Genomic DNA, 57,671 nt, shown 5'->3' with positions numbered 1-57,671 from the left:
GTAGCTCAAGTTAGTTACTTATATACTCAAGGAGCTAAAGCTGCATGTAAAGCAAAAAACTTATTTAGTTATAAGTTTTTTGGTAAACCGCAAGTAAAGGAATTTGGGATAAAACACCCTAATACTGTATCTATGTTTGAGTATTGTAAACAATATGATATGGATTTATGGGCTAAAGAAAAATAGATTTAGGGTTCTGATACTTGCTATAAAATCAATAGTTGACAATAGTTAAGTAATATAGTTAAATAAATTGAGATAAGAAGGAATATGAATGAACAAACCAAAGATAAGATAATAATATAACTTTTCTGAAACCATTAACTAGCAAAGAAAATGAATAAATATTTTATATTGTTAATAACATTATTAATAATACCTCTTAATTCATTTGCCCAAGATCAAGCATCTAACCGGATATCTAATTTTGTTGCACCAGTTACTTATTTTGTTAATCATGTTAAACAACTAAATTTGCTCAAAAATAATTTAATTAAATATCGACAAGCAAGTATTATAGGTACTAGTGGTATGGGAAAAACACAACTTGCTAGAATGTATTCTTATGAAAATCAAAATAATTATAAACTTATTTGGTTTATTGACTGTAATTTAGATATTAATCAAGAATTGCTAAAGCTAGCAAAAGCTATTAATGCTACTTCTAAATCTAATTTAATATCAGAAGATATTAAATTAGTACGAAAAGAAGTAAGGAACTATTTATCCAGTCAAGATAAATGGTTGCTGATATTTGATAATCTAAAGGTAAGTGAAAATAAAAAAATTCAAGAATTTGTTGATTGGGAACATAATGGGCATGTTATATTTTGCTCCCAAGATAGTGAAATATTACCAAACATAGTTAAAATGACTGCATTTGAAAAAGGTGACGTCCGTACTCTTGCTAACAATATTTTAGAACATAGTGACCCAAAATCAGCAGAATTCTTGAGCGAGGAATTTGCTGGTTATCCTATCCTGATAGTACAAGGTGTACAATTATTAAATAATGTACAGGGTTTAGATAGAGAAGGATATAGGAAGAAAATTCACCAATCAACAGACAGAATTAAATTAAATATTACATTAGCTATCGAACAATTAAAACCAAGTGCTAAAAATTTACTAAATAAAATAGCCCTAATAAATAATCAAAGTTTCTCGAAAGAACTACTAAGTTATATTACTGACGATAAAAGTACCTTGAATGATGATATTTACCAACTCTCTAAATTTTCCTTAATATCTAACATTGATCCCAATGATACTAACCCTGTCTTTGAAATGCATGATGTTATAGCTCAGAAAATAGCTGAGATTAATGGTGATAAGAATAATAAAGCTTATTTAGAGGATATTATTACTAAATTAGTTGGATGTGTGCCAAAGAGTTTGCTAAAAGCCCAGCTTTTTAGGGAAACGAAAACTATGCATGAAAATTTTGAGATACTTAGTAGAAATGCTGAGAAATATAATACTAATATATATAAAATTATGCAACTGAATATGCAACTAATGGTACGAACTATTAATTGTTTCGATTATCCTAATGCAGAAAAGTTAGTTAATTGGTTCAATAGAAATGATCAAAATGGTACTGGCAAGTTTAAATTATGGTTGATGAATAATGATGAAAAATATGCATATGCACGTTATATACAGGTTATAGGTTGGTATCATAGAATTTGTTCTAATAATAGGGTGGCAATAAATTATTATACAAGAGCGAAGGGAATATTAGATAATGTTAAAGGTTATGAATCTTTCAAATGGACTGTATTTTTTAGTTTAGCAACATATAATATTATATTAGGACAGGGGCAAGAAGCAGAAGAAAACATTCAAGTTATGGAGCAAATGCTTAATGAAGGTTTAATGGACAAAAGTGATATATCTTACATATATAGCGCTAGGGCAAGCTTATTATTTATACAAGGTAAGTATAGTGAATCATTAGAGCAAACTAATAAAGCTATAGAAATATCCATAAAAAATGGAAAAAGTCCCAATGATATATCTCTTATAAATCCTTACCTTCGTAAAGCAGAAATATTGAATTATCTTAAAGAATGCCAAGAATCATATGTTCAACTTGAACAATTATATAATTTGTATAAATCTTCTAAAAAAGAGGAACATGAAATATTTGGTCGTATTTATAGTCAAATGGCAAGAAGTGCGTTAGGATTGGGAAATCTAGACCAAGCCTCAGAACATGTTAACCAGGCTATCTCCATATTCCTAGCCAATGAGCATAGGAATCACAAAGGAGCAGATTATTCGGAAAACCTCAACTTAGCGGCTAGTTATGTAGTGCAAGGTGATATTCTATTTGCCCAAGATAATATAGAAGAAGCTATAAAATCCTATAATAAAGCTTATAGCATATATTATTATTTGTATAGAGATAATCGTAAGAATGTAGCTCAAGTTAGTTACTTATATACTCAAGGAGCTAAAGCTGCATGTAAAGCAAAAAACTTATTTAGTTATAAGTTTTTTGGTAAACCGCAAGTAAAGGAATTTGGGATAAAACACCCTAATACTGTATCTATGTTTGAGTATTGTAAACAATATGATATGGATATATGGGTAAAAGAAAACTAGGTTGTATTGACAAAGCAACAACCGCCATTGGCATCCTGAACATGTTATGTACCATATTGCTTCAATAAACCGTCTAACCTTATCCTCATTTCTTGTTTTTATAGTCGCTCCGTCAAAAGTCTAGAGATATAATATCCACTATGTTTATCAAGTAAAAAAATATAGAGAATCCATAAGAAAATGCTATAATATGGGCATAAACCTTATGGATTAGTTGATTTATGCCGATAGAAAATACCCGAATTCGCGTAATGCAATAAATTATCCGTTATTTAGATACTAAGGCAGCATATGGCAAGACCCGATTTCACCAATTCAGACAATATCATAAAAGAAATGATTAGAGTAAATCATGCTGGAGAATATGGGGCTAAACGAATTTATCAAGGGCAATTAAATTATTGCAAAAACCACGAAGATTCCTCTACAATAAAACATATGATGCAGCAAGAAGAAGTACATTTGAGCTACTTTACTAACTTGTTATTACAACATAATGTTAGACCAACTATTTTGATACCATTTTGGCATATTATTGGCTATGTACTTGGTAGTGGATCGATATTGATAGGAACAGAAACTGCCATGCTACTAACGCAAAGTGTAGAAGAAGTGATTGAACAACATTATCAGAAACAAATAGATTATCTCGAATTGTATAATTTAGAGAAAGAATTAGTAAATAGCATAAAACAATTTCAGGCTGAGGAAATTGAACATAAAGATATAGCTCTAGTACAAGGTAGTAGTAAGGTAGTATTTGCTTCCTTAATTAATAAAGTTATTAAATTAATGTGTAATATGGCTATTAATGTGAGTAAAAAAGTTTAAGTTACTCAAATAGAAATAAAATGAATGAATTACAACAACAAGCATCTGACCCAGAATATTCTGTTTGGGTTTCTGCTTCAGCTGGTACAGGCAAAACCAAAATTTTAACAGATAGGGTGCTACGGTTACTAATTAAGGGAGTTCCATTTGAAAAGATCCTATGCTTAACTTTTACTAATGCAGCCACCCTTGAAATGCAGAGTAGGATTAAAAATAAACTTGCTCAATTTGCTGCAAACGAAACCACTAAATTAACTGAAGAGTTAGGTTTATTACTTACTAGAGAGCCTTTAGAAAGTGAGGTGCAATATACCAAAACTTTATATAACAGACTACTAAACTCTGAAGATGGTATTAATATTTACACTATCCATGCTTTCTGTCAGAAGATGCTTAAATTATTTCCTTTTGAAGTTGGCATTAATCCAAAATTTCAGGTTCTTGACGAGATTACAGCACAAGGGGTTGTTAGCAAAATAAGAAACCAAATCTATTTAGATCCGACTTATAATGAGCTGATTAGTTTTTTTCTGACAAGTTTCCATGAAACAACTATCAATGATATTTTCTCTGAAATAATCCAGCAAAAAATTAAGTTTAAGAAATTATTTGCCAAACAAATGGATTTTGTAGAGTACGATGCTCAAACTATTTTTGCACAATTATCAAGTATTTATGACCAAGCTAGGCAATTATTGGCAAAATACTCAATAGCTATTGACCTAGATCAAGAAATTCAACAATTTTTTCTTACTAAAGAAAACCTTAAGCGTAAGAATATATTGCCTAAATCTATGGCAATGAAGTACCCAAAGTTATTGAATGAACTTGAATATATTCAAGAGAAAATTTTTCAGCTAGATCAACAAGCTAAAATGCAAGATATGGAGAATTACTCAAATTCATTACGTAACTTGGCAAAGATTTTTCTTGATAAATATGATTCCTACAAAACCCAGCATAGTTTGCTTGATTATGATGATTTAATTTATCTTACGCAGTTATTATTAACGGATAATGCTGCAAAAAATTGGATAGCTTATAAACTTAATGGCGGGATTGACCACTTGCTTGTTGACGAAGCACAAGATACTAGCCCGGAACAATGGGACATTATCACTGCAATTATAGCAGACTTTACTTCTAGCACTAAGCAAAAAAGTACTATTTTTGTCGTAGGCGATGAGAAACAGTCGATTTTTAGCTTCCAAGGAGCAGATATTAGCTCTTTTAGTTATGTTAATGAAAATTTGTATAAAAACCTATCTGATGCAAATAAAAATTTCAGAAATATTACCCTCCAGTGGTCTTATAGATCTACTAAAGAAATTATTGATATTGTCTATCTAATTTTTCAACAAATTAAACATACTACTCCACAATTATTTACATCTGATAATCCTAAAATTTTGCCATTTCGTCAAACTCATAAAGGTAGAGTTGAACTTTGGCCATTAGTTAAGGATGAAAAAGAGAGTAAGTTGTTTTGGCCTTTACTGGAAGAACATAATAAATCCAAATCTGCTCAGCAATTACTTGCACAACAAATTGCTAGTTTTATAAAAAGCCAAATAGCAAGTAGAAGAATCCTGCCTGCTACTAATTCCGCAGTCAAAGAATCAGATTTTATGATTTTGGTACGCAAGAGAGATGAGTTGATTTTTGAGATTATTAACTGTCTTAAGCAACATGGTTTGCCAGTAGAAGATGTTGATCGGATCACTTTAAATAAAAATTTGTCAGTATTAGACTTAATGAGCATAGCGAAATTTGTACTACTACCTCAAGATGATTTGAATTTGGCTAGTCTGTTAAAATCACCAATAATTGGTATGAGTGAACAGGCGCTACAAACTATTGCAATTTCTCGAGGTAAGAATTCTATTTGGGGTTACCTGCAAACTGTCTCAAACTATGCAAGTATATATAAGAAACTGTGTCATTTCTTGCAGCTATACAAGGTTACAAATTGTGAGAATTTTTTTTCACTTATTGTCGATTGTTTGGATGTTAGAAAGGTTTTAGTTGAAGCTAATGGATTTGATAGCAATGATGTAATAAATGAATTGATATATTTGAGTAGCAATTATGCTAATAATATAGATAGCTCATTGCAAAGCTTTGTTTATTGGTTTGAAAATAACAAAATTGAGATTAAAAGAAATTTAGAATCGTCAAGTAAGATAAAAATTATGACCGTGCATGCTTCTAAAGGTCTGCAAGCACCTATTGTTATTCTGTGCGATACTAGTTCAGTACCAACTAATAGTAATAAATTCATTTGGGACGAAAATCAAGTGTTCTCTACCACTCAATCAGCCAATAGCCCAGAATTCTTTAAAGTTCTCAAAGAAAAGGAGCAACAAAAAGACTTACAAGAATATATTAGACTACTTTATGTTGCAATGACTAGAGCCGAAGACCATTTAGTGATATGTGGTTATCAGTCAAGTAGTAAGCTACCACAAAATTGTTGGTATGAGTTGGTTGCCAGAACAATGAATATGCACGGGAAGGTACAGGAAAATGGTATTATAGTTTATGAATCAGTTATTGAAGGAAGTGGAAATGGGCAGGAATCTAAAGAAATAGACCAAAAAGGTGCTTTAGATATTCTAGATCCCGCACCAAAGCAGGATGACATTGAAGATTGGATACCAAACCTTTTTTTAATTAATAAAATCACCAAAAATACAAAGCAAAATTATTCAGTCAATTCTCCTCTTATAGTTAATGATCATTTGGAATATGGTAAGATATTTCATAAAATTCTAGAAGATGCCACAAAGATCAATGATTTTTCTATGATGAATAAACATCCGTTTATTCACAAGTTACCAACAACTCTGCAAGAAAAGATTCATAGCAATATTGATAAATTACTGAATAATATAGAATTTATGGCACTTATTTCCCAAGAGCTAAAAACTGAAGTGACGATAGGGACAACTCTAAATGATGAGGTTAAGATAGGAAGAATTGATTTACTTGCCATTGATACAGGGAAAATAACCATTATTGATTATAAATCCGATGCTAGTCCACCTAAAACCTGTCAATTAGTTAAGGAATCTTATATTGATCAGTTGAATTTTTACCGACATATAGTAGCAAAACTATATCCTAACAATGAAATTATTTGCAAAATTTTATGGCTAGAAAATGCCAATTTTATGACGATTGGTTAACCTTTAACCAATAATACACAGGTAATATGACAAAATTAGTGAGAGATTTAGTTCCGCAAATTATCTTAAAATCTTCGAATACCAGTCTTTCGTATTGCAGAATTGGCTGAGTATACTGCTCGTAAATGAAGAGTTGAAGGAAGAGAAGAAAGAAGCTAGAATATGATAATGGGAAATATTTTAACATCTGAACAAAGAACGGTACTGAAGTCAAGTCATGGTAATGAACGAGATAGGAGAGTATGTGACCGAATTAAGGCAGTTTTGCTGTATGATAAAGGTTGGAGCTATGGAGAAATAGCAGAAGCATTGCTGTTAAGTGAAGAAGCTATAAGAAAGCATGTAAGAGATTATCAAAAATTTAATAAATTAGAGACAGCTACCGGTGTTAGTGCAAGTAAGCTAAGTGAGCTAGAAGAGAAAGAGTTAATAGAGCATTTAGAAATATGTAATTATGTTTATGCCAAAGATATCAGCAATTACATAGAAGAAAAATACGGTGTTACCTATACAATAGCAGGAGTAACAAAACTATTAATCAGATTAGGCTTTGTATATAAGAAGCCAAAGATCGTACCCGGCAAGCTTGATATAGATAAGCAAGAACTATTTAAGCTAGAATATAGTTTGTTAAAAGGTAATCTCAAGGCTAAAGAAGCTATATATTTTATGGATAGCGTTCATCCTCAGTATCAAACAAAAGCCCGTTATGGTTGGATCAGAAAGAATCAAAATAAAACTTTACCAACATTTAGTGGCTGGAAAAGGAAGCATTTAATAGGAGCAATTAATTTATCTGATTTGCAATTAGTTAGCACAGATAATCCTAAAGTAAACGGTGATTATATAATCAATTTTCTACAAAAATTAGAAGCAGAAAATCCTAATAAAGAGAAGATATATTTGATTTGTGATAATGCTGGGTATCATAAGTCAAAGAAAGTAAAGGAGTATCTAGTAAATAGCAAAATAGAATTAGTATTTTCACCTCCCTATAGCCCTAATCTTAATCCGATTGAACGATTATGGAAATTTATGCATAGAATTGTAACAAATAATAAATTTTACCATAATTTTGCTCAATTCTCAGAAGCTATAGATAGATTTTTTGCTAATATTGATAAATACAAAGGTAATTTGCTTACTCTTATAACTGACCAATTTCAGACTATAACTTTTAATCATTTTGCCAACTCTTCAGGTTAATTGAGTATAATAAGGAGGGCCTTAGGCTATAAAAGTATAAGATCAACAAAAATATATGATTCTATAGCGATAGATCAAGTTAGAGTTGAATAATATATTTGAAATATAACAAAATGGAAAGGAAGCACGGCAACAAAAGCTAAAGGAATTCAGCACAGATAAGAGAGCTTAAATATAACCAAACATAATGGTTATGCTGAGTATATTTTAGTAATTAGCACAGCAATTACCTCACATAATTAGTAATTACAAGTTCTCTAGTTATTTTCTTCTGTCCGGTTAGGGCATATTTGGCGTCAATAGTATTTATTGTAAAGTTTTGGTATATTTCTCTAATAAAATCAGTATTACTATTGGAAATCATTAGTTTTACCCCTTTGCTAGTGAGTTCCTTGGCAAAATCTCTTAGCCTGACTTGTTCCTGTTCATTAAAGGGTAACCGAGTATAAAATTTCTCTCCAGCCTTATGATAAGGCGGGTCAAAATAGACAAAATCATTTTCCTTAGGTTCGATAAATGAGAAATCAGTGACGTAAATTACGGTATCACTTAGAAAGCTACTGCATTGTTTTAGTCTTTTTTTAAAATGAGAGATACCATAGTTGTGAGTAGAAAAGTGCAAGCCAAGCTTGCCCTTTTTGTTGATACAATAAATACCATTGAAACAATATTTATTTAAATAAAGAAATCGAGCAGTGATGTTAGTAGGGTCATTGCTGTTATCATTGTTTAGTACACGGTAATAATATTCTTTTGAATGCTGTTCTTTGTGTTTGGACAATAAATCATTTACTGCTATTGGATTCTTTTTTACCATATTATAGCTGGTAATTAATTCTAAATTAATGTCAGATAGAAAACATTGTTTGAATCTATCTTTGATTTTAAAGAACAACGCCCCACCGCCAAGAAAAGGCTCATAATAATTATTTAACGAGATAGAAGTAGGAAGGCGGTCTATTAACTGATCGACAATTTTCCTCTTGCCGCCAACCCAATAGATAAATGGTTTGGGCTTAGTCGTGGTATTAGGCATAATTATAATTGGGATTGCTTAGCTATGAAATAATCTTAACAATTGAACTAAATAGATCGTCTAATAAATAAGTCGTCCATTGTATCATAAATACCACAAAACTACCACAAGAATTTGTCAGTATAATTAAATAAATTGAATAATTGGAAAGTAAAACAACATGTTAAGACTAAGCAAATAGTCTGCAATTTTGCCAAGTCAATTCTTGAAAAAAGAAGAGTATATATCAGAAACCAACTAAATTATGGCTTACTTATCAGCTCTTTAGCCAGCAACCATAATGACAATTTTAGCTAATGTTACTAGATTGACACTATTCAAAAAAATTTTGAAAAAAAATTACTAATCGTGAAAATTCCCCTTTACTCTGCGGAAAAATGATAGTATTTGTTAAGGCGACGTTACAATAATGTAAATGTCAAGCACTAAGGTTAGATACTTATCACAAAATTTTCTCTAACCTCAGTGTCTACTTCACCACAGTAAAATAGGAGTTCATTTTATGACGAGGGATATTAAAAATCAACAAGAAAACCAATCTACCTGTAAAAAAAATATCAAAAAAAATGTTACCAGTGACAAAATCCTTGGAACTAACGATGAAACAAATAATATTAGTCGTGACATTATTGTTAAGCTACAACAAGTCGAGAAAAATCTACAAGTAACTAATTTCATCTACCACAACTTCATAATAAATATATTTCTTAATGTAAAAACTTTCGGTATTACCGTTTGGGACAAGGCTATAACACTCCTTGAGCCAAAAAAAGATGACGTTAAAGAACATTCTATAATTGATATTATCACTTGTACTAGAGTGCAAATGGAGTACTGTGAAACTATGCTAGAGTTTGTTAAATATCATTCAAACTTAATTGCTACCACAGAAGTAGCTTTAATACCGATGATGCCTAATAAATCCAACCCTAGGAAATTAGTAGACAGAGTTATTACTAAATTAGGACTAACCTCTAAATGTAAAGGTATAAGGGTTGTAAATAATTTCTACAGTGATATCCCAAATATCCTCATTGCTGATAGTTACCGACTTGAGGCGATATTAACCCAATTAATTACTAATGCCATTAATTTCACTGAACAAGGCAGAGTTGTCGTAACTACCCATTTTTTTCCAGCAAGCACTATACTATCACAAATTGATAAAGATTGTGGAGGTGGAGAAGCAGCTACAGAGAGCAAAGATACTTTACAATTCATTGTTCATGATACAGGTATTGGTATGTCTGAAGAACAGCAACAATATATCTATCGGCAATTAAATGGTCTTGATAGTTCTGCCTTTAGTAACTCGACTAGCAAAGCTAGTGGCGAGGAATTGGCGACGGATTCAAACTTAGAATCAACTTTAGAATTAGGTCTAGGTTTAAGTCTAGTCAAACAATTTATTGGTGATCTGAATGGTAAAATTAAACTTAGCAGCCAGCAAGATAAAGGTACAACTTTTACTTTGCAAGTGCCGGTAACATTACATTCAACTGAAGAGCTTAATAATGACAACAATATGACCAATAACCATTAAAAATATCTAATAAATTTGGAGATAATATTATGACTGAACTTGTTAAAATTAATAAGAATTCTAAAGGCTAATAAAGTTGTCAGCAAGATAATAATAGATTTGGGAGGAGTAATGGTTACTGATGTAGCAATAGAATGGTTAATTAAGGCTCTAGATATCCACGACAAAAAACTGACTGGTAGTTTGTCGGTGGTTTAACACTATATTAGGGGAAGAGCAACTACAATATTGGGAACAATGATAGGATATGGAAATAGGATGCCACGTGGGGTGGCATCAAGCACTGAGGTTAGAAGACAATCTATCAAATTACAATCTAACCTCAGTGTCTATTTTTCGCAAAACAAAAAACAGGAATTAATTTTATGACTAACGATGTTAAAAATCAACCACAAATATTTTTTGGAAATAAATATAACAAACTATTGCAAGTATTTTTATCATTAGTATAATATGGTTTTATATTTAAAGTATATCTGTTCTCCAAATTATCTAATGGAATGGCAGAATGATAGTTTTATGAGTCTTTTATGACCATTTTCTATTAATTTATTAACTAATTACTGATAATTGACAGACTAGTTGTTAATTGTTAACATTAAAGTTCTGAGTATAGAGTATAATATTAATTATGCAAGATACCACTACTAACGATTTACGTAACATTATAGCTAATATTAGTGCTAACCTGCGTAGAAATGGTATAAAAGTTGAAATACAGTACAGATTAAAAGACCCTTATTCTGCTTTAAAAAAGATGTTAAGGAAGAATATAGAGGTGAAAGAATTAACTGACCTAATTGGTTTTAGAATTATAGTTGATAAACAATATGACTGTTATGAAGTATTGACTACTCTTTACAATATCTATCCTGTTAATATGGAAAAGACAAAAGACTATATTGCTAATCCTAAGGATAATGGTTACCGTTCTTTGCATCTCGTACTTATAGCTGATATTTATGATCGTAACATAGAAATACAAATACGGACTAGAAGGATGCATGATATAGCCGAATTTGGCATTGCCAACCATGAGGAATATAAAAAAACGCAGGAAGAAAAATTAAGAAAGTTATTTTATGAGGAGAGAGTTAATACAGTTGCTATTAATACTGAAATAAATAAAGCCTATGATATTTTTAACCAGTTTAATTGGACTATATCAGAACTCGTTGCCTATGAGCAGGCAATTGAAACTCTTTGGCGTAAATTCCAAAATAATTCTTAAAAAATATAATAAAATTATTGGCAATATTAGTTTAATTTAATGTACAATCAAAATAATGGGGAGGCATTTCATGGAAGATATTGACAATTGGCAGATCAAGTTTAAATCTTGTGAATATTCTGCTAAGTTACTTAGTAAATTGATTTCACTAAATGAAAAAGTAACTAACCCAGTAGATATCAGAGAAATTATCAAAGCTATCTATTATGCTAAGAAATATCATGGTAGTCAAATGCGGCAATCGGGTGAACCATATTACTCACACCCGATTGAAGTAGCTTATATGTTTGCTGAATACACAGCAGAGGAAGTTCACCAATTATTTAAAACTGACATGATAGTTACCAGTTTACTGCATGATACTATTGAAGGTACAGCCCTTACTGAAGAGATGATTGCTCGAATTTTTGGGAGTTTAGTTGCTAGCCAAGTGGAAGCTCTAACAAAGGTCAAGCCTTATGGCAAAATTAGCTCCAAAGAGATTTTAGATTTATTAGTTCAACAGGAAAAATATGATGTAGCATTGATTAAAATTTTTGATCGCATTCACAACTTACAAACTCTAGGAGCTAAATCACCTGAAAAGGCACTGAAGATAGTTAAGGAAACTATAGGATATTTTATAGATATTTGTTTTTACTTAGAAATACCAACAGCCGAACAACAATTGATAAATCTATGTTACAAAAATTTACCTATTACCCCTAACCCATCTGCTTTAGAGTACGCATTTCTTGGGTAGATGATTTTAGCTGGTTTTGCTAGATTTTCAAAATGAGATAGTCCGTAAGCAAAACCGATCATTGTAGGAATCATAATAAACCATATTCCCCAATTGCCAAAACACTCAATCAGGTAGACAAAACCAAAAGCACTGATAACATACATTAAAGCACGAGATACAGCAAATGTTATGCTGGCACAAGTAAAACGTTTAAATATGGGAAAGCTTTTTAAACAAATGGGAGTAGCAGGGTCGAGGCATTTCTTCCATAAGATTATAATGAATTGAATCAAAAATAACTGATCAGGAGAATTAAGATTATTCAATAAATACGGACAAAATATCATGAAAATAGAAAATATTAGCAGTGTAATTTTTATGATTAATAATGGATATACTTTTAAACTTAAATAACATAATATTAATGTGGTTAACAGCTCCATTATACAGACAAGAAAATTATGGTGAATAACTTCAGGCAGTGTGTAACCAAAACTAGTTTGTAAAATATTACCACAATATATATAAATAAAATAAATACATACCGGTAAAGGACATTGTAATAAAAAGAAAGCTAGTACGGTTTTTTTATTCACTTTTTCCCGCCAAGTAGGACGGTCATATAAAATATTTATATCGGTATTAGTTTTGTCAAAAACTTTTTTAATTCGACGTTTGGCATCAGCAAAGTCTGGGGCTTCTCTAAGTTTGCTTCTTGCAACAAAACCAATCAGGGCAACTGCTGCACCTATCCCAAATGCTACACGCCAGTTAAAAATATTACAGGCAACAAGTGAAGCAATTGTTAACGCCCCTAACTTTCCTAAGGTAGCACAAGCCCCTATAAATCCAACACTTGCATATTGTATTGGTGGGTGAAGCGTTTCAGTTAAATAAAGTTCTGTCCCTACTATTTCACCTAGAGAAGATATACCTTGAATACCCCGGCAGATGGTTACTAACCAAGCCGCTAAGATTCCTATTTGTTCGTAAGTAGGCAGATTAGCCATAACAACGCAAGCAAATGCCATCATGAAAGTTGTGATGATAACTGTTGCCTTACGCCCTATATTATCACCTACCCATCCAAATATTAAAGCCCCTAATGGTCTAAGTAAGTAAGTTGAGCAAAAAGTAGCTGCATAATACAAAGCCGTAGTGTGTGGATCAGTTTTGGGAAAAAATACTTCATTAATAAATACCGCCATGTGTACATATATCATCAAATCAAAATATTCAAGGAAAGTTCCTATTGACAGTAACCCTATAGTTTCTTTTTGTTCTTTGTTTAAACTTCTTTGTTCTTGAGGATACCCTATCATTTTCCTTACCATCAGCTTGGGCATTAATGATAGCAAGAACAAAATAATATTAAAAGTGAAAATACATTTTGGTTAACAATATCACCGAATTTTAATAAAGCCTAAATAGTCTAGAGGATATCTCTTTGACATATTCACTATATAGTTCAGGGTAATCACCTTTGAACTTTGGTAGGTCAAAGGTTTTGCGAGTAGCTTGCTTCCACGATACAAGAATATGCTCACCTTTTTTTAGGTAAACATGGAATTGCATATAATTCATCACTTCTAACTTTAAGCTATCTTCCTTGCAGAGTAGCTGTTGTTGTATCTCTTCCAACTGATTCAGCTCTTTTACTTTTTCAGCTATTGCGTCATTTGCTTCAATAATATTTTGGCTATCAACATTATTGCTAGAAATAGCGTAGTGTTTTCTTGCCTGCTCAACAGTTTGAGGCATAGTTTGGGACACGGTTTGTGGTATTACCTCAGGGGTAGTGGAAGTATGGTTTACAGTATCATTTATCACAACTTCTTGAGGTTTATTTTTCTTTTTGCTTAAACTAACAACATTTTGGCTAACAATGTTTTGATACTGATCTTGATTTTTCTCTATTTTTATCCTTGCGGCTTTCATTTTTTTATCCTGTTATATGATGTTGTTTGTTTATAAAATTTTCACATAATCTAATTTTGCAAAAACATTTCTCTCTCTGCCAATCTCCTTCTCACTAAACCTTTAAGCTTGATACCTCTAGCATAAACCCATTTAGGAAATTCATCGGCAGCTGATAAATATTCACTTCGTAGCAGTTTTTGTCGTAAACTGGAAGCTTGAAATGCACCAGCTCCGCAGTTGAAGATGAATGATATCAAAGCTCCCTCTTGTGAGCAGTTTAATGGTACACGGCAATGTCGATAAATGGCACATTTAGCTTGTTCTATATCCTGCTCTAGCAAGTAATCAGCGTGTTCCCGCGATATGCCATCAGACATTTGTTGTTGTTCGTACTCTTTGATCACATGCCCCCAGCCAATAGTTTTTAAACCAGCTGGGCAGTAATATGGTTGTAGCTTCAAGCCTTCAAAGATTTTAATGATATATTCTGCTTTACTATTGCTATCATTTGCAGCAAGTTTAATATTTGTATCCATTAACTTTACCATTACCACTACCATTGACATAGGTGTAACCGTTATTGTTACTATAACCATTAACTCGGTATTTACCAAAAGCTCGATGACCAAACCAAAAACCAATAACTGCACAAAATATACCTTGATCCTCACTACTCCATATGGTGTCTGATGCACCAAATTTTATGAAGATAGCTAATTTTAATGCTATATAGAGCAGAAAAAATATATAAGTAATCATTGGTCTAACAGTGGTAGATAAAAAATCCACCCAATTATTATTGCTGTTATTGGCTATTTGCATACCAGCATATTGATACAGATATTTACTCTCATCATTATCAGCCTGAATTTGGATTTCCTCAAGCCTAGCATTATGGATAGTATTTGAAGCTTTTATTTGCAGACCGATTAATTTCAGCTCATGTTCCTTGTCTTTCTTATCCTTAAGAAAATGCAAAATCTCCGGTATAAAACTGCTGAAGAATCCTATAAAGGCACTTAATATCGCTATCATATAAATCTCTAAAAGTTATTAAATATTGACCTATTGGGGTTAATAAGCACTAATACTACCACAACTACTCCCACCAATAGTCAGCCTCCTATTAACAACGTCAATAGTGACACTACCGGCAACATTGTTGACGCTGGCATAAGTTTTCCAATTTGTTAATGTGGCAGTAGAACCACCAAAACTCAAGTTGCAAGATGATGAGTCAATATTACCATTGATGTAGTTTGGCAATGTTAAAGTCCAAGACTGACCACCATAAGACGGAGCAATAGTACTTTGTATTTGTACCTGAGTTTGTAAATTAGCAACTTGTGTATTTAAGCTATTAACTTGCGTAGTTAAACTACTAATCTGAGCTTGTTTTTGATTAACAACATTATCTCTTGCTCTTAAGCGTTCTTCTAAATCAGCTATTTTATTAAGTAAATCTTCAGTTTCATCTTCTGCCGCAATATCTGATAGGTGTAAACTAGCTAGCGAGGTTAGGCTTTGGCTTAAATCTTTACTGCTCTCAAGACTAAGGCTATTTAGGTTGTCAGAACTATTAACACAGATGATATATTTTAGCTCTTTAATATTCTCGGGTCGAAGACGCTCATTTAGGTTCTTCAGATTATCTCTACCAACTCGGCTACCTAAGTTCCAAGGCAGGACGATATAATTACCTTCATCCTCAGAACTCATGGCTACTTTAGTGAAAGGATGTCCAGTACCCAAATAAAAGCTTAGTGATGACTTAGGAAATTCTTGAATTTCAGTGCCGCTCGCAGTTATTATATGCAGCTCTGCTTTTTCTACCTGATTTGGTATAAAAGTCTTATCGCCTAAGCGAAAATTAGCGACATCCGGTAAATGATCACTATTACTTCTGTAAACATTTTGCATGATTCTTTTAAGATTTTTAATCTTTTGTGACGTGTTAAATTCGACAATAATTTTTCGTGTTTTTCCCATATAATCCCCTGTAGTATCTGTATTGTAGGGGAGTTATTATATCATAAAAAATCACAATTTGCATCAAGTTTTGTGATATTTTTACATCGTATTTTCACTAATATAAGTTAAGTTGTTTTTCAACTTAATTTGGCAAATATTTGTTACTCAAAAAATATATAATAAAACGAAAAAACTGTTGCTTGTTAAAAGTTTTTATGTCAAAACACATTAAGGAACTCTCTAAAATTAGGTAGGTAAAATGACTACTAAACGTTTGAAGCATGACCAAATTTTTCGCAAAGCAATGGAAAATCCACTAGTAGCACATGAATTCTTAAACGCTCATTTGCCTAAACATATTAAAGCTCTGATAGATTTTCCTAGTTTAAAATTTGAAAATACCAGTTTTGTAGAGCAGAATCTAAGAGATTCTATCTCTGACGTGTTATTTTCTGCTAAGTTTGATGGTAAGGATGGTTATCTGTTTCTCCTAGTTGAACACCAAAGTTCGGCTGATCATTTTATGGCATTCCGTTTGCTACGATATATGTTAAATATCTGTGATAGATATTTAACTTTAAACCCTAAGGCAAAGTCTTTGCCATTAATATACCCCCTCATATTTTTTAATGGTGCAGGGGACTATAATGCCTCTCGTAATTTGTGGGAACTTTTTGAAGATAACCTACTAGCTAAAGAAATTTGGACAAATGATTATCAAATAGTTAATGTTAATGATATTCCTGATGAACAGTTAAAGCACAGGGTGTGGTCGGGTATATTTGAGTTTTTTGCGAAACATATAAGAGAACGCGATCTACTTAGGAAATGGCAAGAAATAGCCGATATGTTACCTGAACTAGTCAAGGTAAGTATAGGTTATAACTATGTAGAGCTGCTACTATGCTATACGTTGACAAGAATAAATAAAGAGGATAAACTAGAATTAGAAAAGCTATTAACAAGTAAGTTAAATCAGGAAACAGGTACAAGGCTTATGGGCAGTTTGGCACAACATTGGAAAGAAGAAGGCATTCTAGAAGGCTTTGAAATTGGTGAGGCTAAGGGAATCCAAATCGGAGAAGCTAGAGGAGAAGCTAGAGGAGAAGCTAGAGGAGAAGCTAGAGGAGAAGCTAAATTAATAAGAATGTTAATGAGTAAAGGAAGGTCTGTTAATGAAATCGCTACAATGACTGACTTACCTATCAGTAGAATTAACGAGCTATTAAAAATAGATATTCAATAGGAAAGTCCGGAATAATAGAAACAATAAGAAATGCTTCAGAGGAAGAGGAGCTATTTGGCAAGTAATCAATATCCGTTAAATTGAAACTATAAAGCTCGATTAGTACAGATTAAGTAACTAGCTAAATATAATTCCTAATCAAAACCTCTTCTGCATTTTTCCTTGCATTAGCTCTACAGTTAATACTTCTTGGTGCTTCGATAATTTCTATATAAAAATCTTTATACATATGCCTTATAAACTGAATATTGGAATTTGAAAGCAAAAAATATACCCCTTTATCGTTTAACTCTTTACATTTTTGATAAAGTTTTATTTGGTCTGTTTCTGTAAAATCAGATTTTGTATATTTAGTAAACGATTTATTATTTATAGGATAATAGGGAGGGTCAAAATAAACAAAATCACCTTTTTTTGGAGAAATTTTGCTGAAATCTTGATGTTTTATATCAATATTTTGTAGGAATTTACTACAAGCTATTATATTTGTTTCATCAACTATTGCTGGATTTTTATACGTTCCTATAGGTACATTAAATTCCCCTTTGTTATTGACTCTATGCAAACCATTATAACAGGTTTTATTAAGATATATAAAACGTCCAGCAACTTCTATATCATTATCACTAACCATTAATAAATTGTTTTCGGATTTTGTAATAATATTCTTCACAATGGTTTACTTTGTGTTTTGCCAATAGCTTTATCAATTCTTGCGGTTCATGTTTAATCACAGCATATGTAGTGATTAAATCTCGGTTTATGTCTGATATAGTCGCACTAGCTGGAGCAAGAGCAAACAAAAATGCTCCGCCCCCTACAAATGGTTCATAATAGTTTTTATAAGTTTGCGGTATTCTTGTGGATAATTCTTTTATCAAACTTCTTTTTCCACCTGCCCATTTTACAAATGGTTTTACCTTATCGTCATTTTCAATTATTATGTGCATTCTTTCTCCTACCAATTCAAGTTATGACAGTCATGGAAGCCACATAGAGCCGGTTGTAGGTAAAATAAATTACGACCCGGGATGTTTTTTTGAAGGGATTTTTTAAGCAATTCTTCTGCCTTATCCAACTCGCCATTTTTGATTAAAGTAAGCACTGTGCCAAAATCAATGATGTCACTACCTGTCGTTCCTGCTAAAGCTTTAAGCAGATTATTATAACTGTCATACTCATTAAAGAAAAAATCCCCAAATAATCCAAGACCACCGCCCTGTAATAAAGATGCCATAAATACTCCTTCTTCATTTGGTGCAATCCATTCTTTTCCGTCAAACAACCTTTTAGCATTGATCGATAAGTAACCAAGCCCTATAGAACCCGGTAATAATTGAAACAACATTTTAATACTAGTTGGGTTTCTCATTGATTTAGCAATATCTTTCCATGTTGCTAAATCCAATAAATTGCCACTACCTACTTGTTGATGAAGTGGTATCTGATCGATGGTTATTGATTTTAACGGTCTAGTAATGTAAGTATAGGCAAAAGTTTTGAATTGCATTATACACTGAATCACCGCGGCAGCTGGCGAACCTGCTTTAATACCTAAATTGCCGAGTAACACGGCATTTCTCTCGGCAGTATGGGGAGTGGCAACAGCTGTATCGACCCGGTCAAGTAAATATCTTCGTAAATTATTGGTCAAATCCTGCTTAAGTCTAGCTCTATTGAGATCACTGACTATACTATTGCCATTTTGTTGTAAATACTGGTCTAGCAAATGATCAGGTAGTAATGCCATGTCAGGTATTAAATATGGTTTATTCTCTATTTGCTGTACTAAATGCTGATAAAGATGCCAATTACTTTCATTAATGCCATATCTATTAAGCAAAGTTTGTAAGTTATGATATAGTGAGTTAAAGGGCTTATTAACTTGTAATGCTAAATTATGCGATAACAAATTACCAACTGTAGATTTCCAAACATTATCCCACCAATTCATACAATTTAGTTTAAAAAATGCATTGGTAAGTTTAAATATGCTACCAGATACTGGATATTCTCCTGCAAAGCGAGAATGACTATGACCAATCAATGAATCTACAGCCACACCAAGTAAACTAGCAAGCTCTTTTTTCTTTTCACCATTAAGTCCTGTAGCCGCCACTTGTAATATATTCGCATAAGATTGCATTATTGGTATGCCATTATTCTGTAACTCACTGACAAAACTTATCATATCAGGTATTGAAGAAAGTACCACCTTGCCAAGATTGCTCATACACTTCCAAGCACGATAAGCCCCAAGGATACGATCAACTGATGGTATTTGTGGTTTAACTCCTAGCATTAGGTCTAACTGATTGACAAAACTGTTTGGGTTACTAAGTACTGCTAATTGCTTTAAAATAGCTGGGTCTTTAATTGCTAACTCTTGTAGCTCCTTGGTAAAAGTACCTTTAATTGATTGTAGTATTAATTCAGGATTACAACCCATACTCTCCATTACCCCAATACTCCGACCTAGTATATTAAGGTTACTAACTATCGAATCAGCGATAAAGGATCGACTTTTAATTAAAGGGCTAATGAACTTGTCAACAAAGTCATTTTGTACGTAATTACCAAACTCCTTCTGATATGTTAACCAAGCTTCTGCCGATTTAAAATGTAGTTTCCTACTAGCTGACGCCACGTCAGCTACGTTATTTCCTTTAATGTGAGTAAATGCTATATTTAAATATTGGTCGGTGTCTTTTAGATGAATGCTACTGGCTAGATTATTAAATATTGCCCTTAAATCTATTTCATCATTTAGTTTAGCCATTCTCTCTAAATCAAGTAGTGGATAGATAAATTTTAACCACGCTTCATAACCAGCTTCTCGGAGTTTAAGACTATTATGCTGTTGTTTAGTAATATAACCCTCTAGCGGGATTATATAACCACCTGCTAGATTAGCTCTATTGATGGAGATTGTTTGCCATTTATTGATTATTTGAGCAACTATCATTGCCCTCTCGCTACCAGTCGGCTTTTTATCAGGATGGCTGATATTCCATAATTCCTGTATTACGTCCTTTTCATAAGCAATATCGCCGTACTCGTGTAGTACACCAGCTTTCTCTAAATCTCTTGTAAGACCAAATAGCAGCTCGTTAGCAATAGTTTGTTGCCGTAAATCAACTTGCCGTAAATATTCTTTTATCGCAGCAACCTTATTGGGATGATTTCTAACAAATCTCTCTATGGTAGCCATCTTGATTAAATTCAGGGCATTATTTCTTTTTTTTACAAACTGTTCCTTCTTAAAATCATCAATAAACATATCTATTTGTTTGTCTCTCTCTAACAAATCTAATCTTTCCTGTCCGACAAACTCTTTATGGATAGTCTTTAGCTCATCCACTAACTGTGGATCGATGAGACTTAGAGTTTTAAATAATTCCTCTAATTCTGAAGGGTTAGCCCCTTGCTTAATCTTACGTAAGATTTCTTCGGTTTGCTGATAAATAACATCTTGCTTGATGGATTCTGCTTGATAAGTAACTTTTTGTTGTTCCGGTAAATTGGCTATTTCAGATTCTAAAGAAGCTAGATGCTCTTGTATACTCTTCTGCTTTGAAGAATTGTCTCCGTAAAACTGCGGGGAATTCGCGTACTCACGTAGCTCATCTACGCTCCGTTCGCTCACCCCTTGTTTTACGTTCCAATTCTTCAAATCATTTGAGTACAGATTAGGACTGGCATTGTTATTCTCAAATTTCTTATCATCACCATGGTAAAAAGATTCAGCTTCTTGTGGATTCTCAAGATTGATATGTTTACCTTCCTCTAGCTGTTTTCTTGCTATATATAACTCTTCGGGTGATAAATCATAGCCTTTAGTCTCCCATTGCTGACGTCGTAAATTATTGATAATTTGCTGATCTAATTGTTTTACTGCTATCAAATATTCCTGAAACTCCGGGTTATTAATATGCTCTTGATATAATTGTTGTAATTTGCCTTCTTCCTCTAGTAAAATATCTAAGAACCATCTTGGTATTGCTTCAGTCTTGCCGTTAGTACCAAACTGATCATGCATATGTTGTTGTAATTCTGCTATTTGCCTTTGCTGGGCAGAATATGAGGGAAATTGTTGCTCGGCTGCCGTAATTAATTGTAACTTCTTTGCTTGTAACTCAGATAACCTTGATAAAGAACTGTTTCCAATATTAGCATCGGTACTTGTTGGTACTTGACTATCAACTTGCTCAGTTTCTATTATATTCTCCTGAGGTGATGACTCTTTTAATACAGTGTCAATATTATCTTTTAACTGACTATCAACTATCGGATTTAAGGTCTCAATTTCAGGACGTAGCTTACTTGAATGTAAGTACAATTTGTCCCGCAAATATCTAGCTGAATAACCAAGACCATGCAAAGTTGCACCAAATAAACCACTTTCTATAATATTAATCAAACTATTTGACAAGTCATAAGGTCTTTGTTCAGTATGTCGTTCATTATATAGAAATGGTTCGATAGCTGTCTGACCCATAGCCCCGCCTACTAAACCCTTAGCTAATGTTGTTGGAAGTTTGCCATATTTTAGGCTAGCCGCCGCCCACATTGCTGGTCTACCAATAGGAATGAAGCTAGCAGCAATATTAATTACTGACAAATTACCAAATACTATCTCAGCTCCAAATTTACCAATAGCTTCAACTAACCCACCTTTACCTGCAGCAATGATATACTCGTTAATTTCTCGCTGCTTTTTCCTCTCTAAAATATCTTCTACTTGTGTTTCGGTAAAATTAGGGTCGTATTTTAAACCTGTATCACTATATTTTTGCTCAAAATCTTCCTTGGTTAATTTATTATTATAAGTTTTAAAATATTCAGCAATATCCTGCAATTCAGGATCAGTAATATGTTGTGGATTAAAAGATTGCCATAAAGTTGATAGGCTTGGACTATCTGCATAAGCTTGCCGGCTAACTGCTCCCAAAACATCCCATGTACTACTGCCTAACAAATCAAAGACACTATTATAAGATATACGCTCCGGTAATAAGGTAGAATAATAACGCGGGTGAATTGGTTTGCTATTTGCCCGATAACCTGCGTAACTATTTAAGTTGTCATCATTTTCCATCGTATTAATTATATTGTGGATACTCATAGATAATTTGTAATATTCTTTGCTTTTGTTGCTCTAAAGCTTTAGGGTTATTTAACTCTAGCAAATCAAATTTTAATATTTTACCATCCTTTGCCACAATCGGCAAATACCGACCATCTTTGGTAGGGAAAGTATAATAGACACTCTTTTTGTCAGATGTTAGTTGCCATTTACCTTGTTGTAAAGATTCGCGTACTTTTGCAGCGGCAGTATATTGTCCTGTTGGGTCATTAATATTACCCTCAGCTACGATAGTCCCATAATCACAAGCTATACTACCGTTAATAATAGCAAGTTGTATCTCTACTAAACTAGCCTCTATGTTATCAGCATTCAAATCATGAATCATACGTTGTACCACCACCTGACGGGGTATTTGCAGATTCTTACTATCTATTCGCATATCGACCTCACTAATCAATTTGATTGTTGCTTTTTTTACTGCTTTAGCAATTGATAAATCTTCAGTACGCTGGTAGTACTTAGCTAAATATTTTATAGCTTGCCGTGTTTGGTTAATCTCTGTTTCGTTTTGAATATCAGTTTTAGCTAAATCCTTACTCCATCGCTCGAATATATAATTTTTGTCAATTTCTTTGTTAAATTCTGTCATTTCATGACCGATAAATAATGGCTGACTTTTTACTGATAGCTCGTTAACTAATGCGATCATCTGTATAAAGGCTGATGCTGTCTTACGGTTATATAGCCTATTTTCAGCATAAAATTGAGTCAGACACTCTAAATCTCCTTTACCCCTTAAGATTTCATCCATTATCTCCAAGCCATATTGTTCACCGCCTCCTGTATCATCATCTCGCAAACTAATTATACTGTCGATGACTTGTTTAATTTGGTTTACATCTTTACCCTGAATCTTTTTTAAAAACTCAGTACGTTCAGATTCCATTAAATATCTCTGGGCATAACTCGGTATGCCTTTTTGCTCCTGCAATTGTTTTCTCAGCAGATAACGTTGGAATAGTGCCATGTCTTTGGGTATTTCATCGCCTTCCTCAACCAACCTAGCCGGGTCTGTTTGAGCCAATTTAAGCTGTTTATTAAACTGCTCAGCTAAAATATAATATAGTTTCTCTTTTTTGTCATAATCAACATCTCCGCCTTTTGGGGCAATTTGTTGTAATATTTCCTGACATTGGTTGAATGGTAAGTGTTTTATTTGTTGTGAGATAACAAAAGCTTCCTTATACAAAGCTTCTTTGGCTCTGAATTGTAATAATTGCGGATCACCAGCATTAAAGCTGGCTTGTAGTAGATTTTCAATGCCATCAATACCTTTGCCAGTAGCTAGGAGACCAGCAAAATGGGCAGCGGTAAGTGAACTAAGTTGATGTTGTCTCAGTAATTGCTGATGATGCAGTAGATTATTTGCTTGATGTTCTAGCTTAACCCTTTGTTCAAACGATAAATCTTCTTTCCATTCAGCAACTATATTGGGATTTAATATAGCATCCGGCGAATGCTTTAAAGTAGCTTGTGCCGCGGCAAATGCTAAATCATGTTTGGCATTAATCAACATTTGATCTCGCTCTTGCGGCAGTAATGATAGAGAATTAATAGCTACTGCAACATCTTGTAAGTGACTAGTATAAAACTGTGGGTTATCATAAGTAGCATTCTTTAACTTTTCGATAACTTCAATTGCTAAATGGTGACGTTTACCATCAATCAGCTTGGCTTCTGTATGGCTTATATGCCCAGCTAACGATATCCTATAATCATTAATCTTAGCTTGCAACAAACGCTTGGTCAGTGGATTATTAGTACGCTGCAAATAATCATTGGCTCGTTGGTCATATTTACTTAAGAAGTAATCAAGACATGGTTTGTTATTCTCAAGAAAATCCGGGTGCATCTCATCAAATTGCGTTAAACACGTCAGACCACCAGTTTTACTATTGGGGGCTACTTCAATATTACTTTGTGACTGGTTTAGATGCTTGGTGGTATCGCTAAGGAAATCTGACCATAAATGTGGCATTTCTACACTAGCATCTTTCTCTAGCTTACGTGCCAAATAGCCTTTAGCTTCCTCGTTAATCTGATTAGTTACTGCTGCAATAGCTTGCCATTTCATTTTTACACTTCCACTCTCACTGTTACTTTCTTTTTTCTTCTCCAGTACTTAGCCGTGCTATCTCGCCAAGATCCGATACACCTTTTAACACCGTACCTAATGCCTGCCAAGGTGCGGCTGAGTTAATCGAGCCAATATTGCGGTTAATTGCCTGTTTGTTTAAGTCAATTAGTAGAGTGTTTAAGTTTGATCTCGGTCTTTGATGAAAATACTCCGCCTCAACACTTCTTGCCTTCATTTCATCCATATAAGCCATATGCCTCAGCAACAAACCAGCTGAATCAGTGTTGCTGATACCAATGCCAGTTTTGAGGATATTATAGCCCAGCTGCTGACGATTATATAATTGCTCTTGCCTTAATATATCAACGTGATAACTCGATATCGCTCCATATTCAGCGGTTCGCTCAAATAATTGTTGACGATCAAACTTAAGATGCTCCTGTTGTTGTCTCAATAAATGCTGCTGTTCATATAATGATTGTTTGGTTTTTTCTCTATTACTTCTTAGTTGGGCGTAAGTGTTAAGCAAAGACGTCCCCGTAGCAAATACATTCGCACCACTCGAGAAAAAATTTAAAAAATCAAACATAGTTTTTTCTTTTTTATTACTTACTAAATTATTTTATCACTAATTATTCTGTCACTAAGTTATTTTATCGTTTTTTTATCATTACCTAGAATTTTACTTTTTAGCATTTAATTTGTTTGAGCTAGCTGAAAAATATGTTACACTATAATTAGTATTAGTTGTGTAATGTGCTGAAAAATCTGCTTTTGGCAGTCGATTCTTTCGGGGAATTAGGGCATTATACGATTGGTACTTGTCTGCAAGGATGACATGGACTGAGGAACTCGGTCGGAGACCCCTGTGTTAGTAGGGGTCTCTCGCTTTAAAGCATTCAATAAGCCTATATTATGGTAGCAACCGTACTCCAACATTAATAACCTTAATACTAGCTTCTTACAATGACGGAGTAATGTTAATCGGGTTAGTTATAGGAATCTTATTAGGAGCATTATTACTGTAACTAATTCCATAACCTTTTTGACACCATTCTTTAACCAAATTAAAATTATGACTAAAATTTTTATCTATCTTTGATAATAGTTGGTATTTTCCATTATAATATACCATAGGGTCTATGCCTCTAAATTTTGGTTTAATATTTATTTGTCCTTTGCCAAATTCCACTCTTGAAAATGTTCTAATTTTATGAGAATACTCCTTAAATAATTTTCGTAATTTAACATCTTTACTCTTTTGAAGCTTTGTTAAAACTTGCTTATCTATACCAAAATGTAATTCATCTTTAGTAATAAGATTTATATCTATAGCACGTTTTAAAATCTTAACGAAGCAGTCATACATTACATTATTCCATTCACTACCCCAAAATTGCCAAGTAAAATCTAAAGAAAGCATAGCAAATTGTTTAGCAATTACAGGGTCTGTGAAGAACCATTTATTATACTTAAATTGTAGATTTTCAACTATTTTCTTTGCTTCAATTTCTGAAATTCTTCCAAAAATAACACCTGTGTGAATATTATATTGGATACGATCTGCACAGAGTGAAGGTAGAGGGGATTCTAATGCTAGGTACTTAGGATTGTCAGGGTCTAGTTCATCAAGAGAAATATTATATTTACCAATAATTTTTTCAATATCCATTTTTTTTAAAAACCATAAATGAATAGTATCTTGGTAAGATCGTTCTTTATTTGCCTGATAAAATAAATTATCTCCTAAATGAGAAAAAACAGTATGAGACACATCATGTAGTAAACCTGCTATTTGTTCAATTCTTGGTACACCTGCTTTTTGTAATAAAACAAATACTCCTATACTATGATCATAGCGACTAAAAAACGGCATTAATCCTAAATAAGGAGCTGGACCAGCTTGATCAATTTCCTTTATTCTTTGCATAGCTTTACTTTGTATTAATTCCTCTATTATCGGATCATTAACTATTGAATCACCCCATGTTGTATAAAGAACCTGTTCTGCATAAGAAGATAAACAAATAATATAATTTATTATAATGGCAAAAATTATTTTTTTTATCACAATTTACCCTTAGTCTGTTTTCCAAGAAGCTTAACCGAATGCCATTGATGGCGTTATGCCCCCTGTGATTAGTATGGGTCTCACGTTCACTCACCCACTACCCTTATAATTTGGCAAGATTTTTGCCTTAGCATATATTTTCAGTATACTAACTGGATAAGGTTTATCAACCTTAAAAGTAACATCAATATCAGTTTTAATTTCTCCGTGCATAATAAAATTCACCCAACCTGATTGGTAAGGAGTGGCAAATAAATCACATACCTCTTTGGTGGCTGTTGATGTTAAATATTTTTTATCATTAACCAATCTAATCAACGCATCACTATCTACATATCTACTATTGATATGTTGCCTGTCTATTTGCCCATTATCTAATTTTTCTTCAATATAACCGCCTTTACTATTAAAGAGTTTCAAGCCAAGTTCCGCATCTTTTTTCGGAGCGTGTTCTACTTCATCCGGGAATATTAGGGGAAAAGTTTGTAATATCGAAGAATAAGGAAAACCTACCGACAAATGTCTTACTGGCTGTTTTAGCTTAATCAGCTCATTATCGATAATCCTCAAATCATGTAATTCCTCATCACCAATGATCGATACCGCAATTTTCTGAAAAATTGGCAATATAGTGGCAATATTTATTTGCTGGAATGATGGCAAGCAGTTACGGGCTATACTACTTAATTCATAACCACCAATATCAGGAAATAGTTTTTTAAAAACTGGAAAATATCTTTTTGATAACAGTAAATATTTCTCTAATTTTATGCTCTTCTCATCTTCAAGGATATCTTTCAGTAAAGCTGGATGAAAGCTCGGCATAATTAACTGACAATACTCAATAATGTTACGCTGTAAATAAGCTAGCCCTTCTTTGAGTTCTTGCATTTGCTCAAATATTCTATCCGCTAATGGCTCAGTATAACCTTCTTTACTATATACCGACGCTCTAGAGGACGATAATGAGGACTTACGATCTCTTTCCATTATTGGGGCAATTCTGTTTGTTACTTCATCTACAATTTCATCGATAGTTTGACTGAAATCATTAGACAAAATATATTCCCTAACATCTTTACTTAATGGTTTATCGAGTATGATATTTCTTAGACAATCAACTATTTCTTCTCGTCTTTTTGAATTGGTCAGCTCATAAATCTTGTTATCATTATGTATTTGTTGTAATTTATCGATTAATTGATTAGTAATAGCTGATAATTTATCATTTATTTGTTGCTTACTAGTATGTTGATTAAATCCAATAATTTGCTGGTCAATTAGTTGTTTGGTTTGCTTACCAAATATATATTTAGTCAGTTCCGGATGAGCGATATATAGCAATTCCGAGTAAAAACCCACTACAGTTTTGGCAAAAAACTTTTTTAAATTAACTAGCAGACCGGATTTTTTATCACTATCCTGCTCGGCATAATATAGCAATATTTTCTTATTGAGGTGACTAACTGCTAGTCGCATTTCTTGTATCTCTCTACTTATTTCAAATTGCAGATCAATATTTTGCTTAGCAGTTGCCATAATATCTTGCACCGTACCAGCAATGAACCTAATTAGTTCGGTATTTAGCTTCTTTATTTGTACACAAATAGTTGGACGAAAGGAAAAAGCACTATTAGGCAGATATTCCATCAAACCACCATCTCTTAAAATATCCGGCACATCTATTTCGTTTAGTAGCTTCACTAGTTCAATAATATCACCACCAAGTCGCTCCCCATCATATAATAATTGCTCGATTGTCACAAAGCTTTCAGGATTATTTAAAAACAGATTGTCTAACTCTGCATAAATACACGAGAATATTCGATGATAGGCAAAAGATACCGCCAAAATATTCATAATCTTAGGCAAATAATTTTGATAATATTTTTGTAAAAAATTCTCTATCTCAGCTCTATGTTCATCATAATTAGCAACTAGCCTATTTTTGTATTTAAAACAATCACCAACATTATCGAGCTTAAGTCTCAAAATAGTTTCTGCTTGAGCTTGTACAATATGCTCTAGCTTGGTTATATCACCTCTAAACTCATAAGCACTATCGTCTTTTAATGCCTGTATGATTGTTCGGTAGGCGGCATTCTCTCCGGGCTGTTGAATATTCACATGACAATCAGCATAAACTGCTTTATCAGTAACAAAATGCTTAGCAGAAAAATAACGAGTTTGCAGCACTTCTAGATATTCCTTGCTGCTTGTCCCAGTATCATCACTTCTCCGAACATGCAAATATAACATATCGCTACTCTCAGCATAGATTGGCGTGATGCCTAATACTTGACCATTGCCACCCAGCCAATGTTGTGACCAGCCCATAATTTTTAAATCATGCGAATAGATGAAACTAGCAAAAGAGCCATTTTTTAGTACTGCCACTACCATCGAAAATGGACTATTACAGCCGACAATTTGCCTAATACCGCCAGCAAATATATGCTCAGCATAGGCAGTGATGTCTGATATCTGAAAACCGCCTTTTTCTTGTGAATAATACAAACTATTGATTTTACAACCATTACCTTCAACAAAAAAGATAGTCTTACCGATTACTACTGGTTTCAGTGGTGATATCGGTAACTCAATCTCTTTATGGATTTTAACAAACTCTCCCTTAGCTCGATCTCCTTCTTTGACTAAATAAATGCCATCACTAGTACCTAATAATAATTCATCGGCAAAAGGCACTGACCATAGGACATTATCAAAAGTCGCGGAAGAGAAAGTAGCTGAAAAAGCAGTTAAAGGATTACGAGCTTCTAGTAAAGTTCTATATGCCATCCTAAAATCACTAAAATCTCCCTTATAACTTGCCCAAATTGAATGAATATTTTTATTAACCCCAAAGCACCATAATCGATTTTCAAAAGTAACCACTGAAGTACAATATAATTTCTCCGATGTGGCTTGGTAGATATTGCTTTGCCCAGTTGATAGGTTAGCTGCTCGTTGGTGAATAGCTTTTAGCTCATCATTAATTTTGTCTACCTCTGCTCCGTAGATTACTTCATTAAAAGGTTTTTGTATTAAGCGTTCTCTTTGGTCACTTCGTCCTGTCGAAAAATAGTTAACTTGGCATTTTAGTGGTTCAATGATAAACATCTTATCTTTGTTAGGGAAATTGCTGGCTAGCTCATAGCTGCTACTGGACGCTATCTCAGCTCTTTCACCATATTCTACCTGTCTCTTTCTTGCTTCCTCTTCAATATGTTGGTAAAATTGCTCGACAATTTGCGGATCAATGGAGAATTTAAAAATTGGTCTCTTATCACCAAATGAAATATAAGCAATTCCTTGAAACACTACATAAGAAAAATCCTTAGGACGAAAATGAAAATTTTGCCCTTCATCCTGTATAACTTTACTAGTTAACAACAATTCACCACCAACAAAGAATAAGCAACGAGTCTCTAGCGGGTGCGATTCAAAAACCAGCAAGTAGGATAATTTCCTTGAGAACATCACAGCTGCCATTTTCCTTGGTACATTGTCACTGAACAAATGAACAAACTGCGTACCATGTCTTCGCATAATGCCCCCTGAGGGTAACAACATAAAGTTGATCAGCTTCTTAACGCCATTCTGATACAAAGCCAGCTCTGTTCTTCCCTCAATAGTTGGGGTTAGCTCACCACCTGAGAAGTTATTTTTTTGCGAGTAAACAAATTGTTCTTGTTGCATAATATTTTTTAATTATTAGTAGTTACTTTAATAAAAGTATTCTATCTAAGGTTATATGTCAACAAATTATTTGCTATTTTTACGCGTAATGTGAGAAATTTTTTTCATACTTCGCCGGAATTAATCAGATTATAATCAACCGCGTAAATCCTTCTTGTTTCTTCTAATTTGATCAAATATTGTTTCTTTAGTCCATCAGTAAACACACTATCGGAATACATAGCAAATGATACTTGTGAGGCTAACGATAAAGCCGCTAATAACTTAAAGCTGCTTGGCACTTGTTGCCAAATAGCCGTATCGTTATTTAGTAAATTATCAACAATCTTTCTGCTGTAGTAAAAAAGCGAGGTAAGTTTACCACCTTTGAAGTAAATCTTACCTGCTTCCGTATAAAATTGTAGATTAGATGGCACTATTACCGCACATTTAATACAATCATTAATGTCCGGCACTTCGGTAAAGTTTTGTCTATTACCTTCAATATTATCGACTCTCCGTAAGGCAAATGACCATTTAACCATTAGCACAGTATCTTCAATGGCAGGATTAACAAACTCCTCACACAATTCCTCAGTTTTTGATACTCTACCACCACCAATGCTACTAATACCAACATTTGACCCAAGTAGTACTACTGCCTTCTTGATAATCTCATATTTCACGGTAGTTACACTAATGAATAAATTTTTAAGTTACTCATCATCATGCTCACTCTCAACAATACCACCACTAAAGTTATCATCCTCAACAATATCATCACCAATACCAACATCAACGCCAGCAATGCCAACACCACCAATACCAATATCAACACTAGAAACAGCAGCAGCCCCACCACCAATAGCACCGGTCGCTGCTCTCCTCATGACCATCCCTCGTACTCTAGTAGCTAAATTGTCGTTGGCAATTAATGCTAAATCATTTTCATTAATATCCTCTGTATTATCAATGTTACGACATTGAGTGCCAAACATCTGCCATGGCATTGTTATGCTATGCACCCCTCTCTTGTGATTCATAGCCTCTATTTCTTTCCACAATGCACCTTGATGGCTGCTACGATCATAATTCTCTAAACATTTAATCACTACTACTGCTTGTTCATTATCACGGCTCGCCCCAAAGGCTTCACTGTAATATAATACTTTGGCATAGTGGTATTGTACCAGCTCTTCAATGCCCTTCTTGTTAGAACCATTGACCGTGTTAAATCTTATAGCTCCTTCATTAAAGGCATAGCAATCCTTTACAGCATATCTAGAACGATTAGCATCCCCAGTATTATCAAATATACCACCCAACATCTCACTAGTAATAAAAGTAAAGCCTAAGAAGCTATTAACTTCACCACTTACTAAAGCTCTAACGTTATTATAGTCATAATTGGTAATTTGTGGATCGCGTAGCAAGTCTGAGATTTGATTGCTTGAACATAGTAAATATAATTTATCATACATACCAAAAGAACGTTTTTTTAAAATATGATGAGCTTTTATTAGTTTGTCGACAGTTAGTCCGGCTCTTTTCGAGTCAATAATAGCTCTGTTGGCAGCAATTGCAGCTTGAGCATTTAAGCTTAAATTAACATCAGTGACCCTTAGCCCTACTGGTACAACATTATTAGCGACGTCAAAGTTAATAACATTATTACCTGTCCGTCCTGCTCTGACTGGACTGGCAAAAGCACTAATAATTACCCGATCTTGTTGTCTACCCATTGCCCAGCCTGCCATTTTAGGAAAATGTGAGGTGGGGTCGGTTAATAGGTTTAGCTTATCATTCCTATCCATGGTAGCATTCCAGTGATAGCTCGATGCAGTCAAAAAGCGTCTTGAAATAGTTGGTATTTTAAATTCTATTTGTTCTAGCCTAGCAGGGTCTCCATCATCAGCATAATGCCCATGCAAATGATTATCAGGGTCAATTTGGTGTCTAGTTCTACTCTCTACCTCATGGGTAGTCATTGACTCAAAACTAATTACCTCAGTGTCTTGCGTACCATTAGTAACGCATTTTCGCAGTTTAGAACCTTCTTGTTGAATAACTAGGCTGATATTTTTGGCAAATTGTTCTTTAAGGCTATCGGTTATTTGTTCCATTTTTCCTCCTCAAATAATCTATCAATATTTAAAGTGCGATATCATTTATACTAAAATGTAGTCGTTGTCCGCTATGCAGCTAACGACCTTTCAGGTATCTATGACATTAGTGGCTCTTTTATGATAGGTTATTGCGAAGTTGCAGCCTTAAAATGAGTTGTCACATCATGACTTTAATGATTGGTTGGTTACGTTATTTTTTATCGTTCTTTATCATAAGCAATTTTATATAGTTGTTGCATACGTTTAACAGCTTGATCATGTCCCGTATGCTCTTTAGTCCTTAATTTTACCATAAACTCAGGGTCAGAATCAAGCTTTTCTATCTCTGACAATGCAGCTTCCCGGCTATTAATTGCAGGTAGCTCTTTACCAGTTACTAACGAGTCGGATTTTAAAGTTTCACCGACTCGTACTAATAAATCAACTAAAGCTGGTGCGTAGTTTGTTCCCTCAATTAATTCAGCCAGTTCTTTAGTACCAAACTTAGATAAAGCTGCCTGCATCACTGTCATTTTACTGTCAAAACCTTCACCATAAGTGTCTTTCAGCCATCCAATGTGAGAATGACGTGTTTGCTCAATAGCATTTTGTTGCTGTTTTTGTAAATCCTGCGAAAAACCATACAGAGAATTAAGCAGCTTCTCACCTTGCCTTTTAGATAATCCGCTTTGGTAAAACATGTCTTCATAGCGAGCTAGATATTCTTCATCTTCTTTACTTCGTTTATCAGTATATTTCTTATCCTCAGGCAGCCCCATCCTAGAATAAAATTTATGCCACTCTTCATCAGAGCTGTCATCCTTTGGCACAGCAACTCGTTGATTCAAGCTCTTCTCTGCTTCCAAATAGCTCTGTGCTAAAGATGATACATCCTTGAATTTACCCAGTGACTCAGCTTTACGTATTTCCTCAGGCATATTAGCTAGCCAATCGCTAGCAGAGGAAGTAGGGTTAATTTCATAGTTATTAGCAGTTCCTTCTTTGCTCATCGGCTTACTCTTCTTTTAACTCTTCTATTTCTTTTTTTAACTGTTCTATTTTTTCAATAGTTAGTTTTGTATATTTAACTATTTTTTCTATTGGCTCATTATCAATTAACATTTCTTTTGCCACAACTATAGCTTTTTCTTCAATACCTTCAGCTTTACCTTCAGCTTTACCTTCAGCTTTACCTTCGGCTTTACCTTCGGCTTTACCTCTAGCTTCAGCATCTTCAATTTGTTGCTGTTCTACCGCTAAATTATCAATACGAGCTTTGGTCATTTGCTCATAGGTGTTAAGTTCTGCCTCTGACCAGCTAGCTTGATCTACTGCCTCAAAGGCTCTTCTAATAATTTCATCCTTACCTATTAAATGCTCTATTTCTGTTAATGTTAATTTACTATCTCCTGCATGCTTAAAAAAATACATCCACTTCTCTTCAATAGTCTTTAGCTCATCTATAGTTTTCTTAAATTTTTCAAGCTCTAAAAAAACAAAGTAAAAATCTTTTAAATCATGAGCATAGCTCTCTGTATCTAAAAGACGATGTTCTGATTTCCAATGTTTTTTATCTTCAAACATTACAAAATTCGCTATCGCTAAAAATATTACTCCTTTTAATTTAGCGTATACTGCCAGTTTCTTGTGTTTCTCATCTTCCTCAATTCTTTGCTGAGAATATGCTTTAGCTGCATAATATTGGGCTCTTTTTTCAAATCCTGGATGCTTACTTACCTGCATCTCTACTATGAATTGATTACCGTGTTGATCTTTACATAACACATCAACAATAGACTTTCTGTAAATAGCAATATCAGGGTCTTGGATAGTTGGTAAAAACGTCACCTCAATTATTTGCTCATTTTCTTTACACTTAAGAACATCGTTTAAAAAATGTACAAGTATATCTTTGTTCTTTTCCGTACCAAAGATTTTACGAAAACAAAAATCATTTTTAGGATCAAGAAACTTTGATAAAAACATATAACATAACCTCTTAATTGTTACTAAATATCGTTATTACTTATCTAATTCATTAGTATTTTTAGCACCATCGATATTATTAACTCCATCATCTTCTGAAACCTGCGAGCATATATATAGGAACAACGCCCGATGTCCTTCCAAAAAGGCAGTGTACTCACTTTCTTGCCGAACAAAATTGCTGCGATATATGCCACTCATTTGAGCTAAATCCTCTAATATTATCTTACCATCTTCTCCACTAAAAAGCTTGCAATAAATTGATTTTAATTGCTCTTTTGTTAGTAAATTTGATGGGGATGAGGAGTTAATTGATAGTTTCATGTACTCCTTACCCTTGTATCTGTTGTTGCTGCTGTTGTAACTGTTGCATTTGCATCATTTTACGTTGTTGTCTAATTTGTAATACTTCTTGCTCACTCTTGAGGATTGAACTTGGGGCTTCTCGCAGCTCAAAAAATAGTTTAAAACACTCGTCCCAGTTAATATTATCATAAATCTCAGGAAAAAAGTTACTTATACCACTTCGTTGGAAAAAACCTAATACCTGTTCAACGCTGGCTATTGCTGATGTTTTCTGTACCCTTGATAATGGTGACACATATTCAAGCTTTATCTCAGGCGGGCTATTTGCTCCCTCTAAGATTGGTACTCTGTTATATTTAATCAATGTTTGATATATTGCCATGATTAACGGATTTAACAACTCGCTCTCAATTCTTCCAACCATCGGGGACATTAAACGGTATTGTTCTTCTGTTCTAATTTGTACCTCAGTGGCAGTCATTTCTTTGTTTTCTTTCTGCATTCTAAAAATATCAACATAGAATGCCTTAAATATAGCATCGCGGCATTGATTCTGCTCGATTTCAGTCGGTAGGATATTCTCCATACCAGTTAGGGGCATTATTTTATCTGCCATACCATTACGGTAAAAATTAACACTGCCCGGCGTAGTATATAGCGGTAAGTAATATCCATCTTTTGGCACTAATAATGGTGGGTCTAGTTGTTTTTGGGCTACTTTTAGGGTAATTTGTCTTAAACTATTGAGTAATTTAATATCAGGTAGCACATGATGAGCAGGAGCATAGCCATATACTTCACCTTCTTCTTTTACCCATCGCGTTACAAAGAATGGGAAATAAGAATAACCTGACTGACTAATAATTTTTTGCTCAGCTAGGTAGATATATTCTGAGCTATAATCTAATGTTGATGAGCTAGATGTTGAAGGACTGGCTGCCGTTGATTTTCTACCTCTACTTTTCTGATTTTGAGCTTGCGGGCTAACTATGTGCAATATTTCTACTATTTCATCAGGATTCCGGGCTAACCTCTCCTTGAAAGGGGCAAAATCTGACCATTTAGCTGACGCGGTTTTAATTGGCATGCTAAATAGTCGGTACATTGTATTAACAAAACCAAACTTATTCTCTTCAAAATAACATTCCTGTAAATTAATATTACGAAAGAACAGAGTTTGTGCTAATTCTAAATCTTCTTCAACATAGAATATCGCAGTACCAAAAGCTGATAAATTCAAAAAAAATTGATGAATCTGACTATAAAAATTAGAAGCCGGATTATTAAATATATCCATTAGGGTTTTTTCTAGCATTTGGGCTAACATGTTGCGTTCAGCTGTGGTTAAATATTGCTGTTGCTCATCATTTTCAGCGACTATAGTAAGATTAAACCAGTTCATTGCTGGGTTTACCAGCAAGCTTTGTAAACCTGATGCTAATTGCTCCCTTGACCAAATGGAAGTTGAATCAAATATTACCTTATTGCTTTCAGTTTGCGGACAAACATATTTCTTCAACTCATCCCATATATGATGCCATTTCTCCCGCTTGCTCTTGAGATTATCAAAATATTCAATTTTTTTGTTTAAATCATTATCAGCCATAAGATGTCACCATATTTGTGTTGTAATTACTACGTGTTGCGTTTGGATTTATGGTTGAGTTTGTGTTTAAATAAGGCTCGCCCAACTTCTTTGACACTTTCTTGAGTTTCTTAATAAACTCATTGTCATATAACACCTCATAGTTATACTTTTTACCACTAGCTGCCGTCATACTAGGCAAACCAAGGGTTAACCCCTCAATATCCTTAAGCGACACGATCTTGCCAAGAGATTCGTGTAATGGCGGCAAATCTTTTAATCGTGGCACTGACCTCATGCCAAAATGTTCCAAAGCTTGTTTTAGACCACCAAGCTCAGGTATGGCTCTTTTTTCTAATCCTGATGGACCGTATCTTGCTATTCGTGACAAATCAGCACCTATACTCGGATCATTGTTGTTAAGATTAATTCTGTCAAAACCAGCAAGTTTACGACTAATATCGGATTTGTTCATATAATGACCAATACCAACAAGCGGTGATAACATTTTGATTCCCGAACCTATCCCAGCAAGTATTGAACCCTTAACACCAATCGCTCCTAAGCCTGCCCCAAGTCCAAAAGTTAAAGCTGTTAGCCCCAATCCTTGTGCTAGCCCAGTATCTCTTGCAGATTTTTGATACTTACCAGCTCGCCAGTCTAAATCCCTGCTATAAGCATCTAACTGGCTTTGAGCAGCTTCCCCATAACTTCTTAACTGGTTTTGCAACCCTTCAGCATGCGACCGCTGCCTTGTATAGTTAGCAGTGATTTGCTCTTGTCTATTCTGTTCTTGTTTGCATTGTTCAATCATGCTGAGCAATTGTTGTCTAGCATTATCAAAGTTACTAGTATCCTGCGACAATCGATTTTGCTGTGATTGATAGTTAGTAAGCTGATGTTCAAGATTAGCTTTCTCCCTTGTTAGCTGTTGATGCTCTTTGGTGATGCTATCCATCGAATGGCGTATTTTGCTTTCTGTTTCACTACGTTGATTTTTTAACAATTCAACATCTTGCTTATATTTATTAATATGGCTACCGGCTTCCTCTTCGGTTAAACCTTTCAAGCTTTCTTTTCGCTGGACTACTTGATCATACAGGTTTTGGAACTGACCCGGTAATTGCTCTACCTCGCTTATCTTTGCATCAAGAGCAGGAGCTTTTTGTGTAAATGCTGCAAAAGCTTGTTTTAGCTGATCAGCTGATGTGACCAAACTAGCTCTTTGTGATTCTATATTTCTTAAGCCACTCTCATATTGTCGAGTATGATAATCTAGTTGGTGTTGCATATCATAGCTTCTCATGCTAGCTTGATACTGTTGCTCCTCTAGAGAGTGTAAGTCCTGCTGAGCTTGTTGCAATTGCTGCGACAAATTATTGATAGTATTTTGTGCTTCACTCGCATAACTACTATAACGATCTCGTGACTCATTATAGAGGTGCTTCTGTCTTGATGTATCAGCTCCAGTAATGTACCTGTTCCTAGATGCACCAACTGCTAAAGCACTAAGTCCTAGTAAACCTAATATTGGCCACATATATTACTTTGCCTTAATTATTTATTAATTACCATTATCTATTATTGCATCATCAATTCTTGCTTCTTCTGCTCCATCATCTTTCCAACGCATTGTAATCATTCATTACTTTACGATATTGTAATATATTATATTGCGATTGTTGTTGCTCATTACCAGTTTTTACATCCATCGCCATATAACAAAAGCTTTCGGTGATATCAGTTGCTCTAGATGAACTAGAGTGTACTCCTCTTTTTGTAGCATCAAACTCGTAAAGTCCGTTAATGCCACGCTGACATTTCTCAGCATCTATTCGGCACGTGCCTAGCAAATTTCTTGCTTTAGTTATCATCTCTTCCCGTAAATATTTCCTACCAATAGCAAAAGGTGAGAAGCCTACTTTCTCTGCTACCTCATTAGCTTGTTGTAGCCTAGTATCCAAAGTTGGCATTTGTCTTCGGCTCATATCATGGGGCAATACGTTACGTCCATATTGATACGGTCTAGTCCTTAAATGATTCAAGTAAAACTCTAAATCCTTACCCCTGTTCATATAAAAGTCAATAATATCGATAGAATCTTTTTTTTCTTGAACAAACCAAATCACCGTATAATCAACAATCCCTATATCCCAGTAAGTATGAACCTGATAGCTTGCATCAAATGGCACATAGCCAATACGTCCTTGACTTTCAGCAAGCCGTAATTGTTCAACAAAAGTACCACCTTGGTCAGCTCTCTTGTAACGATAAGCAGCAAAGTCACAATAAAACTCTCTTTGAATCTCTTCGTTACTCATGTCGACTGAAGTCAACTTGTCTTTATCAACTAATGGCTGCCCCTCATGATCAGTAGTATCTTCAATAGTTTTTATTTGGCAAAATACTTCAGGATTATCTTGGTGTTTCCGGTATAATTCTTCACCATGTGTCAATTTTGGATTATCGGAAGGAGTATACAAATAAAGCAGCCATCCATTATTACGAATTACCATCGGCTCTATAACGCAGCTCATAGCTCGTGGATCATGGTAAGAATATTCCGAGATAACTGCTCCCTTAATACCGCTACCCCTGATAGTAGCATAACGGTCACTACCAACAAACTGAATCACTGAGCCATTTTTAAATAATATCCGTTGCTTATATTGCTGACTACGAGCAATAATCCCTTTAGGAATAAACGACATATAAGGACGCCCTGATAATGTCATACCATCCCATATGCTCATTTTAGCTTGATTATAGGTAGGATAGACATACCAGTAAATGCCTACTTCTCGAATGGCACTAGCAGTGATCCAATTAATACCCATAATATCCTTGCCAGCTCTTCTATGCCAAATGGCTATAGCTTTCTTACCACCTGAGTATAAATATCTCCACAAAGGTAGCTGAAATGGGTAGGGTGACCAATCTACCGGAAATTTAAGACTTTTAGAAGCAGAGCTAGCAACCTCTTTGCTGGCTTTAGTTGTACCAGTAGTCTTTATCCCCTTGCTCTTACTGTCCTTTGGCAAGTGCATATTCTGCTTCATACGATTCTATTTCAAAATTAGCTACATCTATCATTTTTGACATTTCTTGGGCTTTTGCTGCTTGTTCAGCTTCATCACTATTTTTCCTATGGTCACCAGCATCATGCTTCCTCGTTTGATATTTTGGCGAATTAGCTTTAAGATATTCCAGCAACGACTTAGAACAATATTTTTTCTTAGTAGCAATTGCCTGATTATCCTTGTTATAAGTCACTTCCTCATAACCATTAATAGCCCTATCATATAACACTCCTTCTGCTCTATCTACTGCAATAGCTAAAGCTAAATTGACGCATTTTTTTAGGTATTTATCCTTGTGAATGATCCGATGTAACATAAGAGGCGAGATACAATCAACCTTGCTAATAGTAGTAACAATGTTGCCACACTCACAAAGATGCAACAGAAAACTAGAGATATTATTGATTGAACCAAACTTGTTAATAGTACTAGATGATATCTTTGCTAAATATTTTTCAAATAAGCTATAATTTGTAGTCATTTCTGTTCTTTGAAATTTCTTTGCTATTAGCCTTATTATAGCTCTTTTTCAGTATTTTTTCCAGTCTATTAATTAAAATAGGTTAGATATCTTGCATTATTATTTTCTACTTATTAGTGCTTATTAATTAATTATTTTCTATTTTATATATTATTCTTGCTGAATTTTTTATATATTGTTTTTAGAATAACCCGAGTTGCCAATTAATTATATTGGCAAAAGCTATATTTAAAGCTAATTCCATGTGAGGCTCGATACTAAAACATTTTCAATACAAACATATTTCTAAAAAATATAGTTTTTATTGAGTGTTTTAATGTTACAAATTAACCTTAAACGTTCATAAAACCTAGCTCTGCTCTTATAAATTAATTGGCAACTCGGGTAGAATAAATATTAGCAACTAATTTCTTTATAAAAATAATTAGATTTTTAAATGACACAGATTAACATTACACAAGATGAAGCTGATTTTCTGTTTAAAATGAAAAAAATTAAAATGGATAATAATATTTGGAATCTTCCGGATCTTGGCGGTAAAATAGCAGTACCTTTGATATCTCTTGATAAAAGAGAAAATTTTATACTGGATATTAGTAGAGGAAGACTAGACCTTAAAAGACAAAAATATCAAAATCGTTCTAGAGAAGTCATAGTATTGGCACGCTTAGATTTAGGGAGTAGTCATAGAAATCCTGATGGTGAAGAAGTAGGTATACCACATTTGCACTTATATAGAGAAGGATATGGTGATAAATGGGCATTTGCTATCCCAAATAATATTTTTCGAGATATAGATGATTTTTGGCAAACTTTACATGATTTTATGGGGTATTGTGAAATTATTGAAGTTCCAAATTTTACAAAAGGATTATTCTCATGACTCCAAGCTTAAATATAGAACTTCTTTTAGAAAATTACTATAAATGGTTAAGAGATAAAACAGCATGGAAACAATTAAAAGATTGGCTTGAGATAACTACCCCTTATCTTGACCGCCATAATGACTACATACAAATTTATCTAAAACAAGAGGGGAATAGTTATATCCTGACTGATGATAGTTGGACTATTGATGATTTAGAACAATCAGGATGTTTGCTGGATTCTGATAGACGACAGAAATTTTTAGAGATGACTCTTAATGGTTTTGGTGTACATAAAAATAATAATGAAATGTTTGTTAAAACCAATCAACAAAATTTTGCTTTAGCCAAGCATAATCTCATTCAAGCAATTCTTGCCGTTAACGATATGTTTTACTTAGCAAGACCTAACATTGTTTCGTTATTTTATGAAGATGTACAAATGTGGCTAGATGCTTGTGATATCCGATATTCTGAAAGAGTTGCATTTTTAGGTCAATCCGGTTACCTTAGACATTTTGATTTTCTTATTCCAAAATCAAAATATGCCCCTGAGCGTATGATTCAGACAGTAAATACTCCAAATAAAAATAAAGCAACTAGTATTATGGGAGATTGGTTTGATACGAGAGAAGTACGTTCATCTGACGCAAAAGCATATACTTTTATAAATGACAATGAGAAGCCTATACCAGAAAATTTTCAAGATGCTTTAAAAAATTACCAAATTATCCCTATACCATGGAGTGAACGAGATAATTTTAAGAGTGAATTAACTGCTTAGTATTAAAAATGAGATTTTAATACTAACTGATTAATTACCTTAAAAAAAATTTTTGCAAACGCCCCCCTATACCCCATTTTGTGACGCGGACACCCCCCGGGTGATTCCATGAACAATTTTTGCCAAAAAATGTAAAAAAAGTAACAAAATTTGCTAAAAATCTTGGCAAAATAGCTATAGATGGTAAATTTAGTGTAACCCCATCTTCTTCATATGAAGATAGTGATGTACCCACAAGGTGCATTACTCTCATCTTCTCTAAATTCAAATAACCTTCTGTAGTGTTTTTATAGTGTTTTCAACCCTAATTAAATAATTCTTGATTATTATTAACCTTATCGTAATCATTTTTTTCTCAACTAATACAATTAGTTTCATCAACTTAACTACCAATTCAAATTTTTGTTTATTATTGAAATAATACCTTAAAATTTCACAAATACAGACTCGTACAATAGTACTATTTGTTTTTAATATACCACTTTTAGCTAAAAATTAAAATCCTTCTATAAACATATTTAAAATAGCTTTAAATGCTATTTGCCATAGCTTACAGCCCAGCCATTCTATCGACTTTCATAAACTCAAAAGTATAATTCAGTTTACTGCAAGCATATTCCAAATCTTTGCTGTACTTATTCTTAATCCAATCCCCAATAAAGGCAGTAGCTGGTTTGAGAATAAGCTTATTGCAAGTCGTATCTTCTTCAATTGCTTCTAACTTGCTAAACCAAGCTTTGTCCAAGTGTTCACCGTATAATTTTAACAAATATTTCCTTACTTTGTACCACACTGACTCTGGATTTAGTCCACTTAGCTCTAAATCATAATCCGATACCTCTCTTTTGTTGGTAATACGCAATTGCTGAACATCTTTGCCATATACTTCTTGCACTGTCTTGAGCAATGTGCATTTGTCAGTTTCTGACAAAGAGATATCCGCTAGATCAATCTTGTATTCATCGTCACATACTCCAAAAAAACTGCACCTCTTCAGCAATTGATAAGCAGTGCTAGACTGATGCTCCTCAAAAGCTTCAACAATCTTACGTTTCAACTGATTCAGTGGTTTAACGCCCTTACTATCTTTTACCTTTTGCAAATAAGCCTTTCTTGCCCTAGTAGCATTGTTCAGATCGAAGTTAAAATTTGGGTTATTTGCTTTAGCTGGTGGACGCCTTTCATGAATCAAAGTTATCTTCATGTAATTCATTACTGCTTGCTTGCAGGCAAAGCGATTGTTAGGAGAATCTACGCTATGTTTAATCAACAGCTTGTTGATGTAACTCAATTCGTAGTTACGACCTGTTGTCTTTCTTAACCAAATAGCATCTTCTTCGGTCAATGGGTAAAACATCTCTAGCTTCCTAGGTGAATACCAGCCTTTAGTATGTTTGGCAATATCACTGACCCACCGTTTTACCCTAGGCAATTTCCCACTAGCTTCTTGCTCAGACCCGCTACCTCCTGAATACCCATCTGTTGAATCAGAATCTGAATCGTAATCTGACTCGTCATCAGTTGGAGCTGTATCAGAAGAATTGCAGGGTAACGTTTCATTTGCTGAGCTTACCGTTATCTCCGGCGATGAATCAAAGCTTTGCTCCGTAGTTGACTCAACTTCTGACAAACTTTGTTCACCTCTTTTTACGGCTACCTCAAGCGGTAAATTAACCTTTTGTTCCTCAGCTGATTCAGGCTCTGACACAGTTTGTCCACAGACTTGTCCACAATTTTCTTGATTTTTTCCATATCTAGATATTATAGATATATTATATATAGATGCGTTTTTTTTTAATTTTTTCTCAGTTGAGTTAGAATTTTTTCTAGGTTGAGTATAAATTTTTTTATAGCTAGATTGGATATTTGTGTGATTAAAGTAATAAGAATTATTATTAGCTTTACGAAAATTTATAAATTTCTTAAGAAGTTTGATAGATAAAATATTACGGCATTTTATGTTATATTTGATTGTAGTAATTAAAGTATGATAAATAAACCCACTTTTCTGTAATTCTGTTAGACATTGTTTAACCCTACTTTGGCTAACTTCTAGCTCTTTCTCGAAAAAATGATAGCCTTCTTGTAATTCATCCGAATTTCTATATTTATCAGTTTTCATGCAAGAAACTATCAACGATAAAAGTTGACGAGATGTTTTACTTAATTGTTTACCACAATTATTTGTAAGATTTCGCCACTCAGGCGGGACAAAATTACCGACTATGTTATAAAAGATAATATCTTGATTTTCAATTAAGTTGTCGGAAAAAATTAACGATTTCGTCATATTTTTCCTCCTTGTAATAGAGTTAAAAATAGACTATTTTGTAAGTCAAATTTGGGCAATTTTGCTAAAAAAACACTATAAAAACAGTATAGAAGTTTTTTGAGAGAATCATAAGATTGCTGAAACGATAATATATATACGGGTTGGAAGGGAATTTTTAAAACACACCCCCTGTTCTTATCCCGAATTGGCTTTAATATAAGGAAAAATGCATTCTTAAAGCGGTTTTGCAAATGCATTTTAAACCTTTCTAAAGCTAAAAACATGATTTTAAAAGATTAAAATCATGTTTTTAGCAAAATATTAATTTAACAATCAGATGCAGAGCCGTCTCAAATCTGATTGTTTCGATAATTTCACCGAATTTGGGATAAGAATTGACAAATTCTTATCCCGAATTCGCGTAATACGATTAATAATCATATTACAAAAAAGCTGGCATAGAAAAACTCCACACCAGCTTTAGAAAACAGGGATTTATTTTTTCACTTCTTCTTTCTTCGGGTCTTTCTTGTTCATGTTGTTTTCATCCACGTTCACTTCGTCTTGCTGCGGATCTTTTTTCTCAGGAGTCGCTGCAGCAAAAGCAGAAATAGAGAAAGCTAAAGTTAGAAGAATAGTTAATAAATTTTTCATAATAAACCTCATTTTTTTGTATTGGTGATTCTAGCTTAAACTGTATAATATTCAAGTCAAAATAGGTAGAATTACCCTTTATTATAAAAATATATTATTAATGTAATAACTCTGTGTCATTTTGGTTAACATATTTATTCTAAACCTCAATTTCTGATTAATGAAATTAATCCAAAACTGGAATGAGAATGTAAACAATCAGGCTTAAATCGGGTTGACGCCTAGCGATAATAGATTAAAATGCATTTTACAAGTTTATTGACTGTTCTGTGCAAATTATTTTATAAATTTCACATTTCTCAAGCAGTTTAGCGTGAGTATCCCTTGCAATTAACCGTCCATGATCAATTACCAAAATTTCGTCAGCCTTCTCTATACTTGAAATACGATGAGCGATAGATAATATAGTTTTGTCTTTCATTATTTTTTGTAATCTATCTAGTAATTTTTGTTCACTCTCGCTATCTAAAGCACTCATTGCTTCATCTAGAAGTAAAATTTCTGGGTTATATAGAATTGCCCTACTAATAGCTATTCGTTGTTTCTGTCCTCCAGATAATTTAATGCCCTTCTCACCAATTTCGGTATCTAGTCCTTCTTGAAGATTTTGAACAAAATCCATTATTCCGGTATAATTAGCTGCTTTTATTATTTCTTCTTCACTAGCATCTGGTTTAGCAAAAACGATATTTGACCTAATCGTACCAGAGAAAATACTTGAATCCTGTGGGACATAGGCAATCATACGCCTTATCTGCTGGTCATTAGTCTCTGATATATCTTGCTTGGCAATTCTAATAATTCCTTTTTTAGGAAAATAAAATTTTAACATTAACTGCATCATGGTACTTTTACCAGCACCTGATCTGCCAACTATACCAATAAATTTACCTCTATCTATTTTAAATGACAGATCATCTATAACTAAACTATCTAATCTTGATGGATATATAAAGCTTACATTTTCAAACTCTATAATCCTAGAAGTCTTATTATCTTGATAATCACATATTTGGATATTGGTGTGTTGATTATTTTTGGAAGAATAATCTATAAGAGCAAAAACCCTTTCTGAAGCTATAAGAGATGAATGTACCTCACTTAGAAGCTCAAAAATACCCCCGCTGCTCATACCGGCGATTATAGCGTAATAAATAAATGATATCATCTGACCTGATGATAAATCGCCATGTACTATATCTCTGCTACCTACCCATATAACTATAGTGATAGAGAATAGTATAACTGAAATAGCTATCGCGAAAAATATAGAACGGATTTTTAAGCGATCTGCCGTATACTTTAAATAATCAGAAATTTTCCTATTGAAATCAGCTATTTTATTTGCCTGCTGATTAAAAGCTTGTATCGTGCAAATATTTGATACAGTTTCTTCTAAATTAGCTGCAATATTGGCTTGCGACTTGAGAGCATTCTTTGATAAATTTCTTACATATTTGCCAAATTTCATTAGTGGTAACAATAATAATGGTATAATGGTAATGACAATCACAGCGAGTTTAGGGCTCTGAAAGAACATCAATATAATTCCACCAATTAGCATTATTGAGTTACGAACAAAGAAAGAGAGAAAATTGATAATCAACTTGGAGATAAGTTCTATATCTATAGTCAGGCGGGAGATGATATCACCAATTTTTAGCTCTTCAAAACAAGCAATATCAAAATTAATTATATTACTGTAAGCTTCTTGCCTAATTGTACTCACAATTTTTTCAGCAATATTATTAATGAAATAAGAACGGAAAAAACTACCTATACTAAAAATTACTATTAAAATAGTAATATATAATATCGATTGATCAATTGACTGCAGATAATGTGTATTTAAACCATTATCAATTAACTGTCTAAAACTACTACCTATTGCTAGCAACGAAATTGACACACATAATAAGGCCAACATAACAATTGCTAGATCTAATTTATAGAGCTTTAAGTAACTAATAAATCTATAAGGAATTGTCTTATGTATTGTAAACATAATTATTAAATAGCTGGTGCCGGATGTCGGATTTGAACTGACGACCTACCGCTTACAAGGCGGTTGCTCTACCACTGAGCTAATCCGGCAAATAAGAAAAAGCTCTAAAGTCAAGCACCTATTAAGGTTGTTGTCATCTTCGCACAAGCTGAAATCCAAAAAACAGCCTACAAAGGTTATTAGATATTATGGATTCCCGCCTACACGAAAATGACATCGATTTGGGTGTTTTAGATTCCTGCCGCAGCTCGAATGACATCCCCCCTCACGGGGAACATATTTTTATCCACCTTAAGCTTTTTTTGACTCTTTCTTAGGAGGTTTTATTTTACGATTCTTAATTTTAACTTCCATTTTCTTTTTGATTGATGCCGGAAGTAATATACCGGCTTCCTCAATAAACCTAGCAACACGATCTGTAGGCTGAGCCCCCGTACTTAACCAATATTCTATACGATCAGATTTTAGAACCACACGATTTACATCACCTCTGACAAGCATTGGGTCATAAGTACCTACTTTCTCCAGAAAATCACCATCCCTAGGAGCTGTTGCATTAGCTACAACTACTCTATAATGAGGACGCTTCTTTGCTCCACCTCTTGCCAAACGAATTTTTGTTGCCATATACCTCTATTTCACTATTTAATCTTTTCTTCTTTAAAAGGAACATGCTTCCTGACTACAGGATCATATTTCTTAAATGATAACTTCTCAGTTTGAGTTTTAGGGTTGCGTTTCTTTACCAAAAAATACCCTGTACCAGCTGTACTAACAAGTCTTACCAAAACATTCTTATTTTTTTTAGCCACAACTATCAGACCTTTTTGTATTATTTATAAAATAAACTGTTGGTCATAATAAAGTAAGCTGGAAAATAGTCAAGAGTAAAATAACGGTTGTTCAACTGTTTATCGTCCTTAATTTATCCCAAGACCGAGTTCAAGAAGCATAAAGCAATATACCAATCACCACCATTATCATTCCTACTAATCCAACTATTTGAGCAACAATGATTGTAATGTTATGGTGGATTATACCATAAATTAACCAACTCAAAGTAACAATAATTATCACAAGAAAACCATCAAGAGATAAATCATCTGCACTCTTAGTAGTAAAAATTTTATAGGCCTGAGTATAAAACAAATATTGTCCCATTGTACCAGCAAGTATCATATACCTATCAAAAAAAATAATTAGTTTATTTTTTGTTTTCTCTGTACATGCCATATATGCACCTATTTAACTATTAGAACCTAAATAACCTCAGTTTTGGATTAAAATTTTTAATTTTAATCCAAAACTAGCTAAAATATCAGAAAAATGCATTCTTGAAACGCTTCTACGAATGCATTTTAATCTATTATCGCTAATAATCTTATTTTTATTGGTATAAAAATAAGATTATTAGCAAATGAAATATTTAACAATCAGGCGTCAAACCGCTTTAAGCCTGATTGTTTACTTTCTCATTCCAATTTCGGATTAATGAAATTAATCCGAAATTGGGGTTAAATATCTATATGCTGTTTCTCATAACTCTCATGTCGCTCTTGTGCTTCAATACACAAAGTTGCAACTGGTCTTGCCTCTAGACGTTTTAAGCCAATTGGCTCTCCAGTTTCTTCACAATAACCATATTCATTTTTTTCTATCCTTACCAAAGCTTCTTCGATTTTATCAAGAAGCTTACGATACCTATCTCTTGTCCTAAGTTCAATTGCTGTATCCGTTTCAATTGACGCACGATCATTTAAATCCGGCTCATTCCAATTTTCTTCCTTGAGATGGGTTAAGGTTTCTCGTGATTCCTCTAGTAAAGAACTTTTCCACTCAAGGAGTTTTTGTCTAAAATATTCTAACTGTTGAGGATTCATATATTCTTCATCATTGGAAGGTTTATACCCTTTTAGTAAAATAATTTTAGACATACAGGCTTCTCATATTCAAACATGGGATAATATAACCTATAATTAAAAAGCATGGCAAGAAGATTATAATACTTCCCCTTTAGATTTTGATATTGGGTGAGCATTATTATAAATATTTTCCAAATGTTTTAGACTAATTTTAGTATAACGCTGGGTAGTTGACAAACTTTTATGCCCAAGTAATTCCTGAATAGACCTTAACTCTGCTCCATTCTCAAGTAAGTGCGTGGCAAAACTATGTCTAAAGGAATGAGCTGATAAATGTTCTGATAATCCATAGAAGCGACGTAATTTTATCAGTTCACGATTAAATACTGGAGCTTGTAATTTTTTACCCATTTTACCTCGAAATATCGGATCTTTTTCATCTATACTATAAGGTAATTTACTTAAATATTGTTCTATTAAATTTCTAGCAACTGGTGTCCATGGTATTATCCGTTCTTTTTTACCCTTCCCTGTTATTTTTATAAAATCTAAGTTTTGTAAATGAGATGTAGTCATAGATAATGCTTCGGATATTCTAAGCCCAGCAGCATAAATAAGCACTAAAAGGGCTTTATTTCTTAACTCCACCCATTCTAAATCAGCGAAATCATCAATATGTTCAATGGATAATTGAGCATCTGACTGCGATAAAGATTTCGGTAATATTTTAGCTTTCCTAGGATTTTTGACGGAGAAAATTGCATGGCAAGTGATATTAGCAGTCTTCTCTAGATATTTATAAAAATTCTTTATAGCAGACAAACTTCTAGAGTTAGAAGCTGTTAGGTAATTATCTTGTTGCCTTTTAGAAAGCCAGCTCCGTACTAATCTTATGTCAACTTGCCTTATAGAACTAATGGTTATGATTTCAGAATTATAGTGAGTCATAAAATTCAGAAAATGTTCTAAATCATTCTTATAAGAAATTATGGTATGTTCTGAACAATTTTTTTGTAATTTCAGATATTTTTGCCATTTATCTATTAGCTCTAATACTTCTTGTGTTTTTTTCTGAATCATTGATCATTTACCTATACAAAAATTACTAAATATCTCTCCTAAAACTTCTTCAACACTAATCTTACCAGTAACATTACTTAAACTTCTGATAGCCATTCTAACATCTTCTGTGGCTAGCACTAAGTCATTTTCAATATTAAAATTTTCTAAATATTCCAACGCTTTTTCTATACAGGTTCGTTGACGTTGTCTAGTAATATGCGGCGATTCGGTTAAACCTGCTATATTATGAGCAATATTTTCGATTTCCTTTAATAAAATATCCAGTCCTATTTTTTCTTTTATAGAGATTTTTAAATAATTTTTGTTTAATGGCAGCAACCTATCTTCCATGATGTCATTCCCGCGTAGGCGAGGATCTATATCCCGCACTGAAACAGGATGACAATGCCCCAAACTTTTATCCAAAAGATCAATTTTATTGACCAGCATTATGCTATTATCATCTATTAAATCTATAATATCAGCCATCTCCTCAAAATATGAGGGTGAGTTGCTTAACTTTATAGCATCAAGCATAATTATTTTGATATCAGCCATTTTTGCTGACTCAATTGCACGTTTGATACCTTCTAGCTCTATTAGATCATTACTAGACCTTATACCAGCCGTGTCTTGTAATATAATTGGGTATCCTCCTATATCTAGATGCCCCTCAATTATATCACGAGTTGTACCTTCAATGTTTGATACAATAGCAACGTCTCTTTGCATCAAGAAATTAAGTAAGCTAGATTTACCAACATTAGGAGTTCCTAAAATAGTCAATTTAATACCGGTTCGAAGCAGCTCCCCCCGTCTATTATCGTTAAGGTGTTTTATTATAGCATATTTAAGTTCACCACTAAGAGTCATAACTCTATTTAATATTTCTTGTGGAATATCTTCATCGGGGAAATCAATATAAGCTTCTAGGAAACCGATGATGGTCAGTAAAGTTTGTCTCCACCCATTGTAAAGTTCTTCAAGTCCTCCGCCAACTTGTTTAACCGCCTGCCTATGTTGCCAAACAGTTTCTGCTTCAATTAAATCAGCAATACCTTCTGCTGCAGTTAAATCAAATTTGCCATTTAAAAACGCCCTACGGGTAAACTCTCCAGGCTCTGCCATTCTTAAACCATCGATGGTTAACAATGTTTCAGTTAGCATGGCAGCAATTGCTATACTGCCATGTGTATATATTTCTACTACATCTTCTCCAGTAAAGCTAGCTGGAGCTTGGAAGTATACTACCACCGCATCATCAATTAATTCTTGATTCTTAGGATTTATGAGTTTTTTACAGTACATAATTCTTGGAACAAACTCTATATTATTATTAAGCAAATGTTTTAAGGCAAATAGGCTTTTAGGTCCAGAGATACGAAAGACTGCAACACCAGCTTTTCCTAGTTTAGAGCTTTGAGCGAAAATAGTTTCCACAATAGTAGTGATCCTCTTGCTTAAGTAATTTATTTAATTATAATCAATAGCAAGTAGACAAGAATTAAACAACTTAAATTCTACACAAAGATGTCATTTCCGCTTTGACAGGGGACTATATTACTTAATGTCATTCGAGCTGCAGCGGAAATCTATATCCCTGCCTGCTCAGGAATGACATTAAGGGAAGTAGGAATGATTGCATGAACTTTGTCCATATATGACATCGAGTATACTGTGATATTATTCCTAATTTAAGCTATTTAAACACTTGTTGCCTACTTGGTAATCTATTGAAACAATTATAAAGTTTGGTAACAGCTATGACAACAGAAAAGACATCTTTAGCTTTGAGTAAGCTTACCTGTCAAGTTCCTAATTATAAATCAGAAATTTTATCACTGAGTACAGTAAAAAATGGGAATCCATTTTATAGCACCCCTCTTTATAGTAAGTTTGTACAGAAATTTCTAGCTTATATCCCTGTAGACTATAGATTTAGAGATAGACTAGAATTATTTGATGAGTTTACAAATAAGGCCTTTCAGTTCTTTCAAGAAAAACAGCCTGATAAAAGAAAGTTGCAGATTGTCAGTACAGTAATTGAAAATGATCCTGCAATTAATATTTTGCTACTGAATGATAACAAATCATTTATAGTTGATTCGATCATTTGTTTATTAACAAGTCTAAATTTAAAAGCTAAATTTTTACTTCATCCTATTATAGCTTGTGTAAGGAACAATGATGGTAACTTACAAGAAATATTGGATATAAAGAAAGATAGAGAGGAATCTTTAGTCCATATCACTATACTAGGAAGTTTTGATCAAAAAGATATTAGCTCTTTGGAAATGACTTTAAATGAAGTTCTAGATCAGGTAGATACTACTTATAATGTATGGTCTAAAATCTTAAACAGAGTGACGTTAATTTCAAACGATATCCAAAATAATCAGCAATTATATAATGAGAATCATTTAGATTATCATGAATCTATAAATTTCTTAGATTGGTTAAAAGATGATAATTTTACTTTTCTAGGTATGATTAACTTTGATCTAACTTCTAAAAATTTTTCATTGGAAGATGGTATTAAAAAGATATGGCAAAATAGTGGTGAAGTGCTTGATATTATAGAACGTTCAGCAAATTCATTACATGAAAATAAACTAATTATTTTAGGTAAAATTAATATCTTATCAAAAGTACATAGAAGTAACTTAGTAGATTATATTTTAATTAAGAAAATTGATCAGGAAAAAAAATATCATTCAGGTAGTATAATTTTTGGCTTATATAGCTCTGCAATGTATTATCAATTAGTTACTGATATTCCCATACTGAGACAAAAACTAAAATTTGTTGTAGATAAAGCCGCTTTCCCGATTGGTGGATATAATACCAAGAAACTTAAAAATATAATTCAATCTCTGCCTAAAGAAGCTTTGATACAAATTGATGAAGGTGATCTATACTGTATGTGCTTACACGTATTCTCAGGGATAACGAGTAAAAAACTCAAATTATTTATTCAGCAAGATTGGTCTGGTTCGTTTATTAATGTCATAATATTTTTACCAAGAGATCGTTTGACACTAGAAGTACATAGTAGCATAAATTATTATTTATCAAATATACTTAGTGGTCTAATACTTTTAGATTATACTGCAGAAGTGGTAGAAAATTTTTCATATTTATTTATTACGTTGGAGCTACAGGGTAAAAAGAATATTGATTTTGATGTTGAACTAATAGAGCAAGAATTAGATAAGCTCTCCACTCGTTGGAGTGAGGATTTTTACCAAAAGTTATGTAAAGAATTTGGTGAATACCAAGGGGGAGTAAATTTTAAGCTTTTTGACCCAATTTTTCCTATCGACTATAGAGAAAAATTTAATGGACAAACAGCTTTAATAGATATTGACTATTTAAAGGAAGCTAGTATTTATCGCAAACCGATATTTAATTTAATTGCTATAAATAATAAAGAGTTCCAGCTAAAAATTTACAGCCCAACACCTAAATTAGCTCTTTCAGACTTATTACCATCTATAGAAAATTTGGGATTCAAAGCTATAGATGAACAAAGCTTTACCATAAAAGGAGCAGGAGATATTGAAGAAAGTTGGATATATGAGTTCACTCTCGAAACATTGATAACTATTGAAAGCAATATTGATTTACTTAAAGCAAACGTAGAAGAGGCTCTAGATAAGATATATCTTGGACTTTTGGCTAATGATTCTTTAAGCAAATTAATAGTGTTATCGGGCTTTAATTGGTGGCAAGTTAAGTTGGTTAAAGCATTAACTAGATATTTACATCAAACCGGCTTTGTCTATGGCAAGGGCTACGTTCAGTTGACCTTAATAAAGCATTTTTTATATACTAAAATGTTGGTTGATTTGTTTGATACTAAATTTAATCCCGCAAATTGCTCAGATGCACGTGCAAAAACTATAAAAGATAATATTTTTAACTATCTTACCACAATTACTAGCAGTAGTGAGGATAAGGTTCTAAGACAAATGTTTGATATTATTGAAGCTATTACAAGAACTAACTGTTATCAGCCTAGCTCTAATGACTTAAACAGTTCAGCTAACAAGCATAGTACAGTCAGTAAAAATTATTTTTCTTTTAAATTTGACTCGCAAAAAGTTCCTCACTTGCCTTTGCCAGTACCATTTGCCGAAATATTTGTTTACGATAATGATTTTGAAGCTATCCATTTACGAGGGGGCGTCGTCGCTCGCGGAGGTATTAGATGGTCTGACAGAGGTGAGGATTATAGAGTAGAAGTATTAGGACTAATGAAAGCCCAAATGACCAAAAATTCAGTTATTGTACCTGTTGGCTCAAAAGGTGGATTTTTCGTTAATTTCACTGATGATAATATGACTCGCCAAGAATATATGGCAAGAGTGGTGCAGTGTTATAAAAATTTTCTCCGTGGATTACTTGATATTACTGACAATATAGTTGATGGTAAAGTTATTCAGCCAAAAAATACTATTATCTACGACCAAGAAGATCCATATCTCGTGGTTGCAGCCGATAAAGGTACGGCAACGTTCTCGGATTATGCAAATAGTGTATCGGCTGAATATAATTTTTGGTTAGGCGATGCTTTTGCTTCCGGTGGATCAGTAGGTTATGATCATAAGAAAATGGCTATTACCTCAAAAGGAGCTTGGATTTCTGTAGCAAGCCATTTCCATGCTATGGGTATTGATGTACAAAAAGATCCTATTACTGTTGTTGGTATTGGCGATATGTCTGGGGATGTTTTTGGTAATGGCATGCTTAGGTCTAATACCATAAAACTTGTTGCGGCATTTAATCATAAACATATATTTATTGACCCACAACCTGATCCAATTATTAGTTTCAATGAACGTATGCGACTATTCAAGTTACCTACATCAAATTGGTCTGACTATAATCAACAATTAATTTCAAAAGGTGGCGGAGTTTTTGAAAGAAGCAGTAAGTCTATATCATTATCCCTAGAAGCCAAGTTATTGCTAAAGATAAACATTAACGAATCATCTCCTGAACATCTGATTAGAGCTATCCTACAAGCAGAAGTTGATTTGCTTTGGAATGGCGGTATAGGAACCTATATAAAAGCTTCAACAGAAAGTCACTTAGAGATAGGCGATAAGGCAAATGATAATCTTAGAGTCAATGGTAAAGATATCAGAGCTAAAGTAATAGGAGAAGGAGGAAATATTGGCGTATCACAACAAGGTAGAATAGAATATAGCAAGCTAGGCGGGAGAATAAATACTGATTTCATTGATAATTCAGCTGGTGTTGACTGTTCGGATCATGAGGTAAATATCAAAATTGCTCTTAATCAGGCTATGTCCTCTAATAAGATTAGTTTAGAAGAACGTAATAAGTTCTTATTTACTATGACAAAACACGTCGAGGAACTGGTTCTAGTTGATAACTATAAACAAACTCAGGCACTTGATATAATGCAATTATCTAGTACTTCAACTATCGGAGTATTTAGCCAATTTATTGATACTTTAGAAGAAGAAAAATTAATTAATAGAACTGTTGAGTTCTTACCAACTCAGGAAGAACTCAGTAAAAGGGCAGTTAATAAGGAAAATATGACCCGTCCCGAGCTTTGTGTATTACTTTCTTATAGTAAACGCTCAGTCTATCATGATTTAATAACAGCAACATTTTCAAAAGATAAGTATTTTGAATCTTATCTGATTAATTATTTTCCAAAACTAATGCAAGAAAAATTCCGTGAGGAAATTTTAGCTCATCCGCTTAAACATGAAATTATTCGAACCGTTGTAACAAATAAAATTGTTAATCAATTAGGCGGACCATCACTTAATCTTATAAAACGTGAAACTCAGGCTGCTCTTTGTGATATAGTTCGTTCGTATACTATTATCTGTGAAATTTTTGATTTAGATAATCTATGGGCTATAGTAGAATCTCTAGCAAGTAATATAGATCATAAAGTTAAAATTGACATGTTCACTGAGCTTGCTAAAATTATGCGTAGAGGTATCTCTTGGTTTCTAAAGCATATAAAACATCCTATCAATATTAGCAATACCATTGATGAATTTTATGAACCAGCTAGAATGCTTAGTAAAGTGGTTGGTAATCTTCTTTTAGGAGAAGCAAAAAACAAATTCGATAATAAAGTTAAGCAATATACTTTATCAGGAGTGACAGATGAAGTAGCTCGCAGGATTGCAACTCTTGACAGCCTAGTGTCTGTCTTTGATATAATATATATTGCAAAAAAGACAAAAGCTAAAAATAATGATGTTGCTAATTTATATTTCACTACTGGTAATAAATTTAGTATTGATTGGCTTCGTAAATCTTGTGATAAACAACTAAATGATTCCTACTGGAATAGATTATCAATTCAATCATTAAAAGATGACTTATATGATAAACAAAGACAATTATTGGCTAAAATAATTAACAACTCTAAATTAAATATTGATTTAGAGTTATGGATTGATAATAATATAGATGCCGCATGTATTTTTTTAGATTTTATAAAAGGAATTAGATTGCAAGAAACTATTGACTTAAATATTTTAATTTTAGCAAACAAAAAATTTGAAACTTTTTTGCGTAAGCTTGAGTAATGCGTTATGTCGTCATCCCTAAAACAAGCGAGAATAGAATCTGGTAAAACTCTTGAAGAAATATCTAGCTATTTGAAGATTAGGAAGCAATATTTGGTAGCTCTTGAAGAGGAGGATTTTAGTTCGATGCCAGCGGAAGTTTATGTAAAAGGTTATCTTAAATTATACTCAAACTATTTAGGGATAGATGTAAATCTCAGTGAAAAAGACAATCAGGAATCTTCAAAAGATATTGACCTCAGAAATAGGTCAGATCCAATGATATTGGACTATAAATGGAAAAAACAACTAATTATTATTTCTGTTTTAATATTAATAATAATTCCAATAATTTATCACTTAATATTATAATCTGAATGAAAATAACTAATGATTTATTACTTAAGTTAATGCAAGAAGTGGATCAAGGTCTTGAAGGTCTCTTATCAAATATCGCTAGACAGCATGAAGAAATCAATAAACTGCAGGATGAAAATAAACAGCTCAGGGATAATTATGCAAAAATACTTGAGCAAATAGCCATATATATTGCTGAACTTGAAGCAATAAAACATAAAAATACATAAAGATGTCTATAGTAACAATAACACTTGGTAGCAAAACTTTCCAACTCGCATGTAGTGAAGGATCAAGAGAAGAATTATACAATCTTGCAGCCAAATTAAATGAAAATATTGCTCAGATAAAAAAAGTTAACCCATCAGCATCATTTGAACTATTATTAGTTATGTCTGCATTGAGTTTACAAGAACAAGTGCAAAACTTGACTAACAAAATTGCTAAAATTGATGGTGCTGATATACTTCCCGAAGAAGAAAGATTTGCAGAAACGTTAAGTACTATAGCGGGATATTTAGAAGACCTTGCAAGAAAGATTGGAAAGTGATATTATATAATCCCGTGTATGAAACATCAATGTTTGAAATGTAATGGGCTGCTTGGTTCGTGAGCTTAACGTATTGCCCCGGGACTATAATTTTTATTATTAGGAAACCGTCCCTGTCTGAATCTATTATACAGATATATGGATTCCACCTTACATACAGGTTCTTTGAGGATCTTAGGCAACGACCGAAGTGGTTCATTTTTTTAGGCAACTTTTGTGCTATATTACATAAACAGGATTTTTACTAATAATAGAGTGCAGTCTGCTTTATTAATGCTGGTGGGCTGTTCTACTGCTCTATTACTAGTGACTTATAATCCAAATGATCCTTCCTTTAATTCTGTCACAGACAAATATCCTAGCAATTTATTAGGTCATTTCGGTGCTTATTTGGCAGATATTTTTTACCAGTTTTTTGGTATAGCGTCCTTTATTTTACCAATTTGTTGTATTTTTTGGTCTCTGAGTGTATGGCATTTAAAGAAGAAATGGGCTACCGTCAGGATAATTGTGATGCTGCTGTCAATTATATCATTATCGATAGTCTGCACTAATATAAAAATTAATTATTTACCGGCAGGTGCAGGTGGGACAACAGGTACTATTATTTATCCAATAATCAAGCAATTGGACGCTAGAGCCGATTACGTTTTAATTATTACTACATTT

49 protein-coding genes, 1 tRNA gene, 1 other RNA gene and 1 pseudogene (2 of these 52 only partly in view) are annotated in these 57,671 nt (G+C 33.4%); 20 read left to right on the top strand and 32 right to left on the bottom strand.

The genetic code is table 11. The features are described from left to right. The 6 genes and pseudogenes from ACFEL2_RS01440 to ACFEL2_RS01415 all read left to right on the top strand — a co-directional run. Nucleotides 1-186, top strand: partial view of a tetratricopeptide repeat protein gene (locus tag ACFEL2_RS01440; protein WP_375332077.1) — the end only. 2,076 nt of this gene lie to the left of the window's left edge; 186 of the gene's 2,262 nt are visible here — the last part of the coding sequence; its start codon lies beyond the left edge, outside the window; its stop codon occupies nt 184-186. 150 nt (nt 187-336) lie between these two features. Further along, nucleotides 337-2,610, top strand: coding sequence for a tetratricopeptide repeat protein (locus tag ACFEL2_RS01435; protein WP_375332076.1), 2,274 nt, complete (start codon nt 337-339; stop codon nt 2,608-2,610). Nucleotides 2,611-2,901: 291 nt separating this feature from the next. Continuing rightward, nucleotides 2,902-3,441 carry a demethoxyubiquinone hydroxylase family protein gene (locus ACFEL2_RS01430; protein WP_341751331.1) on the top strand — a complete coding sequence of 180 codons (540 nt, stop codon included), beginning with the start codon at nt 2,902-2,904 and terminating at the stop codon, nt 3,439-3,441. A gap of 20 nt (nt 3,442-3,461) precedes the next feature. Beyond that, a pseudogene (locus ACFEL2_RS01425) lies at nt 3,462-5,939 on the top strand (UvrD-helicase domain-containing protein); the annotation flags it as partial. Then, nucleotides 5,940-6,629: a PD-(D/E)XK nuclease family protein gene (locus ACFEL2_RS01420; RefSeq protein WP_375332354.1), complete on the top strand. Its 690-nt coding sequence runs from the start codon at nt 5,940-5,942 to the stop codon at nt 6,627-6,629. It begins immediately after the preceding pseudogene. A gap of 168 nt (nt 6,630-6,797) precedes the next feature. Beyond that, a complete protein-coding gene (locus ACFEL2_RS01415) occupies nt 6,798-7,835 on the top strand; it encodes an IS630 family transposase (protein ID WP_375332075.1) in 1,038 nt (345 codons plus the stop codon). A 226-nt stretch (nt 7,836-8,061) separates the two neighbouring features. Here ACFEL2_RS01415 and ACFEL2_RS01410 read toward each other — a convergent pair whose 3' ends face one another. Next, nucleotides 8,062-8,874 carry a DNA adenine methylase gene (locus ACFEL2_RS01410; RefSeq protein ID WP_375332353.1) on the bottom strand — a complete coding sequence of 271 codons (813 nt, stop codon included), beginning with the start codon at nt 8,872-8,874 and terminating at the stop codon, nt 8,062-8,064. Nucleotides 8,875-9,373: 499 nt separating this feature from the next. On the opposite strand from ACFEL2_RS01410, the gene ACFEL2_RS01405 reads away from it, so the two are divergent. The 4 genes from ACFEL2_RS01405 (at nt 9,374) to ACFEL2_RS01390 (ending at nt 12,387) form a co-directional block, all read left to right on the top strand. Further along, nucleotides 9,374-10,414, top strand: coding sequence for a sensor histidine kinase (locus ACFEL2_RS01405; protein WP_375332074.1), 1,041 nt, complete (start codon nt 9,374-9,376; stop codon nt 10,412-10,414). Nucleotides 10,415-10,453: 39 nt separating this feature from the next. Continuing rightward, a complete protein-coding gene (locus ACFEL2_RS01400; protein WP_375332073.1) occupies nt 10,454-10,612 on the top strand; it encodes a hypothetical protein in 159 nt (52 codons plus the stop codon). A 433-nt stretch (nt 10,613-11,045) separates the two neighbouring features. Next, the gene (locus ACFEL2_RS01395; protein WP_375332072.1) at nt 11,046-11,645 is read left to right on the top strand and encodes a bifunctional (p)ppGpp synthetase/guanosine-3',5'-bis(diphosphate) 3'-pyrophosphohydrolase; all 600 of its coding nucleotides are present in this window, start codon (nt 11,046-11,048) and stop codon (nt 11,643-11,645) included. Between the two features lie 70 nt (nt 11,646-11,715). Next, nucleotides 11,716-12,387, top strand: coding sequence for an HD domain-containing protein (locus tag ACFEL2_RS01390; protein ID WP_375332071.1), 672 nt, complete (start codon nt 11,716-11,718; stop codon nt 12,385-12,387). On the opposite strand, the gene ACFEL2_RS01385 is transcribed toward ACFEL2_RS01390, so the two are convergent. From ACFEL2_RS01385 to ACFEL2_RS01365, 5 genes are all read right to left on the bottom strand, one after another. After that, nucleotides 12,327-13,691: an MFS transporter gene (locus ACFEL2_RS01385; protein ID WP_375332070.1), complete on the bottom strand. Its 1,365-nt coding sequence runs from the start codon at nt 13,689-13,691 to the stop codon at nt 12,327-12,329. The genes ACFEL2_RS01390 and ACFEL2_RS01385 overlap by 61 nt on opposite strands. 91 nt (nt 13,692-13,782) lie before the next feature. After that, nucleotides 13,783-14,307 carry a hypothetical protein gene (locus ACFEL2_RS01380; RefSeq protein WP_375332069.1) on the bottom strand — a complete coding sequence of 175 codons (525 nt, stop codon included), beginning with the start codon at nt 14,305-14,307 and terminating at the stop codon, nt 13,783-13,785. Between the two features lie 50 nt (nt 14,308-14,357). Further along, a complete protein-coding gene (locus ACFEL2_RS01375) occupies nt 14,358-14,825 on the bottom strand; it encodes a lysozyme (RefSeq protein WP_375332068.1) in 468 nt (155 codons plus the stop codon). Then, entirely contained in the window at nt 14,809-15,324 is a 516-nt protein-coding gene (locus ACFEL2_RS01370) for a hypothetical protein (RefSeq protein ID WP_375332067.1), read from the bottom strand. The genes ACFEL2_RS01375 and ACFEL2_RS01370 overlap by 17 nt, the downstream gene beginning before the upstream one ends. Before the next feature lie 39 nt (nt 15,325-15,363). Then, the gene (locus ACFEL2_RS01365; RefSeq protein ID WP_375332066.1) at nt 15,364-16,278 is read right to left on the bottom strand and encodes a hypothetical protein; all 915 of its coding nucleotides are present in this window, start codon (nt 16,276-16,278) and stop codon (nt 15,364-15,366) included. Between the two features lie 241 nt (nt 16,279-16,519). On the opposite strand from ACFEL2_RS01365, the gene ACFEL2_RS01360 reads away from it, so the two are divergent. Further along, entirely contained in the window at nt 16,520-17,506 is a 987-nt protein-coding gene (locus ACFEL2_RS01360) for an Rpn family recombination-promoting nuclease/putative transposase (protein WP_375332065.1), read from the top strand. Between the two features lie 121 nt (nt 17,507-17,627). On the opposite strand, the gene ACFEL2_RS01355 is transcribed toward ACFEL2_RS01360, so the two are convergent. The 16 genes from ACFEL2_RS01355 to ACFEL2_RS01280 all read right to left on the bottom strand — a co-directional run bounded on the left by ACFEL2_RS01355 (nt 17,628) and on the right by ACFEL2_RS01280 (nt 40,024). Beyond that, nucleotides 17,628-18,179 (bottom strand): DNA adenine methylase, encoded by a 552-nt coding sequence (locus ACFEL2_RS01355; protein WP_375332064.1) that lies wholly within the window; start codon nt 18,177-18,179, stop codon nt 17,628-17,630. Next, nucleotides 18,133-18,456, bottom strand: coding sequence for a DNA adenine methylase (locus ACFEL2_RS01350; RefSeq protein WP_375332063.1), 324 nt, complete (start codon nt 18,454-18,456; stop codon nt 18,133-18,135). Before ACFEL2_RS01350 ends, ACFEL2_RS01355 begins: the two co-directional genes overlap by 47 nt. Before the next feature lie 8 nt (nt 18,457-18,464). Then, nucleotides 18,465-22,604, bottom strand: a complete 4,140-nt coding sequence (locus tag ACFEL2_RS01345; RefSeq protein ID WP_375332062.1) for a hypothetical protein — start codon at nt 22,602-22,604, stop codon at nt 18,465-18,467. 4 nt (nt 22,605-22,608) lie between these two features. Further along, a complete protein-coding gene (locus tag ACFEL2_RS01340; protein WP_375332061.1) occupies nt 22,609-24,729 on the bottom strand; it encodes a hypothetical protein in 2,121 nt (706 codons plus the stop codon). A 22-nt stretch (nt 24,730-24,751) separates the two neighbouring features. Continuing rightward, nucleotides 24,752-25,321, bottom strand: coding sequence for a hypothetical protein (locus ACFEL2_RS01335; protein ID WP_375332060.1), 570 nt, complete (start codon nt 25,319-25,321; stop codon nt 24,752-24,754). Between the two features lie 372 nt (nt 25,322-25,693). After that, a complete protein-coding gene (locus ACFEL2_RS01330; protein ID WP_375332059.1) occupies nt 25,694-26,803 on the bottom strand; it encodes a hypothetical protein in 1,110 nt (369 codons plus the stop codon). A gap of 90 nt (nt 26,804-26,893) precedes the next feature. After that, complete coding sequence (locus tag ACFEL2_RS01325) at nt 26,894-30,502, bottom strand: hypothetical protein (protein WP_375332058.1); 3,609 nt, start codon at nt 30,500-30,502, stop codon at nt 26,894-26,896. Between the two features lie 104 nt (nt 30,503-30,606). Further along, nucleotides 30,607-31,167, bottom strand: a complete 561-nt coding sequence (locus tag ACFEL2_RS01320; RefSeq protein WP_375332057.1) for a hypothetical protein — start codon at nt 31,165-31,167, stop codon at nt 30,607-30,609. A 30-nt stretch (nt 31,168-31,197) separates the two neighbouring features. Beyond that, entirely contained in the window at nt 31,198-32,604 is a 1,407-nt protein-coding gene (locus tag ACFEL2_RS01315; RefSeq protein ID WP_375332056.1) for a phage capsid protein, read from the bottom strand. Nucleotides 32,605-32,804: 200 nt separating this feature from the next. After that, complete coding sequence (locus tag ACFEL2_RS01310) at nt 32,805-33,596, bottom strand: hypothetical protein (protein ID WP_375332055.1); 792 nt, start codon at nt 33,594-33,596, stop codon at nt 32,805-32,807. A 4-nt stretch (nt 33,597-33,600) separates the two neighbouring features. Then, nucleotides 33,601-34,572, bottom strand: coding sequence for an Rpn family recombination-promoting nuclease/putative transposase (locus ACFEL2_RS01305; protein ID WP_375332054.1), 972 nt, complete (start codon nt 34,570-34,572; stop codon nt 33,601-33,603). Between the two features lie 36 nt (nt 34,573-34,608). Then, nucleotides 34,609-34,896: a hypothetical protein gene (locus tag ACFEL2_RS01300; RefSeq protein WP_375332053.1), complete on the bottom strand. Its 288-nt coding sequence runs from the start codon at nt 34,894-34,896 to the stop codon at nt 34,609-34,611. A 7-nt stretch (nt 34,897-34,903) separates the two neighbouring features. Beyond that, on the bottom strand, nt 34,904-36,484 hold the full coding sequence (locus ACFEL2_RS01295) for a portal protein (RefSeq protein WP_375332052.1): 1,581 nt from the start codon (nt 36,482-36,484) through the stop codon (nt 34,904-34,906). Further along, entirely contained in the window at nt 36,477-38,003 is a 1,527-nt protein-coding gene (locus tag ACFEL2_RS01290) for a hypothetical protein (RefSeq protein WP_375332051.1), read from the bottom strand. The genes ACFEL2_RS01295 and ACFEL2_RS01290 overlap by 8 nt, the downstream gene beginning before the upstream one ends. A 76-nt stretch (nt 38,004-38,079) precedes the next feature. Then, nucleotides 38,080-39,522, bottom strand: a complete 1,443-nt coding sequence (locus ACFEL2_RS01285) for a hypothetical protein (protein ID WP_375332050.1) — start codon at nt 39,520-39,522, stop codon at nt 38,080-38,082. Beyond that, on the bottom strand, nt 39,488-40,024 hold the full coding sequence (locus ACFEL2_RS01280) for a hypothetical protein (RefSeq protein WP_375332049.1): 537 nt from the start codon (nt 40,022-40,024) through the stop codon (nt 39,488-39,490). Before ACFEL2_RS01280 ends, ACFEL2_RS01285 begins: the two co-directional genes overlap by 35 nt. A 436-nt stretch (nt 40,025-40,460) precedes the next feature. On the opposite strand from ACFEL2_RS01280, the gene ACFEL2_RS01275 reads away from it, so the two are divergent. The 3 genes from ACFEL2_RS01275 (at nt 40,461) to ACFEL2_RS01265 (ending at nt 41,946) form a co-directional block, all read left to right on the top strand. Further along, a complete protein-coding gene (locus ACFEL2_RS01275) occupies nt 40,461-40,907 on the top strand; it encodes a DUF6978 family protein (protein ID WP_342271906.1) in 447 nt (148 codons plus the stop codon). Then, nucleotides 40,904-41,674: a DUF1828 domain-containing protein gene (locus ACFEL2_RS01270; RefSeq protein ID WP_375332048.1), complete on the top strand. Its 771-nt coding sequence runs from the start codon at nt 40,904-40,906 to the stop codon at nt 41,672-41,674. Before ACFEL2_RS01275 ends, ACFEL2_RS01270 begins: the two co-directional genes overlap by 4 nt. Nucleotides 41,675-41,793: 119 nt before the next feature. Then, nucleotides 41,794-41,946, top strand: a complete 153-nt coding sequence (locus ACFEL2_RS01265) for a hypothetical protein (RefSeq protein ID WP_375332047.1) — start codon at nt 41,794-41,796, stop codon at nt 41,944-41,946. Nucleotides 41,947-42,224: 278 nt separating this feature from the next. Here the strand turns inward: ACFEL2_RS01265 and ACFEL2_RS01260 are convergent, their stop codons facing one another. From ACFEL2_RS01260 to mnmE, 10 genes are all read right to left on the bottom strand, one after another. After that, entirely contained in the window at nt 42,225-43,964 is a 1,740-nt protein-coding gene (locus tag ACFEL2_RS01260; RefSeq protein WP_375332046.1) for a DnaA N-terminal domain-containing protein, read from the bottom strand. A gap of 477 nt (nt 43,965-44,441) precedes the next feature. Continuing rightward, nucleotides 44,442-44,600 (bottom strand): hypothetical protein, encoded by a 159-nt coding sequence (locus tag ACFEL2_RS01255; protein ID WP_341747619.1) that lies wholly within the window; start codon nt 44,598-44,600, stop codon nt 44,442-44,444. Nucleotides 44,601-44,847: 247 nt separating this feature from the next. Further along, entirely contained in the window at nt 44,848-46,596 is a 1,749-nt protein-coding gene (locus ACFEL2_RS01250; RefSeq protein WP_375332352.1) for an ABC transporter ATP-binding protein, read from the bottom strand. A 23-nt stretch (nt 46,597-46,619) separates the two neighbouring features. Beyond that, a tRNA-Thr gene (locus ACFEL2_RS01245) sits at nt 46,620-46,694 on the bottom strand. Between the two features lie 202 nt (nt 46,695-46,896). After that, on the bottom strand, nt 46,897-47,232 hold the full coding sequence (gene rpsP / locus ACFEL2_RS01240) for a 30S ribosomal protein S16 (RefSeq protein WP_341751312.1): 336 nt from the start codon (nt 47,230-47,232) through the stop codon (nt 46,897-46,899). 14 nt (nt 47,233-47,246) lie between these two features. Beyond that, nucleotides 47,247-47,417 (bottom strand): 50S ribosomal protein L33, encoded by a 171-nt coding sequence (rpmG, locus tag ACFEL2_RS01235; protein ID WP_341747615.1) that lies wholly within the window; start codon nt 47,415-47,417, stop codon nt 47,247-47,249. A 130-nt stretch (nt 47,418-47,547) separates the two neighbouring features. Further along, the gene (locus ACFEL2_RS01230) at nt 47,548-47,838 is read right to left on the bottom strand and encodes a SemiSWEET family sugar transporter (protein ID WP_341751311.1); all 291 of its coding nucleotides are present in this window, start codon (nt 47,836-47,838) and stop codon (nt 47,548-47,550) included. Between the two features lie 281 nt (nt 47,839-48,119). Next, complete coding sequence (dksA, locus tag ACFEL2_RS01225) at nt 48,120-48,539, bottom strand: RNA polymerase-binding protein DksA (RefSeq protein ID WP_341747613.1); 420 nt, start codon at nt 48,537-48,539, stop codon at nt 48,120-48,122. 63 nt (nt 48,540-48,602) lie between these two features. After that, complete coding sequence (locus ACFEL2_RS01220) at nt 48,603-49,547, bottom strand: tyrosine recombinase XerC (protein WP_341751310.1); 945 nt, start codon at nt 49,545-49,547, stop codon at nt 48,603-48,605. Nucleotides 49,548-49,550: 3 nt separating this feature from the next. Continuing rightward, on the bottom strand, nt 49,551-50,969 hold the full coding sequence (gene mnmE / locus ACFEL2_RS01215; RefSeq protein WP_341751309.1) for a tRNA uridine-5-carboxymethylaminomethyl(34) synthesis GTPase MnmE: 1,419 nt from the start codon (nt 50,967-50,969) through the stop codon (nt 49,551-49,553). Between the two features lie 323 nt (nt 50,970-51,292). Here mnmE and ACFEL2_RS01210 point away from each other — a divergent pair, with 323 nt between their 5' ends. The 6 genes from ACFEL2_RS01210 to ACFEL2_RS01185 all read left to right on the top strand — a co-directional run. After that, entirely contained in the window at nt 51,293-56,116 is a 4,824-nt protein-coding gene (locus tag ACFEL2_RS01210; RefSeq protein ID WP_375332045.1) for an NAD-glutamate dehydrogenase, read from the top strand. A 6-nt stretch (nt 56,117-56,122) separates the two neighbouring features. Next, nucleotides 56,123-56,467: a helix-turn-helix transcriptional regulator gene (locus tag ACFEL2_RS01205; protein WP_341751307.1), complete on the top strand. Its 345-nt coding sequence runs from the start codon at nt 56,123-56,125 to the stop codon at nt 56,465-56,467. A 5-nt stretch (nt 56,468-56,472) separates the two neighbouring features. Then, nucleotides 56,473-56,682: a hypothetical protein gene (locus ACFEL2_RS01200; RefSeq protein WP_341751306.1), complete on the top strand. Its 210-nt coding sequence runs from the start codon at nt 56,473-56,475 to the stop codon at nt 56,680-56,682. Between the two features lie 2 nt (nt 56,683-56,684). Then, a complete protein-coding gene (locus ACFEL2_RS01195) occupies nt 56,685-57,002 on the top strand; it encodes a cell division protein ZapA (RefSeq protein WP_375332044.1) in 318 nt (105 codons plus the stop codon). 42 nt (nt 57,003-57,044) lie between these two features. Next, nucleotides 57,045-57,203: non-coding RNA, 6S RNA (gene ssrS, locus ACFEL2_RS01190), on the top strand. Between the two features lie 15 nt (nt 57,204-57,218). Further along, nucleotides 57,219-57,671, top strand: the beginning of a protein-coding gene (locus tag ACFEL2_RS01185; RefSeq protein ID WP_375332043.1) for a DNA translocase FtsK. It continues 1,773 nt past the right edge of the window; 453 of the gene's 2,226 nt are visible here — the first part of the coding sequence; its start codon is at nt 57,219-57,221; its stop codon lies beyond the right edge, outside the window.

Origin of the sequence: Candidatus Tisiphia endosymbiont of Temnostethus pusillus (genome assembly GCF_964264675.1) — a bacterium.
In the GTDB taxonomy this organism is placed as follows: Bacteria; Pseudomonadota; Alphaproteobacteria; order Rickettsiales; family Rickettsiaceae; genus Tisiphia.
This window is presented reverse-complemented; position numbering and strand designations above follow the sequence as displayed.

Coding starts and splice junctions, on each gene's coding strand:
- ACFEL2_RS01435 (WP_375332076.1), top strand. CDS start 337: ATGAATAAATATTTTATATTGTTAATAACATTATTAATAATACCTCTT.
- ACFEL2_RS01430 (WP_341751331.1), top strand. CDS start 2,902: ATGGCAAGACCCGATTTCACCAATTCAGACAATATCATAAAAGAAATG.
- ACFEL2_RS01420 (WP_375332354.1), top strand. CDS start 5,940: ATGAATATGCACGGGAAGGTACAGGAAAATGGTATTATAGTTTATGAA.
- ACFEL2_RS01415 (WP_375332075.1), top strand. CDS start 6,798: ATGGGAAATATTTTAACATCTGAACAAAGAACGGTACTGAAGTCAAGT.
- ACFEL2_RS01405 (WP_375332074.1), top strand. CDS start 9,374: ATGACGAGGGATATTAAAAATCAACAAGAAAACCAATCTACCTGTAAA.
- ACFEL2_RS01395 (WP_375332072.1), top strand. CDS start 11,046: ATGCAAGATACCACTACTAACGATTTACGTAACATTATAGCTAATATT.
- ACFEL2_RS01390 (WP_375332071.1), top strand. CDS start 11,716: ATGGAAGATATTGACAATTGGCAGATCAAGTTTAAATCTTGTGAATAT.
- ACFEL2_RS01385 (WP_375332070.1), bottom strand. CDS start 13,691: ATGATAGGGTATCCTCAAGAACAAAGAAGTTTAAACAAAGAACAAAAA.
- ACFEL2_RS01380 (WP_375332069.1), bottom strand. CDS start 14,307: ATGAAAGCCGCAAGGATAAAAATAGAGAAAAATCAAGATCAGTATCAA.
- ACFEL2_RS01375 (WP_375332068.1), bottom strand. CDS start 14,825: ATGGATACAAATATTAAACTTGCTGCAAATGATAGCAATAGTAAAGCA.
- ACFEL2_RS01370 (WP_375332067.1), bottom strand. CDS start 15,324: ATGATAGCGATATTAAGTGCCTTTATAGGATTCTTCAGCAGTTTTATA.
- ACFEL2_RS01365 (WP_375332066.1), bottom strand. CDS start 16,278: ATGGGAAAAACACGAAAAATTATTGTCGAATTTAACACGTCACAAAAG.
- ACFEL2_RS01360 (WP_375332065.1), top strand. CDS start 16,520: ATGACTACTAAACGTTTGAAGCATGACCAAATTTTTCGCAAAGCAATG.
- ACFEL2_RS01350 (WP_375332063.1), bottom strand. CDS start 18,456: ATGCACATAATAATTGAAAATGACGATAAGGTAAAACCATTTGTAAAA.
- ACFEL2_RS01345 (WP_375332062.1), bottom strand. CDS start 22,604: ATGGAAAATGATGACAACTTAAATAGTTACGCAGGTTATCGGGCAAAT.
- ACFEL2_RS01340 (WP_375332061.1), bottom strand. CDS start 24,729: ATGAAATGGCAAGCTATTGCAGCAGTAACTAATCAGATTAACGAGGAA.
- ACFEL2_RS01335 (WP_375332060.1), bottom strand. CDS start 25,321: ATGTTTGATTTTTTAAATTTTTTCTCGAGTGGTGCGAATGTATTTGCT.
- ACFEL2_RS01325 (WP_375332058.1), bottom strand. CDS start 30,502: ATGCAACAAGAACAATTTGTTTACTCGCAAAAAAATAACTTCTCAGGT.
- ACFEL2_RS01315 (WP_375332056.1), bottom strand. CDS start 32,604: ATGGAACAAATAACCGATAGCCTTAAAGAACAATTTGCCAAAAATATC.
- ACFEL2_RS01310 (WP_375332055.1), bottom strand. CDS start 33,596: ATGAGCAAAGAAGGAACTGCTAATAACTATGAAATTAACCCTACTTCC.
- ACFEL2_RS01305 (WP_375332054.1), bottom strand. CDS start 34,572: ATGTTTTTATCAAAGTTTCTTGATCCTAAAAATGATTTTTGTTTTCGT.
- ACFEL2_RS01300 (WP_375332053.1), bottom strand. CDS start 34,896: ATGAAACTATCAATTAACTCCTCATCCCCATCAAATTTACTAACAAAA.
- ACFEL2_RS01295 (WP_375332052.1), bottom strand. CDS start 36,484: ATGGCTGATAATGATTTAAACAAAAAAATTGAATATTTTGATAATCTC.
- ACFEL2_RS01290 (WP_375332051.1), bottom strand. CDS start 38,003: ATGTGGCCAATATTAGGTTTACTAGGACTTAGTGCTTTAGCAGTTGGT.
- ACFEL2_RS01285 (WP_375332050.1), bottom strand. CDS start 39,522: ATGAAGCAGAATATGCACTTGCCAAAGGACAGTAAGAGCAAGGGGATA.
- ACFEL2_RS01280 (WP_375332049.1), bottom strand. CDS start 40,024: ATGACTACAAATTATAGCTTATTTGAAAAATATTTAGCAAAGATATCA.
- ACFEL2_RS01275 (WP_342271906.1), top strand. CDS start 40,461: ATGACACAGATTAACATTACACAAGATGAAGCTGATTTTCTGTTTAAA.
- ACFEL2_RS01270 (WP_375332048.1), top strand. CDS start 40,904: ATGACTCCAAGCTTAAATATAGAACTTCTTTTAGAAAATTACTATAAA.
- ACFEL2_RS01260 (WP_375332046.1), bottom strand. CDS start 43,964: ATGACGAAATCGTTAATTTTTTCCGACAACTTAATTGAAAATCAAGAT.
- ACFEL2_RS01255 (WP_341747619.1), bottom strand. CDS start 44,600: ATGAAAAATTTATTAACTATTCTTCTAACTTTAGCTTTCTCTATTTCT.
- rpsP (WP_341751312.1), bottom strand. CDS start 47,232: ATGGCAACAAAAATTCGTTTGGCAAGAGGTGGAGCAAAGAAGCGTCCT.
- ACFEL2_RS01230 (WP_341751311.1), bottom strand. CDS start 47,838: ATGGCATGTACAGAGAAAACAAAAAATAAACTAATTATTTTTTTTGAT.
- dksA (WP_341747613.1), bottom strand. CDS start 48,539: ATGTCTAAAATTATTTTACTAAAAGGGTATAAACCTTCCAATGATGAA.
- ACFEL2_RS01220 (WP_341751310.1), bottom strand. CDS start 49,547: ATGATTCAGAAAAAAACACAAGAAGTATTAGAGCTAATAGATAAATGG.
- ACFEL2_RS01210 (WP_375332045.1), top strand. CDS start 51,293: ATGACAACAGAAAAGACATCTTTAGCTTTGAGTAAGCTTACCTGTCAA.
- ACFEL2_RS01205 (WP_341751307.1), top strand. CDS start 56,123: ATGTCGTCATCCCTAAAACAAGCGAGAATAGAATCTGGTAAAACTCTT.
- ACFEL2_RS01200 (WP_341751306.1), top strand. CDS start 56,473: ATGAAAATAACTAATGATTTATTACTTAAGTTAATGCAAGAAGTGGAT.
- ACFEL2_RS01195 (WP_375332044.1), top strand. CDS start 56,685: ATGTCTATAGTAACAATAACACTTGGTAGCAAAACTTTCCAACTCGCA.